Origin of the sequence: Inquilinus ginsengisoli (genome assembly GCF_031453975.1) — a bacterium.
Lineage (GTDB): Bacteria > Pseudomonadota > Alphaproteobacteria > DSM-16000 > Inquilinaceae > Inquilinus > Inquilinus ginsengisoli_A.
In genome coordinates this window covers 1-56,433 of sequence record NZ_JAVDPW010000019.1, presented here as the reverse complement: position 1 = coordinate 56,433, position 56,433 = coordinate 1, and the positions used below count along the sequence as shown (strand labels likewise).

Genomic DNA, 56,433 nt, shown 5'->3' with positions numbered 1-56,433 from the left:
GCGGCCGCAGCATGTATATCGGCACGGTCAACGAGGCGGCCGGCTTCACCATGGGTCAGTCGATGGCCACGGCGCTGGGCGGCAAGGGCGAGGTCGCCATCGTCACCGGCCAGCTCGGCGCCTCGAACCTGAACGAGCGCATCGCCGGGGTCGAGCGGGCGCTGGCCGCCCATCCCGACATCAAGGTCGTGGCCAAGGAAGGCACCGATGACGACCTGGCACGGGCGGTCTCGGTCACCGAGGCGCTGTTCCGCGGCCACCCGGATCTGAAGGGTATCATCGGGGTCAGCCAGGTCGGCGGCCCGGCCGTCGCCAAGGTGATGGACAGCCGGGAATTCGCCGACCGCAAGGGCGCGGTCAAGGTCTTCGCCTTCGACGACCTGCCGGACACGGTCAAGGGCGTGAAGGACGGGTTCATCGAGGGCATCATGGTCCAGCGGCCGGTGACCATGGGCAAGCTGGCGGTCGAGAACCTGGTCAGCCAGATCAAGGGCGGCGGCCCCGCGCCGGCCGACATCGACACCGGCGTCACCGTCGTCAGCGCCGCCAACCTCGGCAGCTACACCAAGTAAGCTCATGGGCGGCGGCTTATCCGCCGCCCGCTTTTCCCCGACAGTGGCGAGGCCCCATGCCGCCGTTCCTCGAGATGCGCGGGATCACCAAATCCTTCCCCGGCGTGAAGGCGCTGGACGGCGTCGACCTCGCGCTGGCGTTGGGCGAAGTGCATGCGCTGGCGGGGGAGAACGGGGCCGGCAAGTCGACCCTGATGAAGGTCATGACCGGCGCCTACCGCGCCAATGCCGGCACGATCGCGATCGAGGGTGCGCCCGTCACCATCCGCGACCCGGAGCATGCGCGCGAGCTGGGCGTCAGCATCATCTACCAGGAACTGTCCATGGTGGAGAACCTGACGGTCGCCGAGAACATCTTCCTGGCGCGAGAGCCGCGCACCCGCCTGGGCCTGATCGACACCCGGCGGATGGTCGAGGAGTCGCGGCATGTGCTGGCGCGGCTGCAGCTCGACATCGACCCGCGCGTGGTCGTCGGCAAGCTCAGCATCGGCCAGAAGCAGATGATCGAGATCGCCAAGGCGATCTCGCAGAACTCGAAGATCCTGGTGATGGACGAGCCGACGGCCTCGCTGAGCCAGCGCGAGGCCGAGACCCTGATCGCCGTGATCAAGCAGCTGCGGGCGGAGAATCTCGGCATCGTCTACATCTCGCACCGGCTGGAGGAGATCTTCGAGATCGCCGACCGGGTCACGGTGCTGCGCGACGGCCGGTCGATCGCCACCCGGCCGATCGGCGAGGTGACGCGCGAATTCCTGGTCCGCACCATGGTCGACCGCGAGCTGAGCCAGCTCTATGGCGAGCACGTGTCCCATGCTGGGACCGAGGTCATCCTGTCGGTGTCGGGCCTGGGGCTGAAGCGGCCGAGCCCGCATGCGGCCAGGGTCGCCGACATCAGCTTCGACCTGCACAAGGGCGAGGTGCTGGGCTTCTTCGGCCTGATCGGCGCCGGCCGCACCGAGATCATGGAGATGATCTTCGGCGAACGCGGGCACCACGGCGCCATCCGAGTCGACGGTAGGCCGGTGTCGATCCGCGGCCCCAGCGACGCCATCGCCGCCGGCATCGGCTTCGTCACCGAGGACCGAAAAGGGCAGGGGCTGGTGCTGGACATGACTGTCCGCGAGAATTTCAGCCTGACCCACCTGGCCGACTATTGCAGCCTCGACTTCGTCAACCGGCGGCGCGAGGCGGCGGCCTGTGCGGACTCGGTGCGCACCTTCGGGGTGAAAACCCCGTCGATCGAGCAGAAGATCGTCCATCTCAGCGGCGGCAACCAGCAGAAGGTGGTGATCGCGAAATGGGTGGCGCGCCGGCCCCGTGTCCTGATCGTCGACGAGCCGACCCGCGGCATCGACATCGCCGCCAAGGCGGAGGTGCACCGCCAGCTCCAGGGCCTCGCGGCGCAAGGGCTCGGGGTCATCGCGGTGTCGTCCGACCTGGCCGAGATCCTGGCCATCAGCGACCGGGTCATCGTGGTCCGCGAAGGCCGTATCTCCGGGGAATTGCCGCGCCGGGACGCCACCCGCGAAGCCGTCATGAACCTGGCCACCGGATAACCCCTTCCTGTCCCTTCATCACACGGAGTCATCCCGTCCCATGAGCAAGCGCATCATGTTCACTGGCGGCAGCGGCAAGGCCGGCCGTCACGTCGTCAAATACCTGGTCGACCAGGGCCACCAGGTCCTGAACCTCGACACCAAGCCGCTGGACAATCCGCAGGTCCGGACGCTGATCACCGACATCACCGACAGCGGGCAGGTGTTCAACGCCCTGTCCAGCTACATGGGCCTGCACGAATTCGACCCGTCGCTGCGGGCGCAGCCGGTCGACGCCGTGGTGCATTTCGCGGCGATCCCGCGGATCATGATCGTGCCCGACAACGAGGTGTTCCGCGTCAACACCATGGGCACCTACAACGTCATCGAAGCCGCGGTGAAGCTGGGCATCCCCAAGATCGTCGTGGCCTCCAGCGAGACCACCTACGGCCTGGTCTTCGCCAATGAGCCGCGCGCGCCGCAGTATTTCCCGCTCGACGAGGAGTACCCGGTCGGGCCGATGGACAGCTACGCCCTGTCGAAGATCTGCAACGAGGAGACGGCGCGCGCCTTCGCCCAGCGCAACGGCACCGACATCTACGCGCTGCGCATCGGCAACGTGATCGAGCCGCATGAATACGCGCTGTTCCCGAAATGGTTCGCCGACCCCGGCTTCCGCAAGCGCATCGCCTGGAGCTATATCGACGCCCGCGACCTCGGCCAGATCACCGACCTCGCGGTCAAGACCGACGGTCTCGGCTACCAGGTGTTCAACGCGGTGAACGACGAGACCTCGTCGGACCTGCCGACGAAGGAGCTGCTGAAGCGCTTCTATCCCGACGTGCCGGTCAAGGGCGAACTCGGCGAGTTCGAGACGCTGCTGTCGAACAAGAAAACGCGGGAAGTGCTCGGCTTCCGCCAGGCCCATTCCTGGCGGAAATACGTGTCCAAGTGACCGGAGGCCGCCGGTTCCTCAGGAGCCGGCGGCCGCCTTGAACCAGCCGAGCCCGGCGACCGTCTCGCCGGCCGGCCGATATTCGCAGCCGACGAAGCCCTGGTAGCCCAGGCTGTCGAGCAGCGCGAACAGGCGGGCGTCGTTCAGCTCGCCGGTCCCCGGTTCCTGGCGCAGCGGGACCGAGGCGACCTGGACATGGGCGGTGATCGGCATCAGCGCCTCCAGCGCCTTGGTCACGTCGCCATGCAGGATCTGGCGGTGGTAGATGTCGAATTGCAGACGCAGATTGGGCCGGTCCAGCCGGCCGATCACCCCCGCCGCCCAGTCGAAATCATTCAGGAAATAGCCCGGCATGTCGCGGCCGTTGATCGGCTCGATCACGATGCCGATGCCGAGGCCTGCGGCGAAGTCCGCCGCCTGGGCCAGCGCCGTCTCGTAGGCCGCGACCGCACGCGCATCCGCCCGCGAGGCCATGCCCGCCATCATGTGCACCCGGGGCACGCCGGTCGCCTCGATGAAGGGCCGCGCGGTTTCGAGCGAGGCGCGAAACTCGGCGGCCCGCTCCGGCAGCGAAGCGGTGCCGCGGTCGCCCCCGGCCCAGTCTCCGGGCGGCAGGTTGAACAGCGCCTGGGTCAGGCCGTGCCGGTTCAGGCGGTCGGCCAGCGCCTGAGGCTCATGCTCGTAGGGGAAGAGGTATTCGACCGCGGTGAAACCGGCATCGGCCGCCGCCGCGAAGCGGTCCAGGAACGGATGTTCGGTGAACATCATGCTGAGATTGGCGGCAAAACGCGGCATGTCAGCGCTCCGTGCTTGCAGGTTTCGGCAGGTCGACGCCGGCGATGTCCGCCAGCATCCGCGCCACCGACGAATCGTCGTCGCGGCCCATCCCGGCCGCGGCCGTCATCAGATACATCTGCAGCGCGGTGGCGGCGAGCTGGGTCGGGAACTTCTCCGACCGGCCCATGTCCATGACGATGCCGAGATCCTTGGTGAAGATGTCGATGGCGCTGCGCGGGGTGTAGTCGGCGTCGAGGATATGGGGCACGCGGTTCTCGAACATCCAGGAATTGCCGGCGGCGGCGGTGATCACCTCATAGACCTTGCGCAGGTCCAGGCCCAGCCGGGCGGCGAAGGTCATGGCCTCGCAGGCGGCGGCGATATGCACCCCGGCCAGCAGCTGGTTCACCATCTTGAACGAGGCGCCGATGCCCGCCTCGTCCCCCAGCTCGTAGACGGTCGATCCCATCGCATCCAGGGCCGCGCGGGCGCCGGCGAAGGCCTCGCGCGTGCCGGACGCCATGAAGGTCAGTTCGCCGGTCGCCGCCTTGGCCGTGCCGCCGCTGACCGGCGCATCGAGATAGTGCAGGCCCAGCGCCTCGGCCTGTCCGGCCAGGCGGCGGGCGTGGTCCGGCGCCATGGTGGCGCAGCACAGGATGGTCCCGCCCGGCCGCATCGCCCTGGCCGCGCCGCCCTCGCCGAACAGCACCACCTCGGACTGGGCGGCGTTGACCACGACGACGACGACGATGTCGGCCGCCTCGGCCGCGTCCCGCGCGCTGGTGGCCATCCGGCCGCCGCCTGCGCCGAAGGCCTCGACCGCCGCGTGGCTGGTGTCGAAGCCGCCGACCTGCAGCCCCGCCGCCACCATCGATTGCGCCATGCCCAGGCCCATCGAGCCGAGACCGACGATGCCGATCCTCAGGCTGGTGTCCGTGCCCATCGCTTCACCCCACTCTCAAACCGGCTCTTGCCCGCCGATGTTAGCGCTGTCATAGTCAAACAATCGAGACATTGACTCGGCCTGTCAATATCGTGCGGACGTCGCCTTCGAGATCATTCGGCGGCAGCAGCCGGCAGCGCAACCCCCATAGCGGGGCGCGCGGCAAACGACCGGACAGGGGCGGGGAGCGCGAATGGGAGGAGAGGATCGTGGACGGGTGCGGAAGACGGCGCCGACGCTCGCCAACGTCGCCGCGCTGGCTGGCGTCAGCCAGATCACGGTCTCGCGGATCCTGCGCAACAAGGGCCCGATCGCCCCGGACACGCGCGCCCGCGTGATGTCGGCGGTGCAGGCCATCGGCTACGTCCCCAACCGGGTGGCGGGCAGCCTGGCTTCGGCCGGGTCCAACCTGATGGGCGTCGTCATCCCGTCGCTGTCGAACATCGTCTTCCCCGAGGTCCTGCGCGGCATCCATGAGGCGCTGGACGAGTCGGGCTTCCAGCCCGTCGTGGCGGTCACCGACTACGACATGGCGCGGGAGGAGACGCTGCTGCGCTCGCTGCTGGCCTGGAAGCCGGCGGCGATGATCATCGCCGGCTTCGACCACACCGACGAGAGCCGGCGCATGCTGGAGAACAGCGGCATCCGGGTGGCCGAGCTGATGGACATCGACGCCGAGCCGATCGACATCGCCGTCGGCCTGTCGCACCGCCGTGCCGGCCACGCTACCGGGCGGCATCTGATCGAATGCGGCTACCGCCGCTTCGGCTATGTCGGCCATGACTGGGCGGCCGACCGGCGCGCCCGGCTGCGCTATGACGGCCTGTGCCAGGCGCTGGCCGAGGCCGGCCTGTCCCTGGCGGGGGAAAGCGTCGGCGACGGCAGCAGCTCGGTCTTCGCCGGCCGCGACGGGCTTGCCCGGCTGCGGCAGTCGTCGCCCGCGGTCGATGTCGCGGTGTTCTCGAACGACGACATGGCGGTCGGCGGCGTCTTCCACTGTATGGCGGAAGGGATCGTGCCGAAGGCCGATCTCGGCCTGTTCGGCTTCAACGGGCTGGAGATCGGGCAGGCCCTGCCGGTGCCGCTGTCGACCATCCGCTCCGACCGCTACCGCATCGGGCGGCTGGCGGTGGAGCACATCCTCAATCCCGCCCGGGGCGACGCCCCCCGCATCATCGATGTCGGCTTCGAGATCGTGGCCGGCGGCACCGCATGATCCGCCCTTCCGCGACCGGCCGGATCCCACAGGAGACCGTTGAGATGTTGCTGGGCGCCGTTGCCGACGACCTGACCGGGGCCACCGACCTTGCGCTGATGATCGCGCGCCAGGGCATGAAGACGGTCCAGGTGATCGGCGTGCCGGAGCCCGGCGCCGATTTCGGGGACGCCCAGGCCGTTGTGGTCGCGCTCAAGTCGCGCACCATCCCGGCGGCGGAAGCGGTGGCGATGTCGCTGCGCTCGGCCGAACGGCTGAAGGCGGCCGGGGCCGAACAGATCTTCTTCAAATACTGCTCCACCTTCGATTCCACCGATGCCGGCAATATCGGGCCGGTGGCTGACGCGTTGCTGGCCTTCACCGGCTCGGACCTCGCCATCGTCTGCCCGGCCTTCCCGGCGACCGGCCGCACCATCTATCGCGGCCATCTCTTCGTCGGCGACCTGCTGCTGTCCGACAGCTCGATGAAGGACCACCCGCTGACGCCGATGCGCGACGCAAGCCTGGTGCGGGTGCTGCAGCGCCAGACGCCGTCGCCGGTCGGCCTGGTCCCGTTGGAGGTGGTTGAGGCGGGGCCGGAGGCGCTGCGCGAGGCGTTCGACCGGGCGCGCCGCGCCGGCACCCGCTTCGTGGTGGTCGATGCGGTGCGCGACGCGCATCTCCGCACCATCGGCGCCGCCGCGGCCGGCATGGCGCTGGTCACCGGCGGGTCTGGGCTGGCCATGGGCCTGCCGGGGAACTTCGTCAAAACCGGCCGCTTGGTGCCGCGGACGCCGGCGGACAGGATGCGCGCGCCGCGGGGCCGCGCCGTGGTGCTGGCCGGGTCCTGCTCGGCCGCGACGCGCGGCCAGGTCCAGACCGTCATCGACCAAGGGATCCCCGCCTTCCAGCTGGACGCGCTCGCCATCGCCGAGAACCGCATCACGGCGCAGCAGGTGGCGGACTGGGCCGAAGGCCAGCCGGTCGATCGCGCGCCCCTGGTCTATTCCAGCGCCGACCCGTCGGTCGTGCGCGCTGTCCAGGACAAGCTCGGGGTCGAACGCTCCGGGGCGCTGGTCGAGGATCTGCTGGCCGATGTCGCCCGGCGCCTCGCCTCGCGTGGCTTCACCCGCTTCCTCGTGGCCGGGGGCGAGACCTCCGGCGCGGTGGTCGCGGCCCTCGGCGTCCAGGCGCTGGAGATCGGGCCCGAGATCGACCCGGGCGTACCCTGGACCCGCTCGATCGGGTCGCCCGACCTGGCGCTGGCCCTCAAATCCGGCAATTTCGGCACCCCCGATTTCTTCCTCAAGGCGTGGCGCGTGCTCGACTAGCACCCGGCCACCGAACCCGACCTCAGGAACAGAAGGCAATCCGCATGTCCGACTCTTCTCCGCAGCAGGAGCGCATCGGCTTCATCGGCCTCGGCAACATGGGCCATGGCATGGCCAGGAACATCGTCGAGAAGGGCTATCCCCTGACCGTGCTGGCGCGGCGCAAGCGCGACGTGGTCGAGGACCTCAAGGGGCGCGGGGCCGCCGAGGCCGCCACGCCGGCCGAGGTGGCGTCGCGCTCGACCATCGTCTTCCTCTGCGTCACCGGGTCGAAGGAGATCGAGGAGATCGTGCGCGGGCCGAACGGCCTGAAGGACGGGCTGGCCCGCGGCTCGGTGGTGGTGGACTGCTCCACCGCCGACCCGGTCTCCACCGTCGCCCTGGCCGCCCTGCTGGCCGAGGGCGGCATCGACTATGTCGACGCGCCGCTGGGCCGGACCCCGAAGGAGGCGTGGGAGGGCACGCTCGACACCATGGTCGGGGCCAGCGACGCCGTCTTCGCCCGGATCAAGCCGGTGCTGGAGACCTGGGCCGGCCGCGTCGTCCATATCGGCGCCACCGGCGACGGCCATCGCATGAAGCTGCTGAACAACTTCCTGTCGCTCGGCTATGCCGCGCTGTACAGCGAAGCCCTGGCGCTGTCGCGCAAGGTCGGCATCTCGCCGGAACGCTTCGACGGCGTGATCCGCGGCGGGCGGATGGATTGCGGCTTCTACCAGACCTTCATGCGCTGGACGCTGGAGGGCGACCGCAACGCCCACAAGTTCTCGATCGCCAATGCCCTGAAGGACCTGAAATACCTCGAGGCCATGGCCGACGACGCCGGCATCGCCAACCCGATGGGCAACGCCGCGAAGAACCAGTTCGCGACCGCCCATGCCACCGGCAGCCCGGAGGATTATGTCCCGATGCTGGCCGACCATGTGGCCAAGGCCAACGGCGTGGAGGTCTGAGGCGGGGCGCCGGGGGGAATGGCAAGGGGGCGGTTGCCCCAGCCCTTCGTGATGCTTCGATTTTTAGTGTCATGCCACGGCTTGACCGTGGCATCCAGGGGCGGCCGGAACAGCTCTTGGTGGCCCCTGGATTGCCCGGTCGAGCCGGGCAATGACAGCAAAAGATGAGGTCTGCACTTCGATCTTAAAGCTTAACTGGACACCGGTGACGGCGACGTCGACACCATCCGGCCGGGTCAGTCGGTGTTGACGACGTTGAAGTCGCGCAGCTCCTGCCGGCTCAGGGCGCGGGGCGCCGAGTTCGGGATGTCGGCGAATTCGGTCAGGAAGCGCAGCGACAGGCTCATCTCGGTCAGATAGCGGGCGATCTCCGCCGCGGTCTGCGCCGACCCCTGCTGGATCGCCTTGGTGTCCTCGTCCAGCGCCTGGTCCAGCAGCAGGGCCGACAGCGTCTTCGGGCTGTCGGGATGGGCGGCGTTGTACTTGGCGATGTAGGTTTCGACCCCGTCGGGGTCGAGCTGGCCCTGCGGGAACTGCATGTTGTACTCGGTCACCGTCTCCGGCGGCTTGACCAAGTGGGACCGGATCCGGTCGGCCGCGTCGCTGGAGAACATGTGGACGCCGAACTCCGCCCCGACCTCGACATAGCGGACCGTGCCGCCCATGAAGGCGAAGTTGCAGGCGCTGATGCAGTGCAGGCCGCGCGGCACCCGCGTGGTGACCTTGCGGGCGCGCAGGATGCGGCCCATCTCCAGCCCCTCCTCGAGCGACCCGCCCGGCGAGTCCAGCCAGACCTCGGCGATCGGCCGCGCCTGGTCCAGCGCCATGCGGAACCGCTCGGAATCGCCGCCGGCGATCTGGCCCCAGGCCACCAGCACGTGCCGGTTGCCGGCCGCCACCAGGCTGAACTGCATGGCGTCGGGCTTCATCACCTCGTCCCAATCCATGCCCTTGGGCAGCGGCACGAACAGGTCGTCGGCGCCGGCCGGCGCCGCGGCCAGCAGCAGGACCGCGGCGAGGATGGTCCGGGCGCTCATGCCTGCGCCGCCCATTCGCCGCCGGAGCCGCGGCAGTATTTCGACTGCTGCTCGACCTCCTGGCCCTTGATGTAGGCGACCTCGCGCACCGTGCGGCATTCGCCGCCGCCGCTGCCGTTCGGCTCCACCGCCACCACGGTGGAGGAGCCGCGGACGCCGGTGCTGCGGTTCTGCCAGTTGCGCGTCGTGCCGCGTCTGGCGGACGAGGTCAGCACCCGGCGGGTGGTCTGCGCCGCGCGCTGCTGGTCGGCCTGGTCGAGCTGGCGGCCGATGGCGCTGCCGACGAAATAGCCGCCGATCGCGCCGAGGCCCGCCCCGATCAGGGTGCTGGTCTGGTCATGGCCGACGGCGTTGCCCAGCAGGCCGCCGAACAGCGCCCCGCCGCCCGCCCCGAACAGCCCCCCGGTCTGTTCGTTGGTCTGGCAGCCGGCCAGCGTAAGCGCCGCGGCCACGACCATGACCGATGCGTGGCGACCGATGCGTGACATCGTCCTTCTCCCCGTTCCTGGTCACGGCGTGGCTGTCGCCGCCCGGCCCGCCGATCCGGCCGCGGCGCGCCACCTGGCGATCGGCCGCACGAATACTGGGCAGGATCTGCCGTGATGATTGCGGTGTTGCAGTAAATCCGAGGTTATCACCGTGGCGACGGCAAGTAAGATGGACTGATGCCTTAGGTCTGGTCTTAGGACCCCAGCTAAGACTTGTGATGAGCTCGGTGATGGGGCGTAATAGCGGCATCTGGCGAAGGGCCATTGGCGGCCGTGCAAACGCCAGCAGCCGGCGGGGAGGCGATGAAGCTCCTGATCGTCGATGATCATCCGGTGGTGCGCGAAGGGCTCGTCGCGCTGCTGCGCCAGGGCGACCCGGACGCGGTGGTGGTCGAGGCCCGCGACAGCACCGAGGGGCTGGCGATGGCGGAGCAGCATCGCGACCTCGACGTGGTCCTGCTCGACCTCGCCATGCCGGGGCTGGGCGGGATGCCGGCGATCGCCGAATTCGGGCGGCGGCGGCCGGAGCTTCCGGTCATCATCCTGTCCTCGTCGGAGGATCCGCAGGATGTGCGCAAGGCTCTGGCCGCCGGCGCCCTCGGCTACGTCCCCAAATCGGCCAGCCGGCAGACGCTGTTCCTCGCGGTGCAACTGGTGCTGTCGGGCGACATCTACGTGCCGCCGCTGACCATGCTGCCGCTGGGCCCCTCGGCCGCCGGCCCCGGCGGGGACGCCGTCGCCGGGGCCCGGCTGACCCAGCGCCAGCTCGAGGTGCTGCAGCTGCTGGCGCGCGGCCTGTCGAACAAGGAGATCGGCAACGCGCTGGACCTGGCGGAGAAGACGGTCAAGGTCCACGTCACCGCCATCTTCCGCACCCTCAACGTGGTCAACCGCACCCAGGCGGCCACCGCCGCGCGGGATGCGCAGCTGATCTGACGGCGTCTACTCCTCGGCCTCGGCTGCGACGCGTGCCAGCAGGTTGGTGATCGCGGCCCGCAGCCGGCTGTTGTGGATCGGCTTGTGCAGCAGCAGGAAGCCGCTCTCCTCCGCCTCGCGCAGCCGGTCGGGCGCGGTGTCGCCGGTGATCAGCATCGCCGGGATGTCGTCGTTGTACTCGGATTGCAGGCGGCGGATCACGGCGATGCCGTTCTCGTCGCCGCGCAGCCGGTAGTCCGAGATGATCAGGTTCGGCCGGTCGGGCCAGGTCGCGATCCGCGCCAGCATCTCGTCGCCCGACCCCGCGACCAGCACGGTGTAGCCCCAGCCGGTCAGCAGGCTGCGCATCGCCTCCTGGATCGCCGCCTCGTCGTCGATCAGCAGCACCAGCCCGTGGGCCGCGGTCTCGGGCAGGGCGACGGCCATGGTCTCCGGCCCGGCCGCCTCGGTGACGGGCACCGAAACCGCGAAGACCGAACCCTTGCCCACGGTCGAGCGCAGGCTGAGGGGGGAGTCGAGCAGCGCGGTCAGCCGCTGCACGATGGCCAGGCCGAGGCCGAGGCCCTTCGACCGGTCGCGCTCGGGATTGCCCAGCTGGTAGAACTCCTGGAACACGCGGCCGCGCTCCTCCGCCGGGATGCCCGGCCCGGTGTCCCAGACCTCGATGCCCAGCCGTGCCCCGCGGCGGCAGCCGACCACGACGCGGCCGCGCTCGGTGTAGCGCACCGCGTTGGAGACCAGGTTGCGCAGCACCCGCTCCAGCAGGATCGGGTCGCTGTGCACCGCCAGGCGGCACGGGTGCAACACCAGCCGGATGCCCTTGCGCCGGGCCTCGCCCTCATGGTCGCGGCAGACACGCTCCAGCAGCGGCTGGATGGCGAAGCCCTGGGGTGAGTACAGCACCACGCCGGCATCCAGCCGCGAGATGTCGAGCAGCGAGGTGAACAGGCTGTCCAGCGCGCTGACCGAACCGTCGATCTGGATCGCCAGGCGACGCACCTCCTCGTCCATCGGCCGGGCCAGCAGGGCGCCGACGAACATGCTCAGCGCGTGGACCGGCTGGCGCAGATCGTGGCTGGCGGAGGCGAGGAAGCGCGACTTGTCGAGGCTGGCCTGCTCCGCCCGGTCCTTCTCCAACCGCAGGTTCTCCGCCAGGTCGAGGTTCGCGAAGCGCAGCTGCAGCGCCTCCTCCAGGCTGCGGTAGGAGCGCCAGCCGAGCACGGCCATGGCGACGACGTAGAGCAGGTCGAGGAAGCCCAGGGCATGACTGTAGAAGCCGGTGTGGAAGGCGCTCCACAAGACATAGGGGACCATGGCCGGGAACAGCAGCGCGTAGAAGGCCGGGAGATAGGCGCCGAAGGCGGTGGCGGCGCCGGAGGCCACGGCCGAGGTGGCGATCATGACCCAGAGCTGCTGGTCGATGCGCTCGGGCGTGATCAGGGTGATCGAGCCGACGCCCCAGACCAGCCCTTCGACGGCGCTGGCCAGGGTGAAGGCGGCGGCCCAGAACCGCCAGCCCGGCGCGGACGGCCCGCGGCGGCGATAGACGGCGCAGAGCAGCAGATGGGCCAGTGCCGAGAGCAGCAGGACCCCCGCCCAGCCGGCCGCGATCGGCAGCGGCACCAGCTCGCCATAGACCAGCACGCCGACCAGCGCGATGCCGCCCAGCAGGGCGCCGACCACGCCGACCGGCGCCGCCTTGTACAGGGCGGCGATCTGCTCGGCGCGGAAGCGGTCGATCGACCCGGCCCGTCCCATGGTCGGCGCGTCGGCCATCACGCCCCGCGACCGTGTGCCTGAAATCCCGCGATCACCGTCGATGCCCCCCGATATCGTGGAGGGGCGAGGTCAGCTCATGTGGTGGTTCCGCCCGCGGATCCGGCTTCCCGGACCAGCAGCCCTGCCTCGCCCTGTATCCCGCTTTGCTCCGGCCGGATTTGATCGGCCCCGGCCGGTTCCGCGTCGAATGGGACGCATCCTATCATATTCAGGCTTGCGGCGGCGGCAGCGACACCAGCGCGGCGGCCGGCACGATCGGCAGCACGATCCGGGACGGGTGGGCGCGGTCGAGATGGATGCGGTTGGTCGCCACCCGCTTCAGCCGGCCGGTGCCTTCCGGCTCGCCGCTGTTCGGGTTGACGTCGTATTTCGGGAAGTTGCTGGACGAGATGTCGAGCCGGATGCGGTGGCCGGCCTTGAACAGATTGGCGGTGGCGAAGGGCTCGATGGTGATGGCGTAGACCCGGCCGGACTCCAGCGGCGACGGGTTCTCCCAGCTGTCGCGGTAGCGGCAGCGCAGGATGCCGTCGGTCAGGTTCAGGGCGAAGCCGCGCGGGTCGTCCGGCGTCGGCGGATGCACGTCGACCAGCTTGGCGGTGAAGTCGGTGTCGGGCGCGTCGGAGGAGACGAACAGCCGGATTTCGATCGGCCCGACCACCGCCACGTCCTCGGCCAGCGGCGCGGTCTGGAACACCACCACATCGGGGCGGGACGACAGCGGCAGGCCGGGCCGGCGGCTGCCGAAGAAGCGCTCGCCCTCGGTCTGGTCGAAGCCGCCGCCCTCGAACACCGGTTGGCCCGAGGTCAGGGCGCCGCCGATGGTGGGCACCGGATTGGCCGGGTCGAACTGATAGGCGATCGACGCGTCCGCCGCCTCCGGCACCGCCGGATCCAGCCGGCCGTCCTCATGCAGGTGATAGTCGGTGAAGGCGGTGCCGGGCAGCGGCCAGTCCGGCGCCGCGATCCAGCGCCCGCCATGGTCCAGCCGGCCCTCTGCGGTGCGCCGGCCGCTGCCGCCACCCATCAGGAACAGCCGCGCCGTCGGCTCCGTGTCGGCGCCGTTCTCGACACCCATCAGCCAGCGGTCGAACCAGCGCCGGCGGAACTGCAGCCAGCCCTCGGTGACGTTGGCGTCGACCGTCGCCGCCGGCCCGAATTCGGTGTCGCCCGAAAAGGTGGTGTTGCGGTTGCCGTGCAGCCACGGCCCCATGATCAGCTTCACCGGCGCGGACCGGCCGCTGAGCGCCGCATAGTTCTCCATCGTGGTGCGGACATAGGCGTCGTACCAGCTGGACATCAGCACCATTGGCACGTCGGGGAAGCGGTCGTAATGCCCTTCGGCGTAGATGCCGAGCTGCTTCCAGTAGTCGCCGAACGAGCCATGGGTCCATTGCTCGAACAGGAAGGCTTCGTATTCCGGCACGGCGCGCACCGGCGAATGGCCGGGCCGCCACGGCATGGCGGCGAACCAGGCGCGCAAATCCTCCGCCTCCAGCGCCGCCAGCACCTTGGGGTCGGCCAGCGCCGCCGGGCTCTCCTTGGCCTGGTTGAAGGCCCAGGTCGCCTGCTTCAGCTCGAAGGCGCCGCCCTGGCGGATGCCGCAGTGGTAGGAATTCGAGAAGCCGCCGGAATCCACCACCATGCAGGCTAGGCCGGGCGGGTTCAGGCAGGCCAGGGCGAACTGGGTGTGCGCGGCGTAGGACAGGCCCATGGTGCCGACCTTGCCGTTCGACCAGGGCTGCGCGGTGATCCATTCGACCGTGTCGAAACCATCGGGCCCTTCGGAGGTGTACTTTGTGAACACCCCCTCGGAGGCATGCCGGCCGCGGCAATCCTGATAGACCACGGCATAGCCGGCGGCGACGAAATGCGCGGCCACCTGCGGCCGGGTCATCGGCCCGTCCATCCCGACCCCGATCTCGGAGCGCGACAGCTCGGTCTTGCCGTAGGGCGTGCGCTCCAGGATCACCGGCAGCGGGGCGTCGATGCCGATGCGGTGGCCGGCCGGCAGGTAGACGTCGGTGGCCAGCCGCACGCCGTCGCGCAGCGTCACCATCTGGTCGCGCAGCACCACGACCGCATCATCGATGCGGTCCGGGATCTCACCCGAGCTCACTTGGCGATCCCCGCGTAGGTGGCCAGCGTCCATTCGTTCTTGTTGGCGCGGTAGCTGATGCCGTCGCGCGCCGCCCAGTGCACGGTCGGGAAATACAGCGGCACGATGCCGACATCACCGAAGCCGATCCGCGCCGCCTGCTCCAGCAGCTGGTTGCGCTTGGCCTCGTCGAACTCCGCCAACGCCTGCTTCAGCGTCGCGTCGAACTCCGGGTTCGAGTAGCGGGCGCGGTTGAAGGCGCCCATGCCGGCGTCCTTGTCATAGGTCGCCAGCACATTGGTCAGGGCGTTGGCCGAATTGCTGTTGCTGTTGCCGAAGCTGAAGATGAAGGCGCTGTACTCCTGCTTCGAGGCGGCGCCGGCATAGACGTTGTAGGGCTGGGTGACCACGCCGTTGATCTTCAGCCCGCCGCGCGCCAGCATCTGGCCGATCGCCTGGGCGATGTCGGCATCGCCGGCGAAGCGGTCGTTCGAGGAATGCACCGTCAGCCCGAAGCCGTCGCCATAGCCGGCCTCGGCCAGCAGCGCCTTGGCCCCGGCCGCGTCGAAGGCCTCCGGCTTCACATCCGTGGCATAGCCGCCCAGGCCTTCCGGCACCAGCTGGCCGGCGGCCTCGCCCGACCCGTTCAGCAGGCGCTGGATGATCAGGTCGCGGTTGATCAGCTTGGACACGGCCAGGCGCACCCGCTTGTCCTTCAGCGGGTTGGCCGCCAGGGGCTGGCCGTCCTTGTCGGTCACGAACGGGCTCTGGTCCCGCGCCGAATCCAGCGCCAGGTAGATCAGCCGGCCGGAGGTGGTGGAATAGACCTTGGCCTTGCCGCTGTCGTTAACTGTGGCGACGTCCTGCGGCGGCACCCCGTCGATCAAATCGACCGACCCGGACAGCAGCGCCGCGATCCGCGCTGCGTTGTTGGAGATGAACTTGATGGTGACGTTGTCGAAGGCCGGCTTGTCGCCCCAGTAATGCGGGTTCGGCGCCAGCACCAGCCGGTCGCCCGGCACCCATTGCTTGAACACGTAGGGGCCGGTGCCGATCGCAGCCGTGCCGGAGTTGAAGTCGTTGGTCGTCTTCCCTTCGGACGCTTTCTTCGAGACGATATAGACGAGGCCGACCTGCTCGATGAACTGCGGCGTCGGCGCCTTGGTGGTGAAGCGGATGGTCAGCGGGTCGACCGCGGTCATCCCGGCGATGCTGCCGACCGCGCCGGAGAACGGTGCCGGGCTGTTCGGCACCGACTTGGCCCGCCCCATCGAGAAGATCACATCGTCCGCCGTCAGGTCCGACCCGTCGCTGAACTTGACGCCGGGGCGCAGTTTGACCTCCCAGGTCGTCGGGTCGACCGAGGTCCAGGACAGGGCCAGCGCCGGCTGCACCTGCAGGTTCTCGTCGGTCTGCACCAGCCGGTCGAACATGTGCTGCGAGATCGACTGGTTGTTGCCGGTGCGCGAGAATTGCGGGTCGATGGCGGACGGCTCGGTCGCCGTGCCGATGGTCAGGTCGGCGGCCCAGGCGGTGCCGACGCTCATGGCGCTCAGCGCCAGGGCCAGGGCGACGCCGCCCAGGGTCTTCCGCATCATCGACATCGTGCTCTCCTCTGTTTTGTCGGTCGGGCGCATTCAGCGCCTCAGATCAGGTGGCAGGCGGCCTGGTGGCCGGGCGCGACCGGGCGCAGCGCCGGTCGCTCGCTGCGGCAGCGGTCGGTCGCCATCGGGCAGCGCGGGTGGAAATGGCAGCCGCTCGGCGGGTGCAGCGGCGACGGGATCTCGCCCTTGACCGTCTCGAACTTGCGCTTGCGGTTGCTCAACCGCGGCACTTCGTTCAGGAGCGCGACGGTGTAGGGATGCAACGGCCGGTCGAACAGCTCGGCGGTCGACGCGGTCTCGACCACCCGGCCGAGATACATGATCACCACCCGGTCGCTGATGTGCTCGACCACGCCGAGGTCGTGGCTGATGAACAGGTAGGTCAGGCCGAGATCCTGCTGCAGCTCCAGGAACAGGTTCAGGATCTGGGCCTGGATGGAGACGTCGAGCGCGGCGATGGATTCGTCGCAGACCAGGAAGTCCGGCTTCACCGCCAGGGCCCGGGCGATGCCGATACGCTGGCGCTGGCCGCCGGAGAACTGGTGCGGGAAGCGGTCGCGATAGGCCGGGTCCAGCCCGACCCGGCGCATCACCGCCTGGACATAGGCGTCGGTCTCGCGCCGCTGCACCAGCCCGTGCACCCGCGGCGCCTCGCCGATGATGTCGCGCACCCGCTTGCGCGGGTTCAGCGAGGCGAAGGGATCCTGGAAGATCATCTGCGCCTTCAGCTTGGCGTCGCGCGCGGCCTCGCCGGTCAGCCCGGCAACGTCGCGGCCGCGCCAGCGCAGGGCGCCGTCGCTCTGCGGCAGGATGCCGGCCATCATCCGGCCCAGCGTGGACTTGCCGCAGCCGGATTCGCCGACCAGCCCCAGCACCTCGCCCGGGGCGATGGCGAGGTCGACCGCGTCGACGGCATGCACCGTCCGCTCCTCGATCCGGGCGCCCAGGAAGCGCGCGGCCTTCTCGGCATAGTCCAGCCGCTTGGTGAAGCGCTTGCCCAGGCCGGCGGCCTCAATCAACGGCCCCGTGGTCGTGGAAACCGCGGTCATGCCTGCGCTCCCAGTTGCGGGTGGAAGCAGCGGAATTCGCGATCGGCCAGCCGCGTCGCCTCGGGCACCGCCAGGCAGGCCTCGCTGGCATGGCCGCAGCGCGGTCGGAAGGCGCAGCCATCGGGCAGGGACAGCGGGGAGGGCGCCATGCCGGGGATCTGGAACAGCGCCTGGCCGCGCGGCCGGTCGCCGGGCACCGACCCGATCAGGCCGATGGTGTAGGGATGCGCCGGCCGGTCGATCACCTCGTCGACCGTGCCGGTCTCGACCACCTTTCCCGCATACATGACGCAGATCCGGTCGGCCAAGGCGGCGACCACGGCCAGGTCGTGGCTGACCCAGATCAGCGCCGTGCCGGTCTCGCGGCACAGGGTCTGCACCTGGGCCAGGATCTGGGCCTGGATGGTGACATCCAGCGCCGTGGTCGGCTCGTCGGCGATGATCAGGTCGGGCTTGTGCAGCAGGGCGATGGCGATGGCCACGCGCTGGCGCATGCCGCCGGAGAACTGGTGCGGATAGGCCTTCAGCCGTTCCTCCGGCGACGGGATGCCGACCCGGCCCAGCGCGTCGCGGCAGCGCGCCACCGCCTCGGCCCGCGACACCCGCTCATGCGCCTGGATGGTCTCGACCATCTGGGTCTCGACCCGCAGCACCGGGTTCAGGGTCATCATCGGGTCCTGGAAGATCATGGCGATGCGGTTGCCGCGCAGCTGCCGCAGCCGCTCCGCCGGCAGCGTCGCCAGGTCCTCGCCCTTGAACAGGATGCGGCCGCCGACCACCCGGCCCGGCGGGTCGACCAGGCCGAGGATGGAAAAGCCGGTGATCGACTTGCCGGAGCCGGATTCGCCGACCAGCCCCAGGATCTCGCCGCGGTCGACCGTGAAGCTGACGCCGTCGACCGCGCGCACCGTGCCGGCCTTGGTGAAGAAATGCGTCTGCAGGTTCTCGACGCTCAGCGTGGGCGCGGTCATTTCTGCAGCCTTGGGTTCAGGGCCTCGCGCAGGCGGTCGCCGACGATGTTGATCGAGAAGATCAGCGCCAGCAGCAGCAGGCCGGGGAACACGCTGATCCAGTAGAGGCCGGCCAAGAGCACCTGGTAGCCGTTGGCGATCAGCAGGCCGAGCGACGGCTCGGTGATCGGCAGGCCGATGCCGAGGAAGCTCAGCGTCGCCTCGGCCGCGATCGCATGGGCGACCTGGATGGTGGCGATCACGATCACCGGCGGCAGGCAGTTCGGCAGCAGGTGGCTGAACAGGATGCGGCTGCGGCTCAGCCCCAGGCACTGCGCCGCCTCGACATACTCCTTGCCGCGCTCGACCAGCGCCGCGGCGCGCACGGCCCGGGCGAAATAGGCCCATTGCACGAAAACCAGGGCCAGGATGACCTTGCCGACGCCCTGGCCCAGCACCGCCAGCATCATCAGCGCCACCAGGATGGTCGGGAAGCCCAGCATCAAATCGACCAGCCGCATGATCAGCGTGTCGATCCTGCCGCCGAAATAGGCGGCCACCAGCCCCAGCGTGGTGCCGACGGCCAGGGCGAACAGGCCGGCCAGCACGCCGACGCTCAGGCTGGTGCGCAGCCCGTACAGCATCGCCGACAGCATGTCGCGGCCCTGGGCGTCGGTGCCCAGCCAGTAGGTCCAGCCATCCATGCTCTCGCTGCCTGGCGGCAGCCTGCCGTCCATGATGCTGAGCGAGGCGAGGTCATAGGGATCCTGCGGCGCGATCCAGGGGGCGAACAGGGCGACCAGGACCAGCGCCAGGCAGGCGATGGCGGCGAGCGTCGCGGCCTTGCTGTCCAGAATGCCGCGCGCGGCCTGGGCCAGGATGCCGTCGCCGAGCAGCGGCTTGCGGGGGATCACGGCGTCGGTCATGAGTCGGACAGCCGGACGCGGGGGTCGAGCACGGAATAGAGGATGTCGACCACCAGGTTGATGACGATGAACATCATGACCACGATCAGCAGGTAGGCGACGATCACCGGCCGATCGAGCCGCATGATGCTGTCGATGATCAGCTTGCCGACGCCGGGCCAGGCGAAGATGGTCTCGGTCACCGTGGCGAAGGCGATCAGCGACCCGAACTCCATGCCGACCACGGTGACGATCGGGATCAGGATGGTCTTCAGCACATGGACGAAGATCACCCGCCGCTCGGTCAGGCCCTTGGCCCGGGCGAATTTGACGAAGTCCAGCGGCAGGGTTTCGCGCATGCCGCTGCGGGTCAGGCGGATGATCAGCGAGACGTTGAACAGCGACAGGTTGATCGCCGGCAGGATCAGATGGGTGAAGCCGTCCCAGGTGGCGAGGCTGGTGTGCAGGCCCAGGATCTCGCCGGTGGCGCCGCGGCCGGTGGAGGGCAGCCAGCCGAGCATGACCGAGAACACCATGATCAGCATCATGCCCTGCCAGAAGCTGGGCAGGCTGAAGCCGAGGATCGATCCGGTCATCACGGTGCGGTCGAAGCCGCTGCCGGCCTTGAGGCCGGAGAGGACGCCGAGCGGGATGCCGACCACCAGCGACAGCAGCAGGGCGACGAAGGCCAGCTCCAGCGTCGCCGGCAGCCGCTCGAAGATCAGGCTGATCGAGGGCTGGTTGAAGACGAAGGACCGGCCGAGGTCGCCATGCAAGGCATTGCCCAGGAAGGTCAGGTATTGCTGCCACAGCGGCCGGTCGAGGCCCAGCGACTGCACCGCCTGGGCGATCTCGGCCTGCGACGCGTCGGCCGGCACCAGGATCTCGATCGGGTTGCCGATGGCGTAGATGCCGACGAAGACGAGCAGCGAGGTGACCAGGAGGACGAAGCTGCTCTGCACCAGGCGGCGGATGATGAAGACGGTCATGCCGGGCGTCCGGCCCCGGCGTGCGATTCCCGCATCTGCGTCCCTGTTTGCTCGCTTATGATGGGCCTAGCCGGGCGGGCCGGCGGGGCAGGGGGACACTAGGCATGCCGGGCAGGGGCTCGCAACATCATGCGGAATCCGCATTCGGCTATGCGCAATTCGCGCGGGCCGGGGACGCGTTGCGGCGCTTTGTGTCCGGGATATCGGCGCGGCCGGCATGAACGTCAAGCAGCTCGAAGCCTTCAAGGCGATCATGCGCAGCGGGTCGACCACCGCCGCGGCGTCGCGGCTGGACCTGTCGCAATCGGCGGTCAGCCGCCTGCTGACCCAGCTGGAGGCCGAGCTGGGGCTGGAGCTGTTCGCCCGCGAGAAGGGGCGCCTGATCCCGACGCCGGAGGCGATCGGCCTGCTGGATTCGGTCGAGGATGCGGTCGATCGCGTGCAGCGGGTGCAGCATGTGGCGGAGGAGCTGCGGGCCGGGAATTCCGAGCAGATCCTGCTGCGCATCGGCGTGCCGCACAGCATGTCGCAGACCATCCTGCCCCTGATCGTCGAGGAGTTCCTGCGCGACCACGGCAATGTCGCGCTGGAGATCCTGTCCGGCGCCTATCACGAGACCGAGCGCGCGGTGCTGACCCGCCAGGCCGATCTCGGCTTCGTGCGGCTGCCGACCGGCGAGGCCGGGATGGACACCGTCGCCATCGCCCGCACCACCAGCGTGTGCGTCATGCCGGCGGGACACCGGCTGGCGGAGCAGGCGGTGGTGTCGGTCGAGGATCTGGAGGGCGAGCCGCTGGTGCTGCTGGGCCGGCAGCGCCCGGCGCGGGCGGAGATGGACCAGATGTTCCGGCGCGTCCGTTTCCGGCCGCGGGTGCGGGTGGAGACGCATTCGGTCGGCTCGGCCTGTGCTTTCGCCGCGCAGGGGCTGGGGGTGACCATCGTCAACGCGCTGATGGCCAGCCATTTCCGCGAGCTGCCGATCGCCATCCGCCCGTTCCGGCCGCTTCTGTGGAACGAATTCGGCCTGGCCTTCGCCGCCGGCCAGCCCCGCTCGCGCGCCGCCGACCGCTTCGCCGAACATTTCCGCCGCCGCCTGATCGAGATGCTGCGCGGGCTGGAGAGCGAGCTGGGACCGGCCGCCGACTAGCGCCGGCCTCGTCTGCCGGTCATAGCCCGTGGGTGGCCTTCAGCAGCTCGGCCGCCCGTTCACCGATGACGACGCAAGGGGCCATGGTGTTGCCGGTGGTCACCCGCGGCATCACCGACCCGTCGGCGATGCGCAGGTTGTCGATGCCGTGGACCCGCAGCCGGCCGTCCACCACCGACATCTCGTCCAGCCCCATCCTGGCGGTGCAGGCCTGGTGGAAATAGGTGACGATGGCGTCGCGCACGAAATGCTCCAGCGCGGCGCCGCGCAGCCCGCCCGGCATGACCTCGCGCTTGACGAAGGGGCGCAGCGCTGCCGAGTTGCCGATCTCGCGGCAGAGCTCGATGCAGGTGAGCAGCGCCTTGAGGTCGGCAGGGTCGCCCAGCGTGTTGGCGTCGATCTCGAGCGGATCCATCGGGTCCGGCCCGGTCAGCCGGATCCGGCCGTGGCTGCGGGGCCGGACCAGGCCGGGACCGATCGACCAGCAGCCCGCCGGCGGGTTCAGCCTGGCGGTCTCGGCGTTGACGTAGGGGGCCTCGATCTGGAAGGGCTGCAGGTCGGGGGTGTCGAGGCTCGCGTCGCTCTTCCAGAAGAAGGTGGCCTCGACCAGGCTGTTGCGGGGCGGCAGCGGCGTCTCGTATTCCCACAGGCAGCCCGCGACCATGATGTGGTCCTGGAAGTTCCGGCCCACCCCCGGCGCGTGCTGCACCATTTCGATGCCCAGGGGGCCGAGGTCCGCCTGGTCGCCGATGCCGGACTGCATCAGCACCTTGGGCGTGTGCATCGCGCCCAGGGAAAGTACGACCTCACGCGCGGCGCCGATGCGATGCACCCGGCCGTCGAAGACGAACTCCACCCCGGTCGCCCGCTTGCCGGCGAAGGTGATGCGGGTGACCAGCGCCTGGGTCAGCACCGTCAGGTTCGGCCGGTCCATCAGCGGGTGAACATAGGTGCGGAAGATCGACTGCCGCTTGCCGTCGCGGATCCGCAGATTGGCGATGGCACAGCCGCCATCGCCCTCCATCATCTCGCCGTTCTGGTCGTCGAAGGTCGGGATGCCGACCGACCGCGCGCCTTCCAGCATGGCCGGCGCGATCGGGTTGGGATCCTGCGCCGGCTCGACATGGACCAGCCCGCCGGTGCCCCGGCGCCGCGGGTCCGGCGTGCCCTGCCAGTCCTCGATCCGCCGGTAGATCGCCAGGACCGACTCGTAGCCCCAGGCGGCATCGTCGGTCTGCTGCGCGAAGTAATCCCAGTCGTTCCTATGGCCGCGCGACCAGGCCGAAGCGTTGATGCTGGACCCGCCGCCCAGCACCTTGCCCATCGACAGCGGCAGGGCGCGGCCGTTCAGCCGGGGGTTGGGCACACCGTGGAAGCCCCAGTCGCGCTCGGTGCCCAAATTGGTCGGCCACAGGAGCGGATTCATCACGGCCGGGACGTCGTCGGACCCGCCGGCCTCGAGCAGCAGCACGCTGACGCCGGGGGGCTCGGCCAGCCGCCGCGCCACCACCGACCCCGAGGAGCCCGAGCCGCAGACGATGAAGTCGTAGTGGGATTTGAGGTCGGCCTGCAGTTTGAGCTGGTTGGCGCGGGCGCGGTCTTCGAAAGCATCCATGGGATCGTGGGGCTCGTGTGGTTAGAGAGTGTGGGTCCAGACGCTGCTGCGGCTGGCGGCGTCGCGGTCCGCTCGACCCGGCAGCGGCCATTGCCGCCGCAGGCCGATCGCGCACAGCCACAGGCCGGTCCGGAACAAGCCGGTGCGGGGCCGCCGCTGCGTGGTGGGCGAGGTGTTGGGGCTCATCTCTGAAATCTCCTGTGCGGATCTGTCGGGAGGGCAACCGGTGAATTCCGGCGGCCGCGGTGTTCGATGCTTCCGTTCTGGGCCGGCCGGGTTACGGCATGATGTCTGGCCCCGGGAACCGGGTTACGGCCGTAGTAGCGCAGTAGTAGCGCTGCGGCTGCTCCGGGGAGGATGTCCCAGTGGACAAATGTTGTCCGACAAGTTTATAAACTTTCCGGAAGTGACGCTGCCGGAGGTGATTCGGCAGGTTTCAATCGGTGAGACCAGGGCTCGACACCAGTCGCCCGACGGAACCGTGAGACGACGACACTGGGCGAGGGCGTGCGAAGGTCCTGAGCGCGGCCGGGCAACCGGCCGAAAGATCGTGGCAGCGAATGACTGCGCGACATCGGGGAGGGACGCATGAGCAACATCACCAGGCGTGATTTGTTGAAGATCGGCTCGACCGCCGCCGCGGCCGGCCTGCTGCCGGCCCGCGCCATCGCGGCCGCCCCGGCCTGGTCCGGCGGCGCGATCGAGCCGGGCGCCCAGATCAGGGTGCTGCGCTGGAAGCAGTTCCTGCAGTCCGAATTCGACAGCTTCGTCGCCAACACCAACAAATTCGTCGAACAGACCGGGGTCAAGGTCCGGGTCGACGCCGAAAGCTGGGAGGACCTGCGGCCTAAGGCGGCGGTGGCGGCCAATGTCGGGGCCGGCCCCGACATCATCATGGGCACGCTCGACGACCCGTTCAAATTCGCAGACAAGCTGATCGACGTCACCGACGTGGCCGACTATCTCGGCGCGAAATACGGCGGCTGGTATCCGATCGCCCAGCGCTACGGCAAGAAGGGCGACCGCTGGATCGCGCTGCCGCAGGGCGCCACCGGCGGCGCCCTGAACTACCGCATCAGCGCGGTGCGCGCCGCCGGCTTCGAGACGTTCCCGAAGGACACCGCCGGCTTCCTGAAGCTGTGCCAGGGGCTGAAGGCGGCCGGCAAGCCGCCGGGCTTCGCCCTCGGCCACGGCACCGGCGACGCCAATGGCTGGACGCAATGGTGCCTGTGGGCCCATGGCGGCAAGGTGGTCGACGAGAACAGCAACGTCGTCCTGGATTCACCGGAGACGGTGGCGGCGCTGGAATACGCGAAGCAGCTGGCCGAGACCTTCATCGAGGGCGTGCTGTCCTGGCAGGACCCGAGCAACAACAAGGCGTTCCTGGCCGACCAGATCAGCCTGACCCTCAACGGCATCTCGATCTACACCGTGGCCAAGACCTCGAAGGACCCGGCGCTGCAGGCGATCGCCGCCGACATGGACCACGCCAACATGCCGATCGGCCCGGTCGGGCATCCGACCGAACAGCAGAACATCCTCAACACCTACGCCTACGCCTATTCGAAATATCCGAATGCGGTGAAGGAGTACCTGCGCTTCATGTGGGAGAAGGAGCAGGTCGACGCCTGGGAGACCGCGTCGAACGGCTACATCGCGCCGCCCCTGCCGGCCTGGAACGACAACCCGGTGTGGACCGCCGACCCCAAGGTCACGCCGTTCCGCGACGTGCTGAAATTCGCCCAGGACAACGGCTATGCCGGCGCGCTGGGCGCCGCCTCGGCGGCGGTGATGGGCGATTTCGTGGTGGTCGACATGTTCGCCTCGGCCTGCACCGGGGACCAGACCCCGCAGGCGGCGGCGGCGCAGGCCGCCGAGCGCGCCAAGCGCTACTACCAGGGCTGAGAGGGACGACGGCGTGGCGCCGCCGCCGGGTCCGATATCCACCGCCGCCGACACCGCCCGCGCGGCCCGCCGCCGGCCGGCGCGCGGTGGGGCGCGGCTGTTGGACAACCGCAATGTCCTCGGCCTGCTGTTCATGCTGCCGGCGGCGGCGCTGCTGGTGTTCTTCCTGGCCTATCCCCTGGGCCTGGGCCTGTGGCTCGGCCTCACCGACCAGACGATCGGCGGCACCGGACGCTTCGTCGGTCTCGCCAACTTCGTCTCGCTGGCCCATGATTCCGTGTTCCTGCTGTCGATCTTCAACACCGTGCTCTACACGGTGGTCGCCAGCGTGGTGAAGTTCGCCATCGGCCTGTACCTGGCGATCCTCTTGAACCAGCGTCTGCCGTTCAAATCCATCCTGCGGGCGGTGGTGCTGCTGCCGTTCGTGGTGCCGACCGTGCTGTCGGCCATCGCCTTCTGGTGGATCTACGATTCCCAGTTCTCGATCATCTCCTGGACCCTGATCAAGCTGGGGCTGATCGACCATTACATCGACTTCCTGGGCCAGCCCTGGAACGCCCGCTGGTCGGTGATCGCCGCCAACATCTGGCGCGGCATCCCCTTCGTGGCGATCACGCTGCTGGCCGGGCTGCAGACCATCCCGCCGTCGCTGCACGAGGCGGCGGCGCTGGACGGCGCCAGTTCCTGGCAGCGCTTTCGCTGGATTACGCTGCCGATGCTGTCGCCGATCATCGCGGTGGTGATGACCTTCTCGGTGCTGCTGACCTTCACCGACTTCCAGCTGATCTACGTCATCACCCGCGGCGGTCCGATCAACGCCACCCAACTGATGGCGACCCTGTCGTTCCAGCGCGCCATCACCGGCGGCCATCTCGGCGAGGGGGCGGCCATCGCCAACGCGATGATCCCGTTCCTGATCGCCGCCATCCTGTTCAGCTATTTCGGGCTGCAGCGCCGGCGCTGGCAGCAGGGGGGCAAGGACTGATGGCGGCGAACACCGAAGACCAGGAGGGCATGGCCTATCTCCAGACCCTGCCGCGGCGGCTGGTGACGGTCTACCTGCCGCTCTGCATCATCCTGTTCGTGCTGCTGTTCCCGTTCTACTGGATGGCGACCACCACCTTCAAACCGGATGCCGAGCTGTACGACTACCAGAAGTACAACCCGTTCTGGGTGGCCCATCCGACGCTGGAGCACATCAAGAAGCTGCTGTTCGAGACCAGCTATCCCGACTGGATGGTCAACACCATCATCGTCTCGGTCAGCTCGACCTTCCTGTCGCTGTTCTGCGCCGTGCTGGCCGCCTATGCCATCGAGCGGCTGCGCTTCACCGGGGCGGCCTATGTCGGGCTGGCGATCTTCCTGGCCTATCTGGTGCCGCCCTCGATCCTGTTCATCCCGCTGGCGGCGATGGTGTTCAACCTCGGCCTGTTCGACACGGAATGGGCGCTGATCCTGACCTACCCGACCTTCCTGATCCCGTTCTGCACCTGGATGCTGATGGGCTATTTCCGGTCGATCCCCTACGAGATCGAGGAATGCGCCCTGATCGACGGCGCCTCGCGGCTGCAGATCCTGCGGCGGATCACCCTGCCGCTGGCGGTGCCGGGGCTGATCTCGGCCGGGATCTTCGCCTTCACCCTGTCCTGGAACGAGTTCCTCTACGCCCTGACCTTCATCTCCTCATCCGAGAACAAGACCGTGCCGGTCGGGGCGATCACCGAGCTGGTGGAAGGCGACGTCTACCACTGGGGGTCGCTGATGGCGGCGGCGCTGTTCGGGTCGATCCCCGTGGTCGTGCTCTATTCCTTCTTCGTCGAATACTACGTCTCCAGCCTGACCGGCGCCGTCCGGGAATGACGCCCGCTGCACCCGGCCGCCAGCGCGCGGCCGGGCTCAGCGGAGCGCGGCTACAGCGTGCCGGGGAAGGCGCCGCCGTCGATCAGCAGGTTCTGGCCGGTGATGTAGCCGGCATGGACGCTGCACAGGAAGGCGCAGGCCGCGCCGAACTCGTCGGGCTGGCCGAAGCGGCGGGCCGGGATCCCGGCGCGGCGCCGGTCCGCCACCGCCTCGGCATCCTCGCCCGACCGCCCGGCCGCGGCGTTGATGCCGCCGCGCAGCCGGTCGGTGTCGAACGACCCGGGCAGCAGGCCGTTGATGGTGACGCCCTTGCCGGCCACCTGGCGGGCCAGGCCGGCGATGAAGCCGGTCAGGCCGGCGCGGGCGCCGTTCGACAGGCCCAGCTCCGGGATCGGCGCCTTCACCGCGCTGGAGGTGATGTTGACGATGCGGCCGAAGCCGCGCGACGCCATGCCGTCGACCACGGACCGGGTCAGGAAGATCGGGGTCAGCATGTTGCCGTCCAGCGCCTTGATCCAGGCCTCGCGGTCCCACTCGCGGAAGTCGCCGGGCGGCGGGCCGCCGGCGTTGTTGACCAGGATGTCGGGATCCGGGCAGGCCGCCAGCGCCGCCTCGCGCCCCGCCTCGGTGGTGATGTCGCCGGCGACGACGGTCACCTGCACGCCGGTGGCGCGGCGGATCTCCTCGGCCGCCGCCTCCAGCGCCTCGGCGCCGCGGGCGGTGATGGTCACCGCCACGCCTTCGCGCGCCAGCGCCAGGGCGCAGCCCTTGCCCAGGCCCTTGCTCGCCGCGCACACCAGGGCCCTGCGGCCGGTCAGTCCCAGATCCATGGCCAGTCTCCTCTCGCCCGACGGGCGGCCTCGCGATGATGTCCTACGAATGCCGCAAGGTGCGACGCCGGGCGGCGGATGTCACGCCGCGCGTGCCGTCAGAGGTTGAGAAGCCCGAGCGTGAGGGCGGTGGCCACGGCCTCGGTGCGGCTGGATGCGTCCAGCTTGCGCATCGCCGAGGCGATGTATTCGTTGACGGTATAGGCCGACAGCGCGAGCTGGCGGGCGATGCCCTTGCTCGACTCGCCATGGGCGATCCAGGTCAGGCAATCCTGCTCGCGTCGGCTGAGGTCGGGCCCGGTGTAGGACGGCCCGACGATTTCGCGCCGGGCCGCGGCGGTCGCCAGACGCCCCTCGATCTGGACCGCCCGATCGAGATGCGGAGCGATCGCCCAAAGCAGGCGCAACTCGTCATCCGAATAGCGGGGGGACCGGCGGGGGCGATAGATCGCCATGCCGACGCCCTGCGCCATGGGGTCCATGGTATACCAGGACAGGCAGAAATGGAGATCGTTCGGGGCGTAGATGCCGTTGTAGACCTCGGTCCGTTCCAGTGCCCCCTCGGGCACCAAGGTGCCTTCGTCGACCACGGATCCGGGCGGCAGGTCACGCACCTTCGACTTGATCGGGTCGGTGCTGCGGTAGTCGGCGTCGTAGCTCCGATGAACCGCCGGATCCATGTCGGAGAGGATCGCCGTCTCCGCCGGCCTGCGGTTCCACCGCATGATGGCCGCCGTGCCGCCGACGGCCCGCTTCAGTCGTTCGAGCAGAACCGCCCAGTCCTCGTCGCCGGTGGCGGCGTCGTAGGTCTGGCCGATCAGGTTGCTGAGGTCGCGGTCGTCCGGCATGGCGATGCAGGCTTGCTGTGGCCGACCCCAGAGGGGCCGCAGGGGTCAGTCTGCCATCGGAGAGATGGCAGCAGGAAGCCCCGCCGATGCCGGGCGGCTCCGCGGGATGGTCAGAGGTTGAGAAGCCCGAGCGCCTGGGCGGTGGCCACGGCCTCGATACGGCTGGACGCGTCCAGCTTGCGCATCGCCGAGGCGACGTATTCGTTGACGGTGTAGACCGACAGCGTCAGCTGGCGGGTGATGCCCTTGCTCGACTCGCCGTGGGCGAGCCACCGCAGCACCGCCGCCGTGCCGCGCAGATTACCAGCGGAAAGATGGCAGCAGGATGTCCGGGGCGCAGCCGACTGTGGCGAACTCCTTCGCCATCTCCGCGTCGCCGGCCCCGGCATGGATGCCGGTGCGGACCAGGGCGGCGGCAGCACCGAAGCCGCGGGCACCGGCGACGTCATGCTCGACGCTGTCGCCGACGCACAGCACATCCTCGGGGCGGTCCACCCCGGCCGTGGCGGCGGCGTGCCGGTACATCAGCGGGTGCGGCTTGCCCACCCAGGTGACGGTGCCGCCGAGGGATTCGTACATCTCGGCGATGCGGCCGGCGCCGAAGGCGGGGCCCTGGGCCGTCAGCATGATCTTGTCCGGGTTGGTGCACAGCGCCGGCACGCCGCGGGCAGCCGCAGGAGCCAGCAGCGCGCGATAGCGCTCCAATGGGACAAGATGCCCCTGGCTGCCGGCGATCACCACCAGGTCGGCGGCGTCGCCGGTCTCGGCCTCGGCGAAGCCCAGCGTCTCGGCGAAGCCGCGATCCTCGCCGCTGGAGATCACCAGGCAGCGGGCCCCGGTGTCCGGGGAGACCGGCAGCCCGCCGCCGCGCAGCAGGGCCAGGGCCACGTCGCCCGAGGTGACGAAATGGTCGTAGCTGTCGCGGGCGAAGCCCAGGGTCTCCATCCGCCGCGCGTTGTAGGCCGCGGACCGGCCGGAATTGGACAGCAGCACGACGTGCCGTCCGGCATCCTTCAGCCGCCGCAGCGCCTCGATCGCCCCGGGATAGGGGTGGCGGCCGTCATGCAGCACGCCGTACTGGTCGACGAAGAAGGTGGTGAACCGGTCGATCAGCCCGCCGATCCCGTCCGCCCGCTCGATGGCGTCGAAGCCGGCCATCACTGTGCTCCGCCGGCCAGGGCCAGCCGGGCGGTGCCTTCGGCCGCGTCCTCCGACAGCGCCGGCAGGAACGGCACGCCCAGCTGCCGGCGGCGGATCTCGGTCCAGCCGGCATTGGCGGCGCCGCCGCCGACGCTGCGCAGCGAGGCCATGGCGGGGGCGCCCAGTTCGACCAGCAGGCGGTAGGCGCGGGCCTCGATCGCGGCGATGCCCTCCAGCACGCCCTGGAAGAACACGGCATCGTCGGCCGGTCTAGGTTCCAGCACCGGCGGCAGGTTTGGGTCGGCCACCGGGAAGCGCTCACCCGGCTTGGGCAGAGGGTAGTAGGACAGGCCGGTCGGCCGGTCCGGCCGCAGCGCCGCGGTCAGCTCCGGCAGCCGGTCGCGCCCGAACAGCTGGGCGATCACCGCCCCGCCGCTGTTGGAGGCGCCGCCGACCAGCCAGCGGTCGCCCATGCGGTGGCTGTAGACGCCGTGGTCCAGAGAATTCACCGATCGATCGGACAATAATTTGATCACCAGGGTCGACCCCAGCGCCGTGACCGCATCGCCGACGGCATCGGCGCCGGTGGCGAGGAACGAGGCGCAGCCATCGGTGGTCCCGGCGCAGACCAGTGCCTCCGCAGGCAGGCCCAGGCCGATGGCGGCGTCGCCGACCCGGCCGGTCGGGGTGCCGGGCGCCACCGCCCTTGGCAGCGCGCCGGGGGCGACACCGAGGCCGAAGATCCAGTCCGGCCAGCGCCGCGCCACCGGGTCATAGCCGGTCTTCAGCGCGTTGTTCTCGTCGGTGGCGTCGAAGCGGCCGGACAGGCGGCCGGCGATCCAGTCGGCCTGGTGCAGCACCCGCATTGCGCCGGGCCGGCGCAGCAGCACCAGCGCGCGGGCGAGGGCGGAGCTGCGGCCGCGGGCGGCGCTGCCGGCGGGGGCCACGGCGTCGATCGCGGCCAGCACCGCCTCGTCCGGGCAGGAATCATTGTACATCAGCGCCGGCCCGACCGGCCGTCCCGCCGCGTCGGTGACCAGCACGGTGCCGGAGGTGCCGTCGACCGCCACGGCCGCGACCGCGGACAGGTCGGCCTCGGCCGCCAGCCGGCGCAGCGCCGCCACCGTGGCCAGCCACCACAGCTCCGGGTCGCGCGGGTCCAGGCCGGGGCTGTCGGTCGACATGCTGCCGCGGCCGACGGGGCGCCCCGCGGCATCCACCGCCACCGCCCGCACGCCGGAGGTGCCGACATCGATACCGATCGCGCGTGCCGTCTCCGCCATGGTCACGTCTCCCGCCGGCTCAACGACTGTCGATACTTCTCCGCATCCCAGTTGGTCAACTCATCGACCTGGGCGGGGGAGAAGGGAAGGGTGGGGGCATTCGCCGGCACCCGTCCGGCGACATCGGCCAGGCAGCGCGCCATCTCATCCGCCCCGCGCAGCACGCCCTGGTGCAGCAGCACGCCGCGGCCGGGCACCGCCACGATCGCCGGGGGGCGGTCGCGCCGGTCCAGCGCCGCCAGCGCGGCCGGCGTCTCGGCGACCGCGATGGCGGCGCCGAGGAAGATGACATGGTCGGGATAGAAGGCGCCGGCCGTCGCCAGGGCCAGGCTGTCCCGGTCGGTCGCGGCATCGTGCGCGACCGGGTCCTGCGGCAGGCGGTAGGCGGTGCCCTGGATGAAGCTGCTCAGCGCCGCCAGCTGCGGCGGAGGCGCGGAGCGGCGGGGTAGGGCGAGGGCGGCGCAGACCCGGTCCAGCAGCGCGCCGGCGGCGGCCACGTCGTCCGCCGCCACCACCAGCCCGTGATTGCCCAGCACCACGACATTGGTGCCGGGCCGCAGCTGCGCCGCGATGGCGTGCGACAGGGTCAGGCCCGGCTTGCAGTAGGGCACGAAGGCCCAGTCGATGCCGTCCAGCCGCTCGGCCAGCCGCAGTTCGGCGTCGGCGCGCAGGGCCAGGGCGATGGTCGACACGCAATGGACATGCAGCACCACGGCGAAGGGCAGCACCGCATGCACTGTGGTCTCGATCGACGGTCGCAGCCCGCGCGGGTTGTGTTCCGCCAGCACGAAATCCCGCGCCGTCTCGGCGCCGGGGTCGCCGTCGCGCATCGCCTGCAGCAGCGGGTCCAGCCGCACCGGCACCAGGATGTCCTCATCCTCGGCCGCGGCCAGCCAGGTGCCGGAGGCCTTAATCCACATCACCCCGTCGCGCTTGAGCGAGGTGTTGCCGCCGGCGGCCTGCACCCGGTCCGGATCGCGGCCGAGTTTGGCGGAGAGGGTCCGCAGCGCGCGGAATTCGGGGTCGAGGGTCATGGGCGGGGGCCTGCTGGATGGGGGGAATGGCTGATCACTGCCCCACCGCCCGGGCGGCCGGGGCTGCCTCCAGCCACTCGGTGAACGCCGCGGTCTCGTCCGGCGACAGATGCAGCCCGTGTTTGGTGCGCCGCCACAGGATGTCCTCCGCCCCCTCAGCCCATTCCTGAGCCCGCAGCCAAACGGCCTCGCGCTCATACAGCGTGCCGCCGAAATGCCGGCCGAGATCAGCGACCGCGCCGGCCCCGTCCAGCAATGCATCGGCCCGGGTGCCGTACAGCCGGCCGTAATGCAGCGCCAGATCCTCCGGCAGCCACGGATGGCGCTGGCGGAACCCGGCCAGCCAACGGTCGAAATCCGGCATGTCGCCGCCGGGCAGGGCGGCCGTCGCGGTCCAGGCCGGGCCCATCGCCGGGAAGAATGGGCGCAGCCGGTCCAGCGCGTGCTCGGCCAGCTTGCGGAAGGTGGTGATCTTGCCGCCGAACACCGACAGGATCGGCGCCTCGCCGCCCTCGGCATCGACATCGAAGACATAGTCGCGGGTGACGGCCGACGGGTTGGCGGCATCGTCGTCGAACAGCGGCCGCACGCCGGCGAAGGCATGCACCACGTCGGCGGGGCCGATCTGGCGCTGGAACGCGCGGTTCACCACGCCGCAGAGATAGGCGATCTCCTGCGGGTCCACCGCCACCCGGTCGGGGTCGCCGGATTGCGGGATGTCGGTGGTGCCGATCAGCAGGTGCCCGCCTTCATAGGGGTTGATGAAGATCACCCGCTTGTCGGTGTTCTGCACGAGATAGGCCTGCGGCCCGTCATAGAATTTCGGCACCACGATGTGGCTGCCGCGCACCAGCCGGATCTTCTTGCTGGAGGTCAGCCCGGCCGTGCCGGTCAGCACCCGGTCGACCCAGGGACCGGCGGCGTTGGCCACGGCGCGGGCGGTGACCCGCCGTTCGGCGCCGTCCGCCCCGCGCAGCACGGCGTGCCACAGCCCGCCCTGCCGGCGCAGCGACACGCATTCGGTGCGGGTCAGGATCCGGGCGCCGCGCTCGGCCGCGCCCAGCGCGTTCAGCACCACCAGCCGGGCATCGTCGACCCAGCAGTCGGAATATTCGAAGCCCCTGGAGAAGCGGTCCTGCAGCGGCCGCCCCTCCGGGTCGCGGCGCAAGTTCAGGCCGCGGCTGGGCGGCAGCCGCTTGCGGCCGCCGAGATGGTCGTACAGGAACAGCCCCAGCCGCAGCAGCCAGGCGGGACGCAGGCCGCGGTCATGCGGCAGCACGAAGCGCATCGGCCAGATGATATGCGGCGCGGCGGCCAGCAGCACCTCGCGCTCGATCAGCGCCTCGCGCACCAGGCGGAACTCGTAATATTCGAGATAGCGCAAGCCGCCATGCACCAGCTTGCCGCTGCGGCTCGACGTGCCTTCGGCCAGGTCGCCCTTCTCGCACAGCAGCACCGACAGGCCGCGCCCCACCGCATCGCGGGCGATGCCGGCACCGTTGACGCCGCCGCCGACCACCAGCAGGTCGACGACGGCCCCGTTCTCCTGCTCCGCCCCAGACGCCATCGCCGCTCAGGCCGCCTGCTTCGGGCGCGGGCCGTAATCCCTAAACTTCTCGATCACCCGGTCGATTTCCTCATCCGGCAGGCACACCGGGCCACCCAGCATCAGGGCATAGACATACTGCTTGGCCAGGGTCTCGACCTCGACCGCCAGCCACATCGCCTTGCCCAGGGCCGAGCCGGTGGCGATCATGCCGTGATTGGCCAGCAGGCAGGCGGTGCGGTCCTTCAACGCGGCGATCGCATGCTCCGACAGCTCCGGCGTGCCGTAGGTGGCATAGGGTGCGCAGGGGATGGAAGGGCCGCCGGCGGCCGCGATCATGTAGTGCAGCGCCGGGATCCCGACATTGCGGATCGCCAGGATGGTCGAATACATCGGGTGGCAGTGGACGATGGCATTCACCTCCGGCTTGCTGCGGTGGATGTCGAGGTGGAAACGCCATTCCGAGGACGGGCGGTGGTCGCCATGCTTCCAGCTGCCGTCCAGCTTCATGGCGATGATGTCGTCCGGCGTCATCTCGTCATAGGGCACGCCGGTCGGGGTCACCAGGATGCCGTCGCCCCAGCGGGCGCTGATGTTGCCGGAGGTGCCCTGGTTCAGCCCGTTGGCGTTCATCTGCCGGCAGGCTTCGACAATCTGGGTGCGCAGCTTGAGTTCTTTGGACATGGATGCGGTTCCTGGAAAAAGGTCAGCAGAGGCGGAGCAGGGGTTCGCCGGCGAGATAGCGCCTGACATCCTCGGCGATCTGCCCGGCGGCATGGGTGACGGTCTTCACCGAGGCGCCGGCGATGTGCGGGGTCAGGGTGACGTTGGGCAGCTTCAAGAGCGGCCAGTCCTTCGGCGGCGGCTCGACCGCGAAGGTCTCCAGCATGGCGCCGCGCAGCTTGCCGGAGACCAGGGCGTCGTACAGGGCGTCGTAATCGACCAGCGGGCCGCGGGCGGTGTTGACGAAGATGGCGCCGTCCTTCATTGCCGCGAAGGCCTCGGCGCCGATCATGCCGGTGGTCTCGGCGGTGACACGGGGGTGCAGCGTGACCACGTCGCTTTCGGCCAGCAGGGTCTCCAGCGCCACCTGCTGCACGCCGTCGGCGCTGTCGGCGGGGTCGAGCTGGACATAGGGGTCGGTGACCAGGATGCGGCAGCCGAAGGCCTTCAAGAGGCGCACCACCTTGGTGCCGACATGGCCGTAGCCGATCACGCCGACCGTCATCTCCGACAGCTCGCGGCCGGTGATGTCGGCCCGGTACAGGTCGCCGCGCCAGTTGCCCTGCGACAGGGCGGTGTGGCCGCGGGTGATCATCCGGGTCTCGGCCAGGATGGCGCCGATGGTGAATTCGGCCACCGCACTGGCGTTGCGGCCGGGGGCGTTCACCACCTTCACGCCGCGCGCCCTGGCCGCCTTCATGTCGATGTTGACCGGCCCGCCGCGGCTGACGCCGACCAGCTTCAAGTCCGTCAACTGGTCCAGCATGCCGGCCGAGATCGGCGCCAGATGGGTGACCAGAATCTCGGCATCGCCGATGAAACCGACGATCTCGTCCGGGTCGCCCATGAACTCCTTCAGCCCATCCAGGCCGGTGCCGGCATAGCCGTGCACCATGGGCTCGTCCGGCCAGGGCTGCTCCAGCGTCCGGATGTCGAGCTCGGCCGGGATGGCCTCCAGCGCCTCCACGAACAGGCGGGGCAGCATGAAGCGGTCGCCGATCACGGCAACGCGGCGTCGGGTCATCCTTCGGTCCTCAGGTCTTCCAGGGCATGCCACACCGGGCGCAGGCTGCGATAGCTGGCGCGGTACTGGGGGAACAGGCGGTCATAGCGCGCGACCAGCGCCGGGTCGGGCGGCTCGGCCTCGGCCAGCAGCGGCGACACCCAGCGGGCGCAGGCGGCGTCGATGTCGGGCAGGATGCCCAGGGACAGCGCCGCCACCATGGCAGCCCCTGCGGCTCCGACCTCCTCGCGCTTCACCAGGCGGATCGGCGCATCGGCGGCAGCGGCGACGATGCCGCGGCAGGTGGCGCTGCGGGCGGCGCCGCCGGCCATGCGGATCTCGGCCGGGGTGCCGCCGATCGCCTCGTAGCAGTCGCGGGTGGCGAAGCCCAGGCTCTCATAGATCGCCCGCATCAGGTCGCCGACCCCGGCGGTGCCGGACAGGCCGATGATCGCGGCGCGGGCGGCGCTGTCGACGAAGGGCCCGCGCTCCCCCGCCTCGGCGATGAAGGGGTGGTACAGCAGGCGCCCCGGCGCTGCCGCCGCGGCCTTGCCGTCCAGCAGGCCGATCAGGGCCGAACGCGACGGCAGCGTTGCCCCGGCGGCCTCGGCCACCTCCTCGATCACGCCGCACAGCCAGTCGATGTTCAGCGTCGCCGCCATGTTCGAGACCATGGAGACATAGCTGCCGGGGACGATGAACGGCATGGTGTAGCCGACCTCCTCGCCCAGCGTCACCCGGTCGGCCCCGAACACCAGCCGCATATGCGCGCCGGTCGACCCCAGCACGGTGAAGCCGGCGCGGCCCTCGGGGTCGTACAGCCCGGCGCCCAGCGCGGCGCACAGCAGGTCGACCGGGCACAACACCACGGGCGTACCGGCGGGCAGGCCGGTGGCCGCCGCGGCCGCAGGGGTCAGGGCTGAATGCTCCTTCACGCCATCCACCATCGGCGGCAGCAGCCGGGCCTCGTCCTGCAGGCCGAACAGCTCCAGCACGTCGGGGTCGTAGCGCCGGGTGCGGTAGTCGCCGAAGGTGAAGGTGCCCTCGGCGATGTCGGTCGCCCGCTCGCCGGTCAGGCGGAAATACAGCCAGTCCTTGCAATGGAACGCGGTGGCAGCGCGCGCCAGCGCCTCCGGCCGGTGCCGCTTCAGCCACAGCAGCTGGCCGGTCTGGTGCGACATGTTCAGCATGGTGCCGGTGATGCGCTGCACCGCCTTGGCCGTGCCGTTGCGGTGCAGCTCCGCCACGATCGGGCCGGACCGTCCGTCATGCCACAGCATGCCGCGGCCGATCGGCTCGCCGTCGCGGTCGATCAGCCAGGTGCCGTCGCCCTGGCCGGTGACGGCGACGCCGGCGACGCGCAGGCCGCGCGCGCCCAGCTTCGCCGCCATCTCGCGCAGCACCGCTGCGGCGTCGTCCCAGGTGCGGCCGAATTCCTGCTCGCGGCCGCTGCCGTCGACCGGGATGGTCGCGTTCGGCCGCATCACATGCTCGATCTGGGTGCCATCGAGGTCGAAGGCCACCGCCTTGACCACCGAGGTCCCGGAATCGAGGCCGATCAGGACGTCCTTGGTCATCGCACCGCTCATGCCGCTGCCGCCACCGCCGGCCGGCCGCCATGGGCGATGGCCAGGCCGCTGTCGCCGTCGAACAGGTGCAGGGCGGTCTCCGGCAGGGCCAAGGCCAGTCTTGTGTCCACAGGGGCGGCCAGCGCCCGGTCGGTGACGATGGTCAGCCGCACCCCGGCCACCGCCAGGGCGATGTGGCTCTGGTCGCCCAGCCACTGGTTGGCCACGACCACGCCGTCCAGCGCGGTCTCGCCCGGCCGTGGCGCACCGAGCCGGATCTCATGGGCACGGATGCCGAGATGGACGGTGCGGCCCTCGGCCAGGTCGCGCCCGGCATGCGGCCAGGGCAGGCGGAAGCCCGGCGTGCCGTCCTCGCCCAGGACCTCGACGGCCAGGCCGCCATTCTCCCGCACCATTTTTGCCGGGAACAGGTTCATCGGCGGCTCGCCGATGAAGGAGGCGACGAAGAAGTTGGCCGGGCGCCGCTTCAGGTCGGTGGGCGAGGCGAATTGCTGCAGCCGCCCGCCCTCCATCACCGCGATCCGGTCGGCCAGCGCCAGCGCCTCGGTCTGGTCATGGGTCACGAAGACGGTCGTCATCCTGTGCTCGATCAGATAGTCCTTGATCCGCGCCCGTAGCACGGCGCGCAGCTGCGGTTCCAGCTGGGACATCGGCTCGTCCAGCAGGGACAGCTGGGCCCGCCGCACCAGGGCGCGGGCCAGGCTGACGCGCTGCTGCTGGCCGCCGGAGATCGCCTGGGGATAGCGGTCCAGGATGTCGCCGATCTCCAGCAGCGCCGCGACATGGGCCACCCGCTGCTGAACCTCGGCCTTCGGGATGCGGTCGCGCAGCAGGCTGAAGGCGATGTTGTCGCGCACCGTCAGCGGCGGGTACAGGGCATAACCCTCGAACGCCATGGCGACGTTGCGTTCGGCCGGGCGCAGCGTGTTGATGATGCGGTCGCCGATCCGGATGGTGCCCTCCGACACGCTCTCGAAGCCCGCGATCATGCGCAGGGTCGAGGTCTTGCCGCAGCCGGAGGAGCCGAGCAGCCCGACCAGCTCGCCGTCGCGCAGCGCCAGCGACACGGTGTCGACCGCACGGACCGGGTGGGACAGGCGGGGGCCGTAGATCTTGGAGACGGCGTCGAGCGTCAGGGTGGCCATCTCTGCTCCTCAGGCCGTCGCGGCCGGCAGGCGGGCGCCGGTGTCGCGGTCGAAATACAGGGCGCGGCCCAGATCCAGCCGGGCCCAGGCGCGGCGCCGGCCGCGGCCCGGGTCGTCGCCCTGGTCCTCCGGCCGGCTGGCCAGGATCTCGGTGCCGTCGGCGGCGCGCAGCAGCATCACGGTGCGGACGTTCAGGGGCGTCACCGCCTCCAGGTCGACCGGCACCGCATCCTCCGCCGGTTCGAATCGGACCTCGACATCCTCCGGCCGCAGCCCGACCAGATAGGGCTTTCCGGCGGGTGCCGCGGCCGGGGCCGGGAAGGCGGTGCCGGCGATGGTGATGCGGCCATCCCGTGCCGCCGTCTCGATCAGGTTGATCGGCGGGTCGCCGAACAGCCGGGCGATGCGGGTGTCGTCGGGCGCGCCATAGATGCCGGCGGGGGTGTCGATCTGGCGGAAGCGGCCGTCCAGCAGCACGCCGACCCGGTCGCCCAGCGCCATCGCCTCCTTGTAGTCCTGGGTGACGTAGAGGACGGTGGCGCCGACCGCGCGCAGCAGGCGCGGCAACTCCTGCCGCATCTCGTAGCGGATCTTGGCGTCGACATTGCGCAGCGGGTCGTCGAGCAGGATGACCGAGGGCGAACACACCAGGCTGCGGGCCAAGGCGGTGCGCTGCTTCTGCCCGTTCGACAGCTGCTTGGGCAGATGGTCCAGCACATGGTCGATGCGCAGCAGCTCGGCAACCTCGTGGACGCGGCGCCGGATCTCCGGCTCCGTCGTCCGCCGCGCCCGCAGCGGGCTGGCGATGTTCTCGAAGGCCGGCATGTGCGGGTACAGCGCGAAGTTCTGGAACGCCATGCCGACATCCCGCGCCTCCGGCCCCTGGCTCAGGATCGAGGTGCCGCCGATGCGGATGTCGCCCGCCTCCGGCTGCAGGATGCCGGCAATCAGCCGCAGCAGCACGGTCTTGCCGGCGCCGGACGGGCCGAACACGACGGTGAATTCGCCCTTCCCGACCGAGAGGTCGAGGCCGTCGAGGATACGGCTCTTGCCGAAGCTCTTGGCGATGCCGGCGATGTCCAGGAACGCCATATCCGTCACCCCTTCACGGCGCCGAGGCTGAGGCCCTCGACCAGATAGCGCTGGGCGTAGAGCGCCAGGGCCAGGGTCGGCAGGATCGACAGCACCAGCGCCGCGGCGATCTGGCCGTAATTGATGCCCGACGCGGTGATGAAGGCCAGCGCCCCGACCGTGACCGGCTGGATCGAGCTCGACCCCAGGATCAGCGCGAAGATGAAGTTGTTCCAGGCGAAGATGAAGGCCAGCAGGCCGGCGGCGGCGATGCCGGGCCGGGCCAGCGGCACCGCGATCTTCAGGAAGGTGCGCAGCCAGGAATGGCCGTCCAGCCGGTAGGCGTTCTCGATATCCTCGCTGATGTCCTCGAAATAGCCGCGCACGATCCACAGGATCAGCGGCAGGGTGATCAGCTGGTACACCCAGATCAGCCCGATATAGGTGTCGCTGAGGCCGAGGTCCTGGAAATACAGCTGCAGCGGCAGCAGCACCAGCAGCGGCGGTGCGAAGCGGAAGGACAGCATGGTGAAGGCCATGTTCTCGCCCAGCCGGAACTTGAACCGGGCGAAGGCATAGGCCGCCGGCACGCCGAGCAGCAGCGACAGCACGACCGAGCCGGCGCTGAGGATCAGGCTGTTCAGCAGGTTCTGCATGTAGTCGATCTTCAGCGCCCCGACATTGGTCGACAGCTCGCCGGCGACCAGCGCCGCGTAGTTCTCCAGCGTCGGGCTGAAGATGATGCTGGGCGGGCTGCGCAGGATGTCGGCATTGGTCATGAACGACATCAGCCCGACCCAGACCAGCGGGAACAGGAAGAACAGCCCCACCAGGGTCAGGAGGATGCCGCGGAGGATCCGGCCGAAACTCATCGCATCCTCCCGTCAGGCCCGGCCATGCGCGCGGGCGCGCAGCCGGAGCCATTGCTTGATGAAGACGTTGCTGAGCGCGAAGGTGATCGCCCACAGCACCATCAGGATCGCGGCCGACCGGCCGATATTGGTGAAGGTGAAGGCCTCGAGATAGGCGCGGATCTGGAACAGCATCAGCCGGTCGCCCGGGCCGCCCTGGGTCATGGCGTAGACGATGTCGAACTGCTGGATGCTGTCCAGCATGCGGAACAGGCTGGCGGTCAGGATGTAGGGCAGCAGCATCGGCAGGGTGATGCGGAAGAACACGAAGCTGCGCGGCACGCCGTCCAGCTCCGCCGCCTCGAAGGGCTGGCGCGGCAGGGCGCGCAGGCCGGCCAGCAGCAGGATGGCGATGAAGGGCGTGTAGACCCAGGTGTCGACCAGCACCACGGTGAACATCGCGCTGGCCGGGTCTGACGCCCAACGGAAATCGGTGAAGCCGAGGCTGTTCACGAAATAGCTGAGGATCCCGAAATTCGGGTTGGTCATCAGCTTCCACATCAGGCTGGCGATCGCCGGCGCCACCATCAGCGGCAGGATCAGCAGCACGCTCATCAGGTTGTTGATCAGGCTGCGCCGCACCAGCAGCAGCGCGATGCCGAGGCCCAGCAGCAGCTGCACGCCCACGGTCAGCACGGTGTAGGTCAGCGACGCCTGGATGGTGCCCCAGAACCGTCCGTCGCCGAACAGGGCGATGAAGTTGTCGAGCCAGATCATCTTGCGCCCGGCCGGGAAGGCCAGGTTGTAGCGCTGCAGCGAATAGTACACCGCAGTACCGAACGGGATCAGGATCCCGATCGTCACCAGCAGCGCCGGCAGGCTCAGCAGATAGGGCAGCAGGCCGGGGCCGGCGCGTCGGCGGGGTCGGGTCGCAGTGTCGGCGGCGATCGTGGCCACGATCGGGATCCTTTCTCGGAGCCTTCGCGGAAACCCCGCCCCCGTCCGGGGAATGCGGTCGGACGGGGGCGGGGTCTCCAGCGCGGATCCGCTGGGGGCCGGATCCGCGGGGAGGGAGGGGCGTCAGTCGGCCAGGCCGGCATCCTTCAGCTGCTGGTCGATGAACTCGGCCAGCTGGTCCAGCCCCTCATCGACCGGAATCTCCTTGGCGTACATCTTCTGCAGGCTGGCCGCCCATTCCGTGGTCAGGTTGAAGAACAGCGGCTGCGGCGTGAAGTAGATCTTCGACCCGGCGGCCGAGGCCTTGTACTGGTCGAGATAGCCGGAATAGCCCTCCAGCCGCTTGTGGAAGTCGGCATTGTCCCAGACCGACTGGCGGACGGGGTTGACCAGGTCGGCCTTGGTGGCGCCGAAGGTCGTGTGCTCGGTGCCGCTGGCCCATTGCACGAAGTACCAGCCCGCGTCGGGCGCTTGGGAGAACGCGCTCATCGCCAGCGACCAGATCCAGACATTCGGCGTCGGGGCCGCGGCGCCGGGCTTGGCGGTGAAGGGGTGGTAGGCGATGTTGCCGGCCTCCTTCGTCCCCTTGTTCTGGAAATAGCCCAGGATGTCGGCGTCGAAGATCATGGCCGAGGCGCCGGCGCCGAGGTCGTTGCCGACCTCGTACCAGGTGTAGGTGGTCCAGTTCTTCGGCCCGCCCTTCTGGATCATCTCGATCCACAGCTTGGTGAACTCCTTGGCCTCGGCGCTGTTCATCGCCGCCTTCAGCTTGCCGCCGGTGGTGTCGAAATCCTTGCCGCCATAGTTGGTCAGGCCGGAGAGGTAGCCGGGGTGGATCGTCGCCCAGCTGCGGCTGCCGCGGACGCCGACGCCATAGAAGCCCTGGTTCAGCCCGCTCAGCTTGCCGGCCTGGTCGACCATCTCCGGCAGATCCTTCGGCGGCTTCATGCCGGCGGCGTCGAAGATCCGCTTGTTGTAGGCGACGCTGTTCAGCTCGAAGCCCCAGGGCACCGCCCATTGCTTGGCGCCGTCGCCGCCCAGCGGCTGGCCCGGCACGCCCGACCAGGCGGTGGAGGCGCGCAGGCCGGGAAGCACGTCGTCCCAATTGTAGGCGGGGGCTGTCAGCTCCGGGTTCTTGATGTACTGGTTCATGTCGGCCAGCCAGCCGGCCGGGCCGTACTGCCAAGTCTGGTAGGCGCCGGTCATGAACACGTCGTATTGCGGCGACTTGCTCGACAGGGTGGCGGTGACCTTGTCGAAATAGACGTCCTCCGGGAACACGTCGTAGCTGACGTCCAGCCCGGTCAGGGCCTTGAAGTTGTCGAGGTTGGCGATCATCGCATCCGTGTAGGGATGCTTGTTCAGGAGCAGGCTGATCTTCTTGCCCGAGAACTTCTTGAAGTCTGGCCCGCCGGCGGCCAGCGCCCGGGTGCCGGCCTGGTTCAGCATGAAGCCGGCCGCGGTGGCGCCAAGGCCCAGCTTGGCGGCACCGGTCATCAATTCCCGCCGCGACAAGCGGCCGGCGACATGGGCGTCAAAGAGATCGGTCGTGCGTTTCATCACTGGTTCCTCCCTCGATGTTTCTGGTTGTCAGCTGGTCTCGCGTTGACCCTGCCGTTGCGGTGGCCGGGCCCCGCGGCGCGCGGCCATCGCCACCGCCGCGGATTCGTCGATGATCAAATCGGTCACCACCCCGCTCATCAGCGCGGCGGTGATGGCGTCGGCCTTGACCGCGCCGCCGGCGATGGCGACGACTTTCCGCCCACGCAGATCGTCCAGCCCGACGCTCAAGGCGCGGTCGTTGACCTCGGAGGCGACGCGGCGGCCGTCCCCGTCCAGGAACTGCCCGGCCAGGTCGCCGACCGCGCCGGCGGCGCGCAGGTCGTCATAGTCGGCGCGGGTCAGCACCCCGGTCTGCAGCATATGTGCCTGGGACCCCAGCTCGCCGACGCCGACCAGGCACAGGGTGGATTGGTGGGCCAGGGCCAGCACCGCCTGAACGCTTTTCTGCGACAGCATCACCGCCTTGTCGCCCAGGCTGTCGGCGGCCATCGGCACCGGCATGAAATAGCCCTCGCCGCCGGTCTTGTCGGCCAGGCGCTGCACCACGTCGAACGGGTTGGCGGAGGATTTGCGGGTCAGGCTGCCCAGCAGCGAGACGAACTTCGCGTCGGGCGCCGCGATCCGGGGCAGGCGGTTGACCAGGGCGGCCAGGGTGCGGCCGTGGCTGACGCCGATGACCTTGGCGCCGGAGGTCTCGAGATAGCGGGAGAGGTAGGCGGCGCCCTCGGCCCCCAGGGCCTCGAAGGGCTGGTCGTCCACGTCGATCGCCGGGACCACGCGGCAGAAGCCCAGGCCGAAGCGGTCGATCAGCCCGTCCTCCAGCTTCAGGCATTCGGCCGGGCGGCCGGCGATGTGGACGCTGACCAGCCCCAGCTCCTCGGCCAGCGAGATCAGGCGATGGACCTTGACCCGCGACACGCCCAGCCGGTCCGCGATCTCGCCCTGCGTCAGGCGGCGGACATAGGACAGCCACGCGGCGCGCGTGGCGAGGCTGACTTGGTCGTCCATCCCGTGTCGACAGTCCTGTAATTTTTTTCAGTGACTGAACAGATTTTCAGGATGGCCCGCGCGGATGCCGTGGTCAAGGGCCTCGTGCTACGACGGCCTCCGGACCAATCATGGGGCGCGGTTCGCCACAAGCGGCCGCGACCATTCGATAGTCGAAAGATGCCGCCCGGCCCCACCGGGGCCGGGCGGTCCACTAGTGCCGGATCAGAGCACGAAATCAGCCACCGCCAGGCTGGCGACCCCTGGTACGCCGACTTCGAAATCGGCCTTTCCATCGCCATCGACGTCGCCGCTCAGCACCCCGCCGGCGAAGCGCAGCTGACCGGCGACCCCGGTGAACGCGCTGCCGCCGATGAACGAGAATGCCTGGTCACCCGCCGCCTTGGTGTCCGCATCGATGAAGTGCAGGTCGATGTGGTCCTGGCCGTGGGTGAAGTCGGTGATGACGTCCCGGCCGTTCCCGACCACGCTTTGCCTTGCCGCCTGGAAGTAGAAGATGTCGTTGCCGGCGCCGCCGGTCAGGGTGTCGGTGCCGTCGCCTCCATCCATCTGGTCGTTGCCGGCCTTGCCGTCGAGCACATCGTTCCCGGCCATGCCGACGAGGATGTTGGCGACCTCGTTGCCGGTCAGATGGTTGGCCAAGGCATTGCCGTTGACGTTGCTGCCCGACCCCTGGACGAGGGTCAGGTCCTCGACGTTGTCGCCCAGCGCGTAGCTGCGCGACGACACGACGGAGTCGGTGCCTTCGCCCGCCAGTTCCTGGATCTTATCCGCCGAATTGTCGACGTGGTAGGTGTCGTTGCCTGCCCCGCCGATCAGCGTGTCGACACCGACGCTGCCATCGAGCGTGTCGTTGCCGGCGCCGCCGATCAGGGTATTGGCCCCGCCATTGCCGGTCAGGGTGTCGTCCAGCCCCGACCCCTGGAGGTTCTCGATCGACACCAGGATGTCGCCCTGGGCGTCGCCGCCGGTGGCGCTGCCGGTGATCAGGCTGACCGTGACCGCGCCGCCGCTTCCGGCATACGAGGCCGTGTCCGCGCCGGCACCGCCGTCCAGGTGGTCCGCCCCGGCACCGCCGAGGAGGATGTCGTCGCCGGCGCGGCCCAGCAGGGTGTCGATGCCGGCGCCGCCGTCGAGCGTGTCGTTCCCGGCCACGCCGATGTTCGGCGCTGTCGGAGTGGGCGGCGTCACCGAAACGTTCAGCTCATAGGTCGCGCCGTTGGGAACGGTGTCGACCACATCGCCCAGGTCGTTGTCGTAATGCCCGACCACGATGTAGTAGGTCCCGGTCTCCGTGACCTTGGTGGTGACCAGCGAGTCCGTCCGGCGGTCGGAGCCGGGGTCGTTGCCGCCGTCGTCGTTGAGGGCGACGGTGGTGCCATCGGGCCGGATGATCCGGATGAAGCTGTCGTCCAGCAGGTCCGAGGTGTGGTCGATGTCGGCGGTGAGGACCGTTCCCGCGTTCAGGTTCACCCTGTAGAAGCCGCCCTGGCCGTTGCCGGTGGCGTTGACCGTCGAATGCGCCAGGGTGGTCGCATCCCCGATGTCGGGATCGGCCAGGAACGAGAACTTGCTGCTCAGGTCGACGGCGGTGGCGATGGAGTTGTTCGTCGTCCCGGCCGGCAGCGTGGTGTAGCTGTTGCCCAGGCCGACGCCGGTGACCGGGAAGGGAATGAAATCGCCATCCAGCGTATCGTTTCCGGCCCCGCCTTTCAGGGTGTCGTCGCCGCCCTGGCCGACAAGGTTGTTGTCGCCGGTATCGCCGGTCAGGGTATCGCCGAACGCGGACCCGGCAAGGCCCTCGATCGACACATAGGTCTCCGGATGCGAGCCCGGCACGGCGAGATCGACGACGACCCCGACCGCGCTGCCGTAGTAGGCCGCCACGTCGATGCCGTCGCCGCCATCAAGCGTGTCCGCCCCGCCGCCCCCGGATAGCGTGTCATTGCCCGCGGCGCCCGTCAGGACGTTGACGCCGGCATTGCCGATCAGGGTGTCGGCGTATTTCGAGCCGATCACGTTCTCGATGTTCACCAGCTGGTCGAACTGGTGGGTGGTGGTGGTGTCGCCCTCGCCATCGCCGCCGCTGGCGGTGCCGAGTGCGAGGTTGACGGTCACGCCTTCGGTGCTCGGGGTCCGGGGCGGGCCGAACATCGGCTGATGCTCGTCGACCGTGTAGTCGGCCGTGTCGATGCCGTCGCCGCCGTCCAGGTAATCCGCGCCGGCGCCGCCGATCAGGCGGTCATTCCCGGCATCGCCGCGCAGGACGTCGCCGTCACGCGCGCCGTCGAGGACATCGTCGCCGTTACCGCCGTTGAAGACGTCGCCGCCGCCCAGGCCGTCGAAGTGGTTGGCCGCGTCATTGCCGATGAAGCGGTCGATGCGGTCGTCCGACCCGATCAGATTCTCGACGCTGAAGAAGGTGTCGCCGGACGCCGTGCCGCCCTGGGCTTCATTGGTGACCAGGTTGACCAGCAGCTGGAACGGGCTTTCCAGGCTGAAGTCGACCGTGTCGCTGCCGTCGCCGCCGCGGAAGATGTCGACGCCGGCCATGCCGCGCATGAGGTCGTCGCCGGCACCACCGTCGATGACGTCGTCGCCGGCGCCGCCATTGATGGTGTCGTTGCCGTCCTCGCCGAACAGCTGGTCATTGCCGTCGTTGGTATCGGGGCCGGTGATGATCGGCAGGGTGTTGTTGCGGTCGCGGCTGTCATTGGTGTCGGCGCCGCCGATGATCAGGTCGTCGCCGGCGCCGCCATGGATCTCGTCCGCGCCGTTGCCGCCGTCGATCGTGTCGTTGCCGAGGAAGCCGGCCGCCTTGTCGTTGCCGTCGCCGGCAATCAGCTGATTGGCGCCGTCATTGCCCAGGATGATGTCGTCGAACGCGCTGCCGATGCCCTTTTCGATGTAGTACTGGGTCGCGTCCTGGTTGTGGCCGTCGAAGATGGCGACGTTGTTGCTGTGGCCGTTGACGCTGGAGAAGCGGCCTTCGCGCAGATCCAGGATCGTGCTGGTGGTCGACCCCGAGAAGTCGACCGTGTCGACGCCGCCGGTGTCATGGATCACGAAGCCGATGTCGCGGCCTGGCCCGGTCGCCGTCAGCGCGTAGCCCAGCTTGGTGCTGCCGAAGCCGTAGACGTCGTTGCCGGTGTTGAGCTGGATGTCCTGATAGGTCCGCACGTTGCCCGTGACGGTCGAGAAATAGTGGCGGATGACCGCCTCGATATCCGCGATCCCGGGCGTGGTGTTCGTCCACGCGTCGGCTCCGCCGGCGTCGATGTTGTCGAAATACGACATCACCGAGTACTGCTGCTGGTCGTAGACCCACTTCGCATCGTTGAGGTAGGTGATCTGCGGGCCGCCGGGGCCGCCGTAATTGTAGAATCCGGGATGGTTCAGCCCGAATTCATGGCCGAACTCATGGATGAAGGTGTTGAAGATATAGCCGCCCGGCTCGGTCTTGTTCGGCTCGGTGTCGTGAAACCGCTGGCCGACATTGACGAAGCGGCCCGAGGAGAAGGCGCTGCCGTCATTCGCTTCCCCGACCTCCGGGCTGACGACCTGGAGATAATCGGTGTTCCGGTTGTATGGCCTGTCGGTCACGATGGTGAACTCGAGCGGCGTCACCGTCGACCACATCTGCAGCGCCCCGATGGCTGCTGCCATGTAGTCCGGATGATTGGCGAGCTCCGAGACGTTCACCACGATCGGGCCCTGCGCCTGTGTGGGCGTCAGCGGCCGGGTCAGGGCCCCGAGATAGGTGAGGAAGGTCTCGTAATCGGTGTCCTTGTTGTATGGATTGTCCGGCGTCTGGTCGATGTTCTGCCAGTCATTGAGCGCTTGGTTGAAGGTCGTCGCGAACAATTGCCCGTTGTTCGCGGCGCTATCAGTCGAATGATCTTGTTTTTGCCCCATTTGACAAAGTAGGCACATTTATTTGCTCCCCCGATTCGATGGCTTCATTGGTGAGGTTCTTGCTTTCGCAAGACTGCATCCATGAGCGCGGTATTATTTCTTATTGTCGTTGTGACGGATCGGCTGTTCGGCCAGCAGGGGCGATATGGCCCCGCAACGCCTCGTCAGCCGCAAGCGCCGACCTCCACCCATGGTTCACGTTCTGGCATGGTCCTTGGCGAATCAGCGCTGCGCCGGACGGGTCAACGGACCCGAGGCGGTTTCGGCTGTCGGATATCCAAGGGCAGACTCTGAAGACTCTCCGTGCAACGAGAACGCCCCCTAGTCGATTCTAGCCAGTCAGTTGCTGCTTTAGATCACACACAAACCGTCACGAAAAGGAAGAAGGATTCATCCTACTTTTGAGAGGATCTCGTGTCACGATTTTGGGCTAATTGCTATGGATCTGTCGGTGCCGCTTCGCTTTCAGTATCGGAAGTCGGCGGCAAAGCGGTCGGAAACACTGCGCGGCTGCGGAGTTTTTGGTTTGGTCTCGATACGCTTCGCGATCGGTCGGCGGCGGATCGGGAAGGGCGGAAGCGTCTCCCCTTGCGGCTGCACGCCGTTTGCGGGCATGGAGGGGATGGGCCGGCCGGTCGCGACGATCATGCGCGGCGCGGCGGCGATGCGCGACGACGAGGGGCCGGGCGAACCGTCCGGCCGCCTCGCGGCGTTCGACTGAGGACTGGGTGACGACGATGACCCTCGCTTATTGGAACGGATCCCTGCTGCCGCTGGACGAGGTCAGCGTCTCGCCGCTGGACCGCGGTTTCCTGTTCGCCGACGGCGTCTATGAGGTGGTGGCGGTCTATGACGGCCGGATCTTCGAGCTCGACGCCCATCTCGACCGGCTGGCGCGCAGTCTGGACGCGATCCGCATCGCCCCCGGCCTCGACCGCGCCGCCCTGGCCGCGGTGTTCGAGCGGCTGGCCGCGGAGGCACCGCGCCCGGCCGCGACGGTCTACATCCAGGTCACCCGCGGCGCCCCGGCCCAGCGCAGCCATGCCTTTCCGGCCTCGGCCCAGGCCAGCATCCTGGCCTTCGCCAGCCCGCTGAAACGCCTCGGCCGCGACCAGCAGCAGGCCGGCTTCGCCCTGGTCTCCGCGCCCGACATCCGCTGGCTGCGCTGCGACATCAAGTCGATCGCCCTGCTGCCTTCGGTGCTGGCGGCCCAGCACGCGGCCGAGGCCGGGGCGCTGGAGACGGTGATGCTGCGCGACGGGCTGGTCACCGAATGCGCCGCCAGCAACGTCTTCGTGGTCAAGGGCGGCCGGGTGGCGACGCCCGCCGCCGACCACCGCATCCTCGACGGCATCAACCGCCGCATCGCCATCCGCCTCGCCGCCGAAGCGGGGATCCCGCTGGAACAGCGCGACGTGGCGGAGGCGGAGCTGCGCGCCGCGGACGAGATCTGGATCACCAGCACGACCAAGGAACTGGCGCCGATCGTGCGGCTCGACGGCGCCGCGGTCGGCGACGGCCGGCCGGGGCCGGTGTGGCGCCGGCTCCGCGACGCTTTCGACCATCTGGCGGGTGGTCCGGCGGAGCTATAACCTCCAGGGATTCCCTGGCATCCCGCCCGCAACGGAAGACCCCGACATGAGCAAGATCGTCCTCTACGGCTTCGACGGCAGCACCTATGTCCGCACCGTGCGGATGCTCCTGGCCGAGAAGGCCGCGTCCTACGAGCTGGTGCCGGTGAATGTGCTCAAGGGCGAGCCGCGCGAGCCGGCGCATCTGGCCCGCCACCCCTTCGGCAAGGTGCCGGTGCTCGACCATGACGGCTTCCGCGTGCTCGAGACCAGCGCGATCGCGGCGTATCTCGACGAGGTCCTGCCCGGCCCGTCCTTCACGCCGGACAATCCGAAGGACCGCGCGCGCATGCGCATGGCGATGAGCTTCATCGACTCCTACGGGTATGGCGCGCTGATCGGGGTGGCCGGCTTCCACCTGTTTCCCGACTTCATCGGCGGCCAGAACGAGGAGGCGAAGCAGCAGGCCATCGCCACCAGCCGGCGTGTCCTGGCCGAACTGATGAAGCTGCGCGGCGGCGACGCCCACATCGCCGGCGCGCGCCCCTCGTTGGCGGACCTGTATCTCGCGCCGATCTGCTTCTATGTCGGACTCACCTCCGACGCCGAGGAAGTCTTTGCGGTGGACGGCTTCGCGCCGTGGTGGGAGCGGATGCAGGCGATGCCGAGCTACCAGGCGACCGCGCCACAGCTGGGCTGACAGAGCGGCCCGCAAGGGCCGGCGTGCTTTCAACGATCTCTAAGACCAAAGGCCAATGCCGGTCCTTCCCCCTTGACCCCTGGAGTCCTGGGGCGTTCAATCTCTTACCTCAAGTCGAGGCAAGGATGTCGCCGATGCGCACGGTCCTGGTCGCTGACGATCACCCGATGTTCCGGGAAGCCCTGGCGGGCACGCTCAAGTCGCTCGACGGCCAGGTCGACGTGCTCGAAAGCGGCACGTTCGGCGAGGCGGTCGAGCGCATCGCCGCAGTCATGGACATCGACCTGATCCTGCTCGACCTCAGGATGCCCGGGATGAACGGGGTCAAGGGCGTGCGCTCGCTGCGCACCCGCCGGCCGGACGTGCCGGTGGCGGTGATCTCGGCGCTGGCCGACAGCTTCGTCATGCGCGAATGCTTCGACGCCGGCGCGGTCGGCTACATCCCCAAGTCGCTGTCGCGCGACGCCATCGTCTCCGCCATCTCCACCATCCTCGACGGCGGCAGCTACACCCCCTCCGAAGGGCTGGACCTGATCGGGCCGGGCGAGCTGGAGGAGGACGAGCCGCTGGACGACGCGGTGCGCTGCCGGTTCGAGCTGCTGACCAACCAGCAGCGCAAGGTGCTGGAGCTGATGGCCGAAGGCCTGCTGAACAAGCAGATTGCCTACGCCATCGATGTGCAGATCACCACGGTCAAGGCGCATGTCTCCAGCCTGCTGCAGAAGCTCGGCGTCTCCAGCCGCACCCAGGCGGTGATCCTGTTCCAGAAGTACCGCCGCAGCCTCTGAGGCCGTCCCGCCGCGACAGCGTCGTAGGTTGGGTTCGCGCTGGCGAACCCAACGCCGGCTTCGGCCGTGGGATGTTGGGTTCGCCGAAGCGAACCCAACCTACGCCCTGGATTCGGGTGTAGCCTCGGGCCTTCCCCCACGGCCTGAAGGCAGCAGATCGAATGGCGCCGGACTTTCTGATCGACGGGCCGGCCGACGCCCGCACCACCATCCTGCTGGCGCATGGCGCCGGCGCGCCGATGGATTCGGCGTCGATGGGCGCTGCCGCCGGGGCCCTGGCCGGCGCCGGGTTCCGCGTCGCGCGGTTCGAATTCGGCTACATGGCCGCCCGGCGCGGCGGCCAGCGCAAGCCGCCGCCGCGGGCCGAGACCCTGATCCCGGAATACCGCGCTGCGGTCGACGCTCTTGGCGCCGCCGGGCCGCTGGTCATCGGCGGCAAGTCGATGGGCGGGCGCGTGGCGTCGATGGCGGCGGACGAGCTGCACGCGGCCGGCCGCATCGCCGGGCTGCTGTGCCTGGGCTATCCCTTCCATCCGCCGGGAAAGCCGGCGCAGCTGCGCACGGCGCATCTCGCCGGGCTGGCGACGCCGGCCCTGATCTGCCAGGGCACCCGCGACGAGTTCGGGACGCGGGATGAGGTCCCCGGCTACGCCCTGTCCAGCTGCATCGAGATCCTCTGGCTGGAGGATGGCGACCACGACCTGAAGCCGCGCAAGCGCGTCTCCGGCCTCACCGCCGCCGACCATCTCCGCACCCTCGCGGCCGGAGTCGCCGCCTGGGTGGAGCGCATTACCCGTTGATATCAGCCTACAGGTGCCGCACCTCCGCCGGCGTCGACCCCCAGGCGTCGTTGAGGCCGTCGTAATAGGTGACCGGCGCCGCCATCAGCTCGTCGATGTCGACGTCGTCGAGGCAGGCGACGTTGACGTTGTAGTACCGGCTGCCGGTCATGTTGGGCATGTCCACCCATTCGAATGGTCGCACCCCGCAATGCCGGCAGAACAGGTGGTGCGCCACGTCCGAGCGGCCGCGATAGTCGGTCATCTCAGCCTCGCCGGCCAGCAGGCGGAAGGCGTCGGGCCGGACGTTGACCGACCACAGCCGCATCTTGGTGCAGATCGTGCAGTTGCATTTGCCGGTGCCGGTGGCGATGTCCAGATCGGCCTCGAACCGGACCGCGCCGCAATGGCAGCTGCCGCTGTAGGTCTTGCGCATCGCCGTGCCTTCGCCTCGCTTCCTGCGGCCCGTCAGGAACCGTAGTCCAGCTGCGGATACCAGTCCTTGCCGCGGCCGGCCGGCGTGTAGTCCAGCACCGTCCACAGCACCGCCGGGTCGGGGGCGCCGCGCTGGTCCTGGCCGGGATCGGCGGTCGATCCGCCCATCTCGTCGGACCAGAAGTGGCGGACGGTGCCGCCGTGGCGGGTGAAGACGTTGATGGCCCCGGTTTCCGACCCATCGGGCATGATGCCGAAATAGTCGCGGGAATAGGCGCCGTCGAGGTCGGTGTAGAGCCGCAGGTGCTTCCAGCCGCGCTCGCGCTTCCACGCCGTCAGGCGTTCGATCGGCGAGCGGGCGACGACCGCCAGGGAGAGGTGCTGGCCGATGTCGGGGGCGTTGCCCTCCCAGGCGCTCAGCACATTGGTGCACATCGGGCAGGCGCGCTCGCGCTGCGGCCCGAACATGTAGCTGTAGATCACGAGGGTCTGCCGATCGCGGAACAACCCGGCGAGGTCGGTCGGCCCGTCCTCGCCCTGGAAGCGGTAGCCGCCGGTCACCGCGCCGCCCGGGGGCAGGGCGCGGCGCTGGGCGGCGACCCGCTCGATGTGGCGGCGCAGCTCGATCTCCTCGGCCAGCAGGGCGGTGCGGGCGGCGCGGTATTCGGCGCTCTCATTGGGGATCCGCACCGGGCTGCCGCGGGCCAGATCGGCGGCGGGGGTCAGGGGGGTGTTCTTGGCGTCCATCGGATGGTCCTCCGTCCTGGGGAAGATGCATGCGGGGATAGTCGATGCTACCCCCGCCCATTCGACAGGTCCGCCTGGAATTTTTTGTGGGAATTTTTGTCGGGCCTGGCCCTCAGCGCCTCGCCGAGGCGATCAGGGCGCGCAGCCGGGCCGGCTTGATCGGCTTGGTCAGCAGGCTCACCGCCGACAGCGCGTTCACCATCGTCTGCAGCTCCGGGCTGCGGTCGGCCGTGATCACGGCGGCCGGAATGTCCTCGTTCAGCGCATGGCGCAGGGCGATGATCAGCTCGGTGCCGCGCTGGCCGTGGTCGAGATGGTAGTCGGCCAGCACGATGTCCGGGCGGAAGCCGTCCACCGCGATCCGCGCCTCGGCACCCGCCCGGTCGTCCGCGGCGGCGACCTGGCAGCCCCAGCCGCGCAGCAGCCTGGTCATGCCGTCGAGGATGGCGGGGTCGTTGTCGATCACCAGCACCCGCACCCGGTCGACCGCGCTGGGCACGATGGTGGTCGCCGCCGGCCGCGGTGCCATGCAGTCCAGCGCCGGGTCGGCCACCGGCACCAGGACCGAGAAGCTGGAGCCGCGCCCCACCGCCGACCGCACCCGGACATCGTAGCCGAGCAGCCGGCTGATGCGCCGGACGATCGACAGGCCCAGGCCGTAGCCCTTCTGGCCGCCATCGCCCTTCGGCCCGGACTCCAGGGTGTCGAGGCGGCGGAACTCCTCGAAGATCTCGTCCAGCCGCTCCTGCGGGATGCCGACGCCGGTGTCGATCACCTGCAGCTCGACCTTGTCGCCGCGCCGCCGGGCGCCGAACAGGATCCGCCCGGCATGGGTGTAGCGCACCGCGTTGGTCAGGAAGTTCTGCAGCAGCCGGCGCAGCAGCTGGGGGTCGGAGCAGACGGTGACCGAGCAGGGCAGCAGGGTGAAGGTCACGCCCTTGCGCTCGGCCAGCGGCGCGATCTCGTCGTGCAGCGCCTCCATCAGCGGCGGCAGCGGCACGTTCTGCAGGTTGGCGCCGACCCGCCCGGCATCGAGCTTGGAGATGTCGAGCAGGATGTTGAGCAGGTCCTCCACATTCTCCAGGGCGTGGTCGATCTTGCCCAGCAGCGCCTCGCTGCCCGGCGGCAGGGTGGCATCCTCCAGCGTCGCCACGAACAGCCGGGCGGCGTTCAGCGGCTGCAGCAGGTCGTGGCTGGCATCGGCCAGGAACTTGGTCTTGCTGACATTGGCCCGCTCCGCCTCGATCTTGGCGATGCGCAGCTCGCGCGCGATGCGGCGGCGCTTCTCGACCTCCAGCGACAGGGTCTCGTTCAGCCGGGACAGGGTGGCGGTGCGCTCATGCACCCGGCGCTCCAGCTCCTCGTTCGCCGCCTCCAGGATGCGTTCGGCCCGGCGGCGCTCGGTGATGTCCTGGATCAGGGTGAAGAAGCCGACCACCTCGTCGCGGTGGTTGCGGTGCGGCACATAGGTGGCGAAGCCGAAGCGCGGCTCGGTCTCCGAGCCGCGCAGCGGCAGGTCGAAGGTCACGGTGCTGCCGGCCAGCGCTCGCTCGAGGAACGGGCGGCGCAGCGCGTACTCCGCCTCGCCCAGCACCGAATGCAGGGTCTGCCCCAGAATGGGGGTGCCGTTGGGGGCGTAGCCGGCGCGGTAGGCGCGGTTGACGAAGCGGTAGCGCTGGTCGCGGTCGACATAGGAGATCATGGTCGGCACCGCGTTGGCGAACAGCCGGATCCGCTGTTCGCTGTCCAGCAGCGCCTCCTCCGCCAGCTTGCGCTCGGTGATCTCGACATAGGAGGTGACGAAGCCGCCATCCGGCATCGGGTCGCCCTTGACCTCGAACCAGCGGCCGTTCAGCGCCACCTCCGCCGGTGGTCCCGATCCACGGGCCGAGCCCGGGCCGATCGGCGACGCGGTGCCCAGTGCCGGCGCGCCGCGGCTATCGTTGAACTCCTGGAACCGGCGGTACGAGCTGCCGGCCCGGCGCAGCTCCGCCGGCAGTTCCAGCAGCTCGCCATAGCGCCGGTTGGCGGTGACCAGGTGCTGGTCGCGGTCGAACACGGCGACGCCGATCGACATGCTCTCCAGCGTCGCCTGCAGATGCGCCGACCGCTCCGCCAGCGCCTTCTCGCGCTCCTGCCGCTCGGCGTCCTTGAGGTCGGTGATGTCGGTGTAGATCGAGGCGATGCCGCCTTCGGTCGACCGCCGGTCGTTGACCTGGACCCAGCGCCCGTCGGCCAGGGCGTAGACCCAGCGCTGGGCGCCGCCGCCGCGGGTCGAGGCGCGCTGCAGCCGGCGCTCCGCGATCCACCGCTCCGGCTTCAGGCCATCCGACTGGATGACCCCGGCGTCGAGGCCGAGGCGGATCAGCGCGTCCAGCGCCACGCCCGGGCGGATGGCGTCGGTCAGATGCGGCCAGAAGTCGAGGAACCGGCGGTTGAACAGGATCAGCCGGTCGTCCGGGTCGAAGATGGCGAAGCCTTCGGAGATGCTGTCGATCGCGTCCTGCAGCCGGTTCTGCGCCGTCCGGCTGGTGACGATGGCCTCGCTCAGCTCGAGGTTCGACTGCTCCACCGCCTGCAGCGCGTGCTCCAGCTCCTTGGTCCGGTCGCGGACCTTCTGGTCCAGCAGGATCGCGGTCTGGAACAGCTGGTAGGCGTTGCCCTGCATGTCCAGACTGTGCTCGACCCGCTGCATCAGGGCGCGGTTGATCTCGGACAGCTTGGCGACGTTGCGCCTCAGGGCGGCTTCCTGGTCCCCGCTCGGTCGATCCTGCTGCGCCACATCCCGTCCCATGCTCAGCCCGGCCCGAAGGCGATCCCCGTGAAGGTCTGGCTGACATGCATCATGCCGAACTGCTCGCCATAGGTGTTGAAGCCGACGACGTTGTTCTGGGCCATGATGCGCGAGACCTCGGTCAGCATCTGGCGCTGTTCCATCTCGACGTAGCGCAGCACGCAATCGAAGCCGATCACCGCCTCGATGCTGCCCAATTGCGCACGCAGATCGTCGAACAGGGACACCAGATTCGCGACCAGATCGCCGCTCTTTGCGACACTCAGGATGATTCCCTCGTCGATGGCGCAGAAGAAGTGCAGGCAGCCGTCGGCGTCGACCCGCTGGATGGCGCGGACATAGTGGCGGCCGCCGGCCTTGACCACCAGCGGGTGCGAGGCGAAGACCAGGGGCGTCAGGTCGGCCGGGTCCAGCCCGATCAGCCGGGCGTACTCCTCGGCTGCGGGCTCGGCGTTGATCTCCATCACCACGCGCTTCGCCGGGTCGGCCCGGGTCACCACCATCTTCTGGTCCAGCGGGTGGAAGTGCTGGCGCTCGAACACGCGGAATTCGAGGTCGGTCGACACCAGGATCAGCAGCGACGCGTTGTCCAGCACCCGGCCGTCGACGAAGATCGCGGTCTCGCGAAAGGCCAGGTTGTCGCCGGCGGAGCCGCCGACCAGCGGGATCTCGCCCAGCGCGTCGCCCAGCGCGCTGACGATGATCTCCTCATGCATCGACAGCCCGTCATTGATCAGCAGGGCGAAGGTGCGCGACGGCTCGAACCGGTGGTCGAGGGCCTGGTGCTCGGCCATCAGCGCCTTGGCCAGGGCCGCCCCGTCGGCCATGTCGAAGTGCGACATCGGCTCGATCAGCCGGACCGAGGCGGCGAAGTGGTCCGCGCACAGGCTCATCCCGGTGATGGTGCCCTGGCGGTAGCCGACCGGGGTGATCTCGCCGGCGGTGGTGCAGCCCAGCACGCGGACATCCGGCACCCGGCGGGCGATCGCGGCGAGGACCGAGGGGACGTCGTAGGTCGGCGAGCAGAACAGCAGAATCATCTCCATGCGGTCCTGGGCGATGGCCGCCAGCAGCTCGTCGACGGCATCCTCCGTCGACGCCTTCATGCTCATGCCGCGCCGCAGCCCGCAGGGGCCGGCCCGGACCGGTTTATCCTTCGCTTGGTAGGCTTGGGGCATTCGCTTCCTCCCGAGAAGCTTAGCGTGGCCCTCTGGCCGGGACCACTGATCCAAGGGCCAATGATTGGGCCGGATCGCGCTTGATCCAAAGTCCTATTCCGGCGGGACTTTCTTTGTCGCTACCGTTTTCCCTCAGGTTCGGGCACCGTCCCGGCCGGGCGGCGGCACCGTGGGGTGATCCGCCCTGTTCGTGCCGGGGGACGGCAGTCGGGAGAAAAGCGATGAAGACGCGAGCCGCCGTAGCCGTCGCCGCGGGGAAGCCGCTGGAGATCATGGAGGTCGATCTCGAGGGTCCGAAGTTCGGGGAGGTCCTCG

Annotated in this window: 50 protein-coding genes (1 of these 50 only partly in view); 16 read left to right on the top strand and 34 right to left on the bottom strand. The window is 69.4% G+C overall.

Annotation, left to right across the window (positions count from 1 at the left end):
- The 3 genes in view from E9232_RS34605 to E9232_RS34595 are tightly spaced (at most 56 nt apart) and all read left to right on the top strand, a layout consistent with a single transcriptional unit that may run on beyond the window.
- Positions 1–572, top strand: partial view of a sugar-binding protein gene (locus E9232_RS34605; RefSeq protein ID WP_309801933.1) — the 3' portion only. Its footprint begins 367 nt before the window's first position; only the last 572 of its 939 coding nucleotides appear in the window; its start codon lies beyond the left edge, outside the window; the stop codon is at positions 570–572.
- Between the two features lie 56 nt (positions 573–628).
- Positions 629–2,128, top strand: coding sequence for a sugar ABC transporter ATP-binding protein (locus tag E9232_RS34600; RefSeq protein ID WP_309801929.1), 1,500 nt, complete (start codon positions 629–631; stop codon positions 2,126–2,128).
- Between the two features lie 40 nt (positions 2,129–2,168).
- Positions 2,169–3,062, top strand: a complete 894-nt coding sequence (locus tag E9232_RS34595; protein WP_309801925.1) for an NAD-dependent epimerase/dehydratase family protein — start codon at positions 2,169–2,171, stop codon at positions 3,060–3,062.
- Between the two features lie 18 nt (positions 3,063–3,080).
- Here E9232_RS34595 and otnI read toward each other — a convergent pair whose 3' ends face one another.
- On the bottom strand, positions 3,081–3,857 hold the full coding sequence (otnI, locus tag E9232_RS34590; protein WP_309801922.1) for a 2-oxo-tetronate isomerase: 777 nt from the start codon (positions 3,855–3,857) through the stop codon (positions 3,081–3,083).
- 1 nt (position 3,858) lies between these two features.
- Positions 3,859–4,782, bottom strand: coding sequence for an L-threonate dehydrogenase (gene ltnD, locus E9232_RS34585; RefSeq protein WP_309801920.1), 924 nt, complete (start codon positions 4,780–4,782; stop codon positions 3,859–3,861).
- Between the two features lie 217 nt (positions 4,783–4,999).
- On the opposite strand from ltnD, the gene E9232_RS34580 reads away from it, so the two are divergent.
- Genes E9232_RS34580 through E9232_RS34570 form a run of 3 tightly spaced genes read left to right on the top strand, consistent with a single transcriptional unit; the run spans position 5,000 to position 8,261 of the window.
- Positions 5,000–5,998, top strand: a complete 999-nt coding sequence (locus E9232_RS34580; RefSeq protein WP_309801918.1) for a LacI family DNA-binding transcriptional regulator — start codon at positions 5,000–5,002, stop codon at positions 5,996–5,998.
- Positions 5,999–6,042: 44 nt separating this feature from the next.
- Complete coding sequence (gene otnK / locus E9232_RS34575) at positions 6,043–7,308, top strand: 3-oxo-tetronate kinase (protein ID WP_309801917.1); 1,266 nt, start codon at positions 6,043–6,045, stop codon at positions 7,306–7,308.
- Positions 7,309–7,352: 44 nt separating this feature from the next.
- Positions 7,353–8,261, top strand: a complete 909-nt coding sequence (locus tag E9232_RS34570; RefSeq protein WP_309801915.1) for an NAD(P)-dependent oxidoreductase — start codon at positions 7,353–7,355, stop codon at positions 8,259–8,261.
- 236 nt (positions 8,262–8,497) lie between these two features.
- Here E9232_RS34570 and E9232_RS34565 read toward each other — a convergent pair whose 3' ends face one another.
- Positions 8,498–9,298, bottom strand: coding sequence for a COG3904 family protein (locus tag E9232_RS34565; RefSeq protein ID WP_309801912.1), 801 nt, complete (start codon positions 9,296–9,298; stop codon positions 8,498–8,500).
- The gene (locus E9232_RS34560) at positions 9,295–9,786 is read right to left on the bottom strand and encodes a YMGG-like glycine zipper-containing protein (protein WP_309801911.1); all 492 of its coding nucleotides are present in this window, start codon (positions 9,784–9,786) and stop codon (positions 9,295–9,297) included. The genes E9232_RS34565 and E9232_RS34560 overlap by 4 nt, the downstream gene beginning before the upstream one ends.
- Positions 9,787–10,089: 303 nt before the next feature.
- Between E9232_RS34560 and E9232_RS34555 the strand changes: the two genes are divergently transcribed.
- Entirely contained in the window at positions 10,090–10,722 is a 633-nt protein-coding gene (locus E9232_RS34555) for a response regulator transcription factor (protein WP_309801908.1), read from the top strand.
- A 6-nt stretch (positions 10,723–10,728) separates the two neighbouring features.
- Here E9232_RS34555 and E9232_RS34550 read toward each other — a convergent pair whose 3' ends face one another.
- The 7 genes from E9232_RS34550 to E9232_RS34520 form a co-directional block, all read right to left on the bottom strand.
- Positions 10,729–12,498, bottom strand: coding sequence for an ATP-binding response regulator (locus E9232_RS34550; protein ID WP_309801907.1), 1,770 nt, complete (start codon positions 12,496–12,498; stop codon positions 10,729–10,731).
- A gap of 211 nt (positions 12,499–12,709) precedes the next feature.
- Complete coding sequence (locus tag E9232_RS34545; RefSeq protein ID WP_309801906.1) at positions 12,710–14,617, bottom strand: CocE/NonD family hydrolase; 1,908 nt, start codon at positions 14,615–14,617, stop codon at positions 12,710–12,712.
- A complete protein-coding gene (locus tag E9232_RS34540; RefSeq protein ID WP_309801904.1) occupies positions 14,614–16,200 on the bottom strand; it encodes an ABC transporter substrate-binding protein in 1,587 nt (528 codons plus the stop codon). Before E9232_RS34540 ends, E9232_RS34545 begins: the two co-directional genes overlap by 4 nt.
- Positions 16,201–16,241: 41 nt before the next feature.
- Positions 16,242–17,249 (bottom strand): ABC transporter ATP-binding protein, encoded by a 1,008-nt coding sequence (locus tag E9232_RS34535; protein ID WP_309801902.1) that lies wholly within the window; start codon positions 17,247–17,249, stop codon positions 16,242–16,244.
- Entirely contained in the window at positions 17,246–18,220 is a 975-nt protein-coding gene (locus tag E9232_RS34530; protein ID WP_309801901.1) for an ABC transporter ATP-binding protein, read from the bottom strand. Before E9232_RS34530 ends, E9232_RS34535 begins: the two co-directional genes overlap by 4 nt.
- Positions 18,217–19,125 carry an ABC transporter permease gene (locus E9232_RS34525; protein ID WP_309801899.1) on the bottom strand — a complete coding sequence of 303 codons (909 nt, stop codon included), beginning with the start codon at positions 19,123–19,125 and terminating at the stop codon, positions 18,217–18,219. The genes E9232_RS34530 and E9232_RS34525 overlap by 4 nt, the downstream gene beginning before the upstream one ends.
- The gene (locus E9232_RS34520; protein WP_309801897.1) at positions 19,122–20,093 is read right to left on the bottom strand and encodes an ABC transporter permease; all 972 of its coding nucleotides are present in this window, start codon (positions 20,091–20,093) and stop codon (positions 19,122–19,124) included. The genes E9232_RS34525 and E9232_RS34520 overlap by 4 nt, the downstream gene beginning before the upstream one ends.
- A 217-nt stretch (positions 20,094–20,310) precedes the next feature.
- Between E9232_RS34520 and E9232_RS34515 the strand changes: the two genes are divergently transcribed.
- Positions 20,311–21,240: a LysR family transcriptional regulator gene (locus E9232_RS34515; protein WP_309801894.1), complete on the top strand. Its 930-nt coding sequence runs from the start codon at positions 20,311–20,313 to the stop codon at positions 21,238–21,240.
- 19 nt (positions 21,241–21,259) lie between these two features.
- Here the strand turns inward: E9232_RS34515 and E9232_RS34510 are convergent, their stop codons facing one another.
- Complete coding sequence (locus tag E9232_RS34510) at positions 21,260–22,855, bottom strand: GMC family oxidoreductase (protein WP_309801893.1); 1,596 nt, start codon at positions 22,853–22,855, stop codon at positions 21,260–21,262.
- Between the two features lie 21 nt (positions 22,856–22,876).
- Positions 22,877–23,041, bottom strand: coding sequence for a hypothetical protein (locus tag E9232_RS34505; protein WP_309801891.1), 165 nt, complete (start codon positions 23,039–23,041; stop codon positions 22,877–22,879).
- 402 nt (positions 23,042–23,443) lie between these two features.
- Between E9232_RS34505 and E9232_RS34500 the strand changes: the two genes are divergently transcribed.
- From E9232_RS34500 to E9232_RS34490, 3 genes are read left to right on the top strand one after another with little or no spacing between them, the layout of a single operon-like run.
- Complete coding sequence (locus E9232_RS34500) at positions 23,444–24,760, top strand: ABC transporter substrate-binding protein (RefSeq protein ID WP_309801889.1); 1,317 nt, start codon at positions 23,444–23,446, stop codon at positions 24,758–24,760.
- 13 nt (positions 24,761–24,773) lie between these two features.
- Positions 24,774–25,745, top strand: coding sequence for a carbohydrate ABC transporter permease (locus tag E9232_RS34495; protein ID WP_309801887.1), 972 nt, complete (start codon positions 24,774–24,776; stop codon positions 25,743–25,745).
- Positions 25,745–26,620 carry a carbohydrate ABC transporter permease gene (locus E9232_RS34490; protein WP_309801885.1) on the top strand — a complete coding sequence of 292 codons (876 nt, stop codon included), beginning with the start codon at positions 25,745–25,747 and terminating at the stop codon, positions 26,618–26,620. The genes E9232_RS34495 and E9232_RS34490 overlap by 1 nt, the downstream gene beginning before the upstream one ends.
- A 50-nt stretch (positions 26,621–26,670) precedes the next feature.
- On the opposite strand, the gene E9232_RS34485 is transcribed toward E9232_RS34490, so the two are convergent.
- The 17 genes from E9232_RS34485 to E9232_RS34405 form a co-directional block, all read right to left on the bottom strand.
- Positions 26,671–27,450 (bottom strand): SDR family oxidoreductase, encoded by a 780-nt coding sequence (locus E9232_RS34485; RefSeq protein WP_309801883.1) that lies wholly within the window; start codon positions 27,448–27,450, stop codon positions 26,671–26,673.
- 98 nt (positions 27,451–27,548) lie between these two features.
- Positions 27,549–28,298 carry a LuxR C-terminal-related transcriptional regulator gene (locus tag E9232_RS34480; protein WP_309801882.1) on the bottom strand — a complete coding sequence of 250 codons (750 nt, stop codon included), beginning with the start codon at positions 28,296–28,298 and terminating at the stop codon, positions 27,549–27,551.
- 110 nt (positions 28,299–28,408) lie between these two features.
- Entirely contained in the window at positions 28,409–28,579 is a 171-nt protein-coding gene (locus E9232_RS34475; protein ID WP_309801881.1) for a response regulator transcription factor, read from the bottom strand.
- A gap of 19 nt (positions 28,580–28,598) precedes the next feature.
- Positions 28,599–29,456, bottom strand: a complete 858-nt coding sequence (locus E9232_RS34470) for a TIGR01459 family HAD-type hydrolase (RefSeq protein ID WP_309801879.1) — start codon at positions 29,454–29,456, stop codon at positions 28,599–28,601.
- Positions 29,456–30,721 carry an FGGY-family carbohydrate kinase gene (locus E9232_RS34465; RefSeq protein ID WP_309801878.1) on the bottom strand — a complete coding sequence of 422 codons (1,266 nt, stop codon included), beginning with the start codon at positions 30,719–30,721 and terminating at the stop codon, positions 29,456–29,458. Before E9232_RS34465 ends, E9232_RS34470 begins: the two co-directional genes overlap by 1 nt.
- A 2-nt stretch (positions 30,722–30,723) precedes the next feature.
- Positions 30,724–31,755 carry a class II aldolase/adducin family protein gene (locus E9232_RS34460; protein ID WP_309801876.1) on the bottom strand — a complete coding sequence of 344 codons (1,032 nt, stop codon included), beginning with the start codon at positions 31,753–31,755 and terminating at the stop codon, positions 30,724–30,726.
- A 34-nt stretch (positions 31,756–31,789) separates the two neighbouring features.
- Positions 31,790–33,322, bottom strand: a complete 1,533-nt coding sequence (locus E9232_RS34455) for a glycerol-3-phosphate dehydrogenase (RefSeq protein ID WP_309801874.1) — start codon at positions 33,320–33,322, stop codon at positions 31,790–31,792.
- Between the two features lie 6 nt (positions 33,323–33,328).
- Positions 33,329–33,985, bottom strand: a complete 657-nt coding sequence (locus E9232_RS34450) for a class II aldolase/adducin family protein (protein WP_309801873.1) — start codon at positions 33,983–33,985, stop codon at positions 33,329–33,331.
- A gap of 22 nt (positions 33,986–34,007) precedes the next feature.
- Positions 34,008–35,048: a 2-hydroxyacid dehydrogenase gene (locus tag E9232_RS34445; RefSeq protein ID WP_309801869.1), complete on the bottom strand. Its 1,041-nt coding sequence runs from the start codon at positions 35,046–35,048 to the stop codon at positions 34,008–34,010.
- Complete coding sequence (locus E9232_RS34440; RefSeq protein ID WP_309801868.1) at positions 35,045–36,604, bottom strand: FGGY family carbohydrate kinase; 1,560 nt, start codon at positions 36,602–36,604, stop codon at positions 35,045–35,047. The genes E9232_RS34445 and E9232_RS34440 overlap by 4 nt, the downstream gene beginning before the upstream one ends.
- Positions 36,605–36,612: 8 nt before the next feature.
- Positions 36,613–37,761, bottom strand: a complete 1,149-nt coding sequence (locus E9232_RS34435; RefSeq protein WP_309801866.1) for an ABC transporter ATP-binding protein — start codon at positions 37,759–37,761, stop codon at positions 36,613–36,615.
- A gap of 9 nt (positions 37,762–37,770) precedes the next feature.
- The gene (locus tag E9232_RS34430) at positions 37,771–38,853 is read right to left on the bottom strand and encodes an ABC transporter ATP-binding protein (RefSeq protein WP_309801865.1); all 1,083 of its coding nucleotides are present in this window, start codon (positions 38,851–38,853) and stop codon (positions 37,771–37,773) included.
- Positions 38,854–38,858: 5 nt separating this feature from the next.
- Complete coding sequence (locus E9232_RS34425; protein WP_309801864.1) at positions 38,859–39,704, bottom strand: carbohydrate ABC transporter permease; 846 nt, start codon at positions 39,702–39,704, stop codon at positions 38,859–38,861.
- A 12-nt stretch (positions 39,705–39,716) separates the two neighbouring features.
- Positions 39,717–40,640, bottom strand: coding sequence for a carbohydrate ABC transporter permease (locus E9232_RS34420; RefSeq protein WP_309801862.1), 924 nt, complete (start codon positions 40,638–40,640; stop codon positions 39,717–39,719).
- A 123-nt stretch (positions 40,641–40,763) separates the two neighbouring features.
- Positions 40,764–42,200, bottom strand: coding sequence for an extracellular solute-binding protein (locus E9232_RS34415; protein ID WP_309801861.1), 1,437 nt, complete (start codon positions 42,198–42,200; stop codon positions 40,764–40,766).
- A gap of 30 nt (positions 42,201–42,230) precedes the next feature.
- Complete coding sequence (locus E9232_RS34410; RefSeq protein WP_309801859.1) at positions 42,231–43,211, bottom strand: sugar-binding transcriptional regulator; 981 nt, start codon at positions 43,209–43,211, stop codon at positions 42,231–42,233.
- A 204-nt stretch (positions 43,212–43,415) separates the two neighbouring features.
- A complete protein-coding gene (locus E9232_RS34405) occupies positions 43,416–47,075 on the bottom strand; it encodes a M10 family metallopeptidase C-terminal domain-containing protein (RefSeq protein WP_309801858.1) in 3,660 nt (1,219 codons plus the stop codon).
- A 490-nt stretch (positions 47,076–47,565) separates the two neighbouring features.
- Between E9232_RS34405 and E9232_RS34400 the strand changes: the two genes are divergently transcribed.
- The 5 genes from E9232_RS34400 (at position 47,566) to E9232_RS34380 (ending at position 50,985) form a co-directional block, all read left to right on the top strand.
- Positions 47,566–47,847 (top strand): hypothetical protein, encoded by a 282-nt coding sequence (locus E9232_RS34400; RefSeq protein WP_309801857.1) that lies wholly within the window; start codon positions 47,566–47,568, stop codon positions 47,845–47,847.
- Between the two features lie 16 nt (positions 47,848–47,863).
- Positions 47,864–48,718: a D-amino acid aminotransferase gene (locus E9232_RS34395; RefSeq protein ID WP_309801965.1), complete on the top strand. Its 855-nt coding sequence runs from the start codon at positions 47,864–47,866 to the stop codon at positions 48,716–48,718.
- Positions 48,719–48,764: 46 nt separating this feature from the next.
- Positions 48,765–49,397 (top strand): glutathione S-transferase family protein, encoded by a 633-nt coding sequence (locus tag E9232_RS34390; protein ID WP_309801855.1) that lies wholly within the window; start codon positions 48,765–48,767, stop codon positions 49,395–49,397.
- A 134-nt stretch (positions 49,398–49,531) separates the two neighbouring features.
- Complete coding sequence (locus E9232_RS34385) at positions 49,532–50,185, top strand: response regulator transcription factor (RefSeq protein ID WP_309801853.1); 654 nt, start codon at positions 49,532–49,534, stop codon at positions 50,183–50,185.
- A 161-nt stretch (positions 50,186–50,346) separates the two neighbouring features.
- Positions 50,347–50,985: an alpha/beta hydrolase family protein gene (locus E9232_RS34380; protein WP_309801851.1), complete on the top strand. Its 639-nt coding sequence runs from the start codon at positions 50,347–50,349 to the stop codon at positions 50,983–50,985.
- Positions 50,986–50,992: 7 nt separating this feature from the next.
- Here the strand turns inward: E9232_RS34380 and E9232_RS34375 are convergent, their stop codons facing one another.
- From E9232_RS34375 to nosP, 4 genes are all read right to left on the bottom strand, one after another.
- Positions 50,993–51,400, bottom strand: coding sequence for a GFA family protein (locus E9232_RS34375; RefSeq protein ID WP_309801849.1), 408 nt, complete (start codon positions 51,398–51,400; stop codon positions 50,993–50,995).
- 32 nt (positions 51,401–51,432) lie between these two features.
- Positions 51,433–52,146, bottom strand: coding sequence for a DUF899 family protein (locus E9232_RS34370; protein ID WP_309801848.1), 714 nt, complete (start codon positions 52,144–52,146; stop codon positions 51,433–51,435).
- Between the two features lie 112 nt (positions 52,147–52,258).
- The gene (locus tag E9232_RS34365; protein ID WP_309801846.1) at positions 52,259–54,940 is read right to left on the bottom strand and encodes a NahK/ErcS family hybrid sensor histidine kinase/response regulator; all 2,682 of its coding nucleotides are present in this window, start codon (positions 54,938–54,940) and stop codon (positions 52,259–52,261) included.
- A 2-nt stretch (positions 54,941–54,942) separates the two neighbouring features.
- Positions 54,943–56,118, bottom strand: coding sequence for a nitric oxide-sensing protein NosP (nosP, locus tag E9232_RS34360; protein WP_309801844.1), 1,176 nt, complete (start codon positions 56,116–56,118; stop codon positions 54,943–54,945).
- Between the last annotated feature and the right edge of the window lie 315 nt (positions 56,119–56,433).

Excerpts from the sequence above, each read along its gene's own strand:
- E9232_RS34600 (WP_309801929.1), top strand. The coding sequence starts at position 629 with ATGCCGCCGTTCCTCGAGATGCGCGGGATCACCAAATCCTTCCCCGGC.
- E9232_RS34595 (WP_309801925.1), top strand. The coding sequence starts at position 2,169 with ATGAGCAAGCGCATCATGTTCACTGGCGGCAGCGGCAAGGCCGGCCGT.
- otnI (WP_309801922.1), bottom strand. The coding sequence starts at position 3,857 with ATGCCGCGTTTTGCCGCCAATCTCAGCATGATGTTCACCGAACATCCG.
- ltnD (WP_309801920.1), bottom strand. The coding sequence starts at position 4,782 with ATGGGCACGGACACCAGCCTGAGGATCGGCATCGTCGGTCTCGGCTCG.
- otnK (WP_309801917.1), top strand. The coding sequence starts at position 6,043 with ATGTTGCTGGGCGCCGTTGCCGACGACCTGACCGGGGCCACCGACCTT.
- E9232_RS34570 (WP_309801915.1), top strand. The coding sequence starts at position 7,353 with ATGTCCGACTCTTCTCCGCAGCAGGAGCGCATCGGCTTCATCGGCCTC.
- E9232_RS34565 (WP_309801912.1), bottom strand. The coding sequence starts at position 9,298 with ATGAGCGCCCGGACCATCCTCGCCGCGGTCCTGCTGCTGGCCGCGGCG.
- E9232_RS34560 (WP_309801911.1), bottom strand. The coding sequence starts at position 9,786 with ATGTCACGCATCGGTCGCCACGCATCGGTCATGGTCGTGGCCGCGGCG.
- E9232_RS34555 (WP_309801908.1), top strand. The coding sequence starts at position 10,090 with ATGAAGCTCCTGATCGTCGATGATCATCCGGTGGTGCGCGAAGGGCTC.
- E9232_RS34550 (WP_309801907.1), bottom strand. The coding sequence starts at position 12,498 with ATGGCCGACGCGCCGACCATGGGACGGGCCGGGTCGATCGACCGCTTC.
- E9232_RS34540 (WP_309801904.1), bottom strand. The coding sequence starts at position 16,200 with ATGTCGATGATGCGGAAGACCCTGGGCGGCGTCGCCCTGGCCCTGGCG.
- E9232_RS34535 (WP_309801902.1), bottom strand. The coding sequence starts at position 17,249 with ATGACCGCGGTTTCCACGACCACGGGGCCGTTGATTGAGGCCGCCGGC.
- E9232_RS34530 (WP_309801901.1), bottom strand. The coding sequence starts at position 18,220 with ATGACCGCGCCCACGCTGAGCGTCGAGAACCTGCAGACGCATTTCTTC.
- E9232_RS34525 (WP_309801899.1), bottom strand. The coding sequence starts at position 19,125 with ATGACCGACGCCGTGATCCCCCGCAAGCCGCTGCTCGGCGACGGCATC.
- E9232_RS34520 (WP_309801897.1), bottom strand. The coding sequence starts at position 20,093 with ATGACCGTCTTCATCATCCGCCGCCTGGTGCAGAGCAGCTTCGTCCTC.
- E9232_RS34515 (WP_309801894.1), top strand. The coding sequence starts at position 20,311 with ATGAACGTCAAGCAGCTCGAAGCCTTCAAGGCGATCATGCGCAGCGGG.
- E9232_RS34510 (WP_309801893.1), bottom strand. The coding sequence starts at position 22,855 with ATGGATGCTTTCGAAGACCGCGCCCGCGCCAACCAGCTCAAACTGCAG.
- E9232_RS34505 (WP_309801891.1), bottom strand. The coding sequence starts at position 23,041 with ATGAGCCCCAACACCTCGCCCACCACGCAGCGGCGGCCCCGCACCGGC.
- E9232_RS34500 (WP_309801889.1), top strand. The coding sequence starts at position 23,444 with ATGAGCAACATCACCAGGCGTGATTTGTTGAAGATCGGCTCGACCGCC.
- E9232_RS34490 (WP_309801885.1), top strand. The coding sequence starts at position 25,745 with ATGGCGGCGAACACCGAAGACCAGGAGGGCATGGCCTATCTCCAGACC.
- E9232_RS34485 (WP_309801883.1), bottom strand. The coding sequence starts at position 27,450 with ATGGATCTGGGACTGACCGGCCGCAGGGCCCTGGTGTGCGCGGCGAGC.
- E9232_RS34480 (WP_309801882.1), bottom strand. The coding sequence starts at position 28,298 with ATGCCGGACGACCGCGACCTCAGCAACCTGATCGGCCAGACCTACGAC.
- E9232_RS34470 (WP_309801879.1), bottom strand. The coding sequence starts at position 29,456 with ATGGCCGGCTTCGACGCCATCGAGCGGGCGGACGGGATCGGCGGGCTG.
- E9232_RS34465 (WP_309801878.1), bottom strand. The coding sequence starts at position 30,721 with ATGGCGGAGACGGCACGCGCGATCGGTATCGATGTCGGCACCTCCGGC.
- E9232_RS34460 (WP_309801876.1), bottom strand. The coding sequence starts at position 31,755 with ATGACCCTCGACCCCGAATTCCGCGCGCTGCGGACCCTCTCCGCCAAA.
- E9232_RS34455 (WP_309801874.1), bottom strand. The coding sequence starts at position 33,322 with ATGGCGTCTGGGGCGGAGCAGGAGAACGGGGCCGTCGTCGACCTGCTG.
- E9232_RS34450 (WP_309801873.1), bottom strand. The coding sequence starts at position 33,985 with ATGTCCAAAGAACTCAAGCTGCGCACCCAGATTGTCGAAGCCTGCCGG.
- E9232_RS34445 (WP_309801869.1), bottom strand. The coding sequence starts at position 35,048 with ATGACCCGACGCCGCGTTGCCGTGATCGGCGACCGCTTCATGCTGCCC.
- E9232_RS34440 (WP_309801868.1), bottom strand. The coding sequence starts at position 36,604 with ATGACCAAGGACGTCCTGATCGGCCTCGATTCCGGGACCTCGGTGGTC.
- E9232_RS34435 (WP_309801866.1), bottom strand. The coding sequence starts at position 37,761 with ATGGCCACCCTGACGCTCGACGCCGTCTCCAAGATCTACGGCCCCCGC.
- E9232_RS34430 (WP_309801865.1), bottom strand. The coding sequence starts at position 38,853 with ATGGCGTTCCTGGACATCGCCGGCATCGCCAAGAGCTTCGGCAAGAGC.
- E9232_RS34425 (WP_309801864.1), bottom strand. The coding sequence starts at position 39,704 with ATGAGTTTCGGCCGGATCCTCCGCGGCATCCTCCTGACCCTGGTGGGG.
- E9232_RS34415 (WP_309801861.1), bottom strand. The coding sequence starts at position 42,200 with ATGAAACGCACGACCGATCTCTTTGACGCCCATGTCGCCGGCCGCTTG.
- E9232_RS34410 (WP_309801859.1), bottom strand. The coding sequence starts at position 43,211 with ATGGACGACCAAGTCAGCCTCGCCACGCGCGCCGCGTGGCTGTCCTAT.
- E9232_RS34400 (WP_309801857.1), top strand. The coding sequence starts at position 47,566 with ATGGATCTGTCGGTGCCGCTTCGCTTTCAGTATCGGAAGTCGGCGGCA.
- E9232_RS34395 (WP_309801965.1), top strand. The coding sequence starts at position 47,864 with ATGACCCTCGCTTATTGGAACGGATCCCTGCTGCCGCTGGACGAGGTC.
- E9232_RS34390 (WP_309801855.1), top strand. The coding sequence starts at position 48,765 with ATGAGCAAGATCGTCCTCTACGGCTTCGACGGCAGCACCTATGTCCGC.
- E9232_RS34385 (WP_309801853.1), top strand. The coding sequence starts at position 49,532 with ATGCGCACGGTCCTGGTCGCTGACGATCACCCGATGTTCCGGGAAGCC.
- E9232_RS34380 (WP_309801851.1), top strand. The coding sequence starts at position 50,347 with ATGGCGCCGGACTTTCTGATCGACGGGCCGGCCGACGCCCGCACCACC.
- E9232_RS34375 (WP_309801849.1), bottom strand. The coding sequence starts at position 51,400 with ATGCGCAAGACCTACAGCGGCAGCTGCCATTGCGGCGCGGTCCGGTTC.
- E9232_RS34370 (WP_309801848.1), bottom strand. The coding sequence starts at position 52,146 with ATGGACGCCAAGAACACCCCCCTGACCCCCGCCGCCGATCTGGCCCGC.
- E9232_RS34365 (WP_309801846.1), bottom strand. The coding sequence starts at position 54,940 with ATGGGACGGGATGTGGCGCAGCAGGATCGACCGAGCGGGGACCAGGAA.
- nosP (WP_309801844.1), bottom strand. The coding sequence starts at position 56,118 with ATGCCCCAAGCCTACCAAGCGAAGGATAAACCGGTCCGGGCCGGCCCC.